This window comes from Pontibacillus yanchengensis (assembly GCF_009856295.1).
GTDB lineage: Bacteria > Bacillota > Bacilli > Bacillales > BH030062 > Pontibacillus > Pontibacillus yanchengensis_A.
Genome location: NZ_WMEU01000002.1, coordinates 403,700 through 461,370 on the forward strand (window position 1 = coordinate 403,700; position 57,671 = coordinate 461,370).

The window sequence follows — 57,671 nt, forward strand, 5'->3', positions numbered from 1 at the left end:
GCGAACGTTCTAAAAGAATCTCTAAATCCTGTTCTTGAAAAAATGAGTTCCGAATAACATGTTTCACTTCCTCACATACTAGAATCATCTAGGTAAACAGGAGGAAGGAAATAATGAGATTATTATGGTGGATTTTCGTTCTTGTCACAGGCTTTTATTTATTCAACCGTTATAAGTATCGTTTGTTAAATGTTATTTTAGCCGTAGACGTTATTAGGAAGATGGCTGTATCTTTGAGTATGCAACTTCCATATATTCGAGAAAAAATCTTACCTAAAATTTTAGGAAGAACCTCTTTCTAAGAATGGTCTTAATGGGATTGGCTTGAAAGCTCCTGACATTGAATATGTGTTAGGAGTTTTTTATTTATCATAAGCTGCCCCTTTAATATAATTGCTACGTTCATGGTAAAATACAAAAAAAGGAGGGAAAGCAATGTATATAGAAGAATCCTATTATTTTTGGCGATTAGCTGCAGACCTCATTGTGAATCATGATTACGAAATTCTGCAAATGCTTGAAGATAAGCATGAGGTATGGCTTGAGCAACGAATAAAAGGAAAAACCAATGTAGTAAGGCTTTCCCACAAGATGTTTGATTGGTCTAATCAGTTAAAGCAAGACCAAACTGTATTGGATGAAAATATAAAACGTGTTTTAAAGGTGGTAGGTGGTCGTCAGGTCCATGTACATAATGTTTATATTGCAAAGTATCCACCTGTTGATGACTGGAATGAATGGAAAGACACCCGAAGTTTACCAGGTAGGAAAAAGGGAACAGTTCAAACATTTTATATAGATGAACAGTCCAGAGAGTTAGAAATCAACCAATTATATCGCTCTTTACAATTAAAAGAGAAGAATTTTCCTGCTCCTTCAGAATTTGAAATGGAACAAATGGTGGAATACTTAAAACAATCCATTCGAAATAACCACACAAAAAAACAACAACAACGTGAACAAGTTTTCTTTTATGGAAAACCTTTGTTCACCTATGTTCTCATTGTTATTAACTTGCTCTTGTTTGGTTGGCTTGAATATCAAGGTGGCAGTACTAATACATACACACTGATTCAATATGGCGCCAAATATAATCCTGCTATTATTGATGGGGAATGGTGGCGCATAGTATTTTCTATGTTTTTACATATTGGCTTCTTTCATATCATGCTGAACATGTTAGCACTATATGTGTTAGGTACTGCGGTGGAGCGTATGTTTGGGAGTATTCGATTTATAGTCATCTATTTTATAGGAGGGATCATAGGTGGTTTGGCTAGTTTTGCATTCACACCAAATGTAGCCGCAGGAGCATCAGGTGCCATCTATGGATTATTTGGAGCTCTTTTGTTTTTTGGTACAGTATATAAAACGCTCTTCTTTAGAACCATTGGTACAAACGTGATTATCATTTTAATACTTAATATTGTGTTTAGTATAATGGTGCCTCAAGTAGATAACGGTGCACATCTTGGAGGTCTTGTTGGAGGCTTCCTAGCTTCAAGTCTTGTTCACTTTCCTAATAAAAGAGAAGTTGGGAAACAACTTGTAAGTTTTCTTTTAATCATAGCTCTTACTATCGGATTAGGTTGGTATGGATATAATCATGATTCGAACCACTACGATGCACGTTTGCAAGCTGATGTCGCTACAAACTATATTCAACAAAATAAATTTCAAAAGGCTATAGACCTTACAACAACAGCTTTAAATCATACAAACTCAGAACAATCCAGTCTATATTTTGTAAGAGGGAACGGGTATGTGCAGCTAAATAAATATGATTTGGCAAAAGAGGATTATCTACAAGCAATTAAACTGGATCCCAATTTTGTAGAAGCCCATCAAAATTTAAGTGTGCTTTACTATAATGTTGAACAAAATGAAACCAAAGCATTGGAACATGCTAAGCGTGTTCTAGAACTTGATTCAGATAATAAAGAAATGAAGGAATTCATTCAGTCCGTTGAAGAGAATGGATAACGTTGGATGAGTTTCTCCTTTTCTCCTTTACTGTTCTCGAATAATACTAATAAATGTGTCCCCTTTTTTTCTGCTAATACTAAAGGAACATAAGATCTGCTTGGTTCATCTTTGTTAGATGTGAACTCTAAAACATAATTTTTATATAATCCTTCCCAAAGCTGTCCTATTACTTGAAGGGTTTGATCAGCCGATAAAGACGGAAATGGTTTGGTTTCATAATCTGGTAATGACGTTAAGGGAATTGCTTCGTATTGACTCTTATTTATTTGAAAATGATTAATGTATTTATTCCATTCATAATGTAATTGTTGATTTGTAGCATGATCCAATGTCTTTTTCCAATCCTTTTGGGTGGTATTTTCAGGAGTTTCAAATGATTCCAATGGTGTTAGTGGCGAATCGATGACATATAATTCAGCTTTGGACATGTCTTGGATACTTTTTATATTATCATCTGGGTAATGTAACTCCCCGTGATGAAAAGTGATGGCTTGGTAATGACTGCTGTCTTCTCCATGGACATTCGTATCTTGAAATAGATTTTGTCCACTTTCTTTCCATTTGCTTAAGATGCCCTTTAACTGACCATCTGAATACAGAAGGGAAACGTCCTGGCGCAGATAGATTGGTTCATCCACCAAGGATTCTGTTTTCCATTGAATGTCATACTCGTCTTGATCACTCTCTGAAAGAAGGGTAAGGGAAGTGGAAGTATCTTCAAATCGTTTTTCTTGATCTAATGGAAAAAATTTCACGGTTGTCTGATCCTTAGGTTGTTCCCACTGAATATAAAGAATGAGCGCTCCAATAAAACATAAACATATATATATCATTGCTTTTTTCATATGTGTACCCCTTCTTTCTTTGGACATCCTGTGTGCTTCATATGTATGATAGAAATGAAGAACTTATGAAAAGGGGAGAGAATATGAGTAATCAATCTGCCAAACATATTACGGAAATGTTAAAACAATTAGTGTCTATACCAAGTCCTTCGGGTTATACGGAAGATTGTATTCGATTTTGTCAGAATTATTTCCAGTCAAAAGGAGTACATACATCCATTACCAATAAAGGCGCACTTATTGCGACAATAGAAGGGGAGAATCGCACTCAACATCGTCTATTGACAGCTCACGTTGATACACTAGGTGCAATGGTTAAAGAAGTGAAATCAGATGGATCTTTAAAGCTCTCTATGATTGGTGGTTTTCGTTGGAACAGTGTGGAAGGAGAGTATTGTGAAATACATACTGCTACAGGCGCTACTTACTCTGGTACCATTCTAATGCATCAAACCTCCGTTCATGTATATAAAAACGGTGGGGATGCGAAGCGAGATCAAGAAAATATGGAAGTCCGTATAGATGCAGAGGTTACAAATGCCCAAGACGTAAAAGACTTAGGCATACAAGTTGGAGACTTTGTTTCTTTTGACCCTCGATTTCAAAAGACGGATAATGGGTTCATTAAGTCTCGTCATCTTGATGATAAAGCTAGTGTTGCAATCCTGCTTGAGTTGGTAGCGAATGTGAAAGAACAAAAGCTATCTATTCCGTACACTACACACTTCTATATTTCTAACAATGAAGAGATTGGATATGGTGGAAACGCGAGTATTCCAGCAGAGACAGTAGAGTATGTAGCTGTAGATATGGGAGCTATCGGTGATGGCCAGACAACTACGGAGTACGTTGCATCCATATGCGCAAAGGATGCTACTGGACCTTATCATTATGGTTTACGACAACATTTAGTTCAATTAGCTGAAAAAGAAGAGATTGACTATGAAATTGATATCTACCCTTACTATGGTTCTGATGCATCTGCTGCTATCAAAGCTGGTGCTGATGTTAAACATGCTTTAATAGGACCAGGTATTGATGCATCACATGCTTTTGAGCGTACTCATCAAAAGTCGTTAGACCATACGTATCGCTTACTGCTGGCATATATTCAATCAGATTTAATATAGTTACAGTTTCCTCATGTATGCTTTGAAAGGTTTGAGCAAACACTAAGAATAGACCTTTTATAAAGTTAGGTGAGGAAATTGAGAGAAGAAACATCAAGACAACCAATGTTTGATAATTACGATGATAATGTCTCCTATATGAAGGACCGAATGGGAGTAGGAAAAAGTTTCGATGTCATACAATTAGACTTGGAATATGCTGGTCGTAGGATGGCATTATTTATGATTGATGGTTTCGTGAAAGATGACATACTGCATTATTTAATGAAGTTGTTATCGAGGTTGGAGCCAGAGCAGTTAGATCCTGACCCATTTGAACGGTTACTTCGGACGCATTTACCTTATGTGGAACTTGGCCATAAAGATGACCTAAATGAAGCGGCTGATTGGGTTCTAGCAGGTCCTACTGCTCTGTTTGTAGAGGGAATTAATGACAAGATTATCATGATTGATGCCCGTACATATCCGGTACGTAGTCCACAAGAACCTGATGTAGAACGTGTGGTAAGAGGTTCTCGTGATGGCTTTGTAGAAACAATAATCTTTAATACAGCTTTAACTCGCAGAAGAGTTCGTGATAGGTCCCTACGAATGGAATATATGCAGATAGGGCGTAGATCAAAAACGGATGTTTGTATTTGTTACATCGAAGATATTGTAGATTTGGACAAGGTGAAACATTTAAAAAATAACTTAGAAAAAATTGATACTGATGCTTTACCTATGGCAGAAAAAACAGTAGAAGAATTTTTAAGTGGACGTCATTGGAACCCCTATCCAACCATTCGTTACACAGAAAGACCAGATACAGCTGCCGCTCATTTATATGAGGGACATATCCTAATCATGATTGATGGTTCTCCGAGTGTAATGATAACACCATCCACATTTTGGCATCATTTACAACATGCTGAAGAATATCGACAGAAACCTTCTGTGGGAGCTTACTTACGTTTTGTTAGGTTTTTCGCTGTGTTTGCTTCCTTATTCATATTACCCGTATATTATTTGTTTTCAATGGACCCTACGTTACTTCCAAAACAACTTAGTTTTATAGGCCCTACGGAAATTGGAGTCCTTCCTTTAATTGCTCAATTTCTAATAGCGGAAGTGGGAATTGATACACTTAGAATGGCCGCTATACACACCCCTTCTGCATTAGCAACAGCCCTTGGTTTAGTGGCTGCTATATTAATTGGCCAAGTGGCGATTCAAGTAGGTTTATTTACAAATGAAGTTGTCCTATATTTAGCGGCTGCAGTTATTGGAACTTATTGTACTCCAAGCTATGAATTAAGCCTATCCAATCGACTTACAAGATTGTTTTTGTTAATAGTAACAGGTTTGTTTGGAGTTAAGGGACTAGTCATAGGCACTACAATGTGGATGCTATATTTAACGAGAATGCATTCATTCAAAACCGGTTACTTGTGGCCTTTTTTACCTTTTAATTACCGTGCATTTCGTGATGTTATTTTACGCACACCAATGCCATTAAAAAATAGAAGACCAACTTTTTTACACACTCAGGATCCTGATAAATAATCAGGGTCTTTTTTTACATTTTCAGAAAGCTTAAATCTTTAAAAGGATGCCAGTATAAGTGTGCAATTAGGCCTCTGTCTGCGCCAAAGGCTTGCCACTCGCAAGTTTTCTTTAAGTAAAGAAGTTCTGACGCTTACATGTCTTGCGACAGCTACTATTGCTAAACGGGTGACTTGCACTATTTTTATAAATACACTATCTCGTATTCTAATAACCATTATCTTTTTTCTTTCTTTCGATATCAACGCTTGCTATAATAATATTAGGTGATTGTATGCAGACAATTTATGATGTTCAACAATTATTAAAAAGGTTCGGAACGTTTATTTATATTGGTGATCGTTTAGCTGATTTAGAATTAATGGAACAAGAAATAAAAGAATTACATCAAGCTCAATGTATTACCAAGGATGAATTTCAGATGAGTATATTATTGCTTCGACATGAAGCTGCTAACCTTCGTGATCAACAGAAGAGGTGAATTCAGTGAGTACAAAACATTTAATTGGTATTGATATAGGTGGAACGACAGTTAAAATCGCATTTATTACATATGATGGAGTTATTATGGAAAAATGGGAAATACCTACAAACAAGAGTGATGAAGCACAAAATGTCGTTCCTGACATAGCTATTTCTATTCGAGATAAACAAAAGGAGAAAGGGTATCAGCATGATGACTTTGCTGCAATAGGTGTAGGTGCTCCAGGATTTATTGACGTAGATAGTGGGATGATCCATGAAGCGGTTAATGTTGGGTGGAAGAATTATCATCTAAGTGAAGAGCTTAAACAAGCTTCAGGATATAAAGTATGGGTAGAAAATGATGCAAACCTAGCAGCACTAGGTGAAAATTGGAAAGGTTCTGGCGATCGAGCCAATCATATGATTGCTGTAACACTAGGAACAGGCGTTGGCGGTGGCATCATTGCAAATGGCCAATTGTTACATGGAGCAAATGGTACTGTAGCAGAAATTGGCCACATGACAGTTGAAACAGAAAAACCCTTACCATGTAATTGTGGAAAGTCAGGTTGTCTTGAAACTGTTACTTCAGCAACGGCTATATCAAAGTTAGCTAAAATCGCAATTGAAGAAGGGAAGAAGACTTCCTTAGCTCATACGCTAAAAGAAACGGAAGACATTACAGCCAAAGATGTGTTTGAAGCATCGACAAATGGAGATCAAGTAGCGGAAGATATTTTAGCTTACGTGATTGAACATCTAGGAAGAGCAATAGCGAATTTAGCGATTGCATTAAATCCATCGAAAATTGTTATAGGCGGTGGCGTTTCTAAAGCTGGCGACCAACTTCTTATCCCACTAAGAGCGGTTTTTGATCGATACGCTCTAACCCGAACGAGTCATGCAGCTGAAATCGTTATGGCATCACTAGGAAATGATGCGGGAGTAATGGGTGCAGCATATTTTGCTAAAGAAGAATTATAATAATCAATCCCTTTCAATAAGAGTTTGGAAGGGATTTTTATCTGTTAAATATATAATGACAAATTCGTTCTAACCTCGACTTTCAACAAGCATGTAAAGAGTCGAGGTTACTTATGCTGTAGCTTTAGCACAGAACAATTCCAAATGTAAAAAATAGTTAAGAGTTTGTGAAACTTTTTTTACGTGATGACCGTCATATAGTAAGTAAGTCGTTTAGAATACTATGCTATGTGATATATAGGTTTATAGAATTTACAACGAATTTTAATAAAAACAAAATAGTTGTTCTTAAACATGTGGGAGGAAAGAAATCATGTTGCATAAATACACGAAAACACCTTTTTATGCCATCGCTGCTTTTTTATTTGCGATAAAAACATATATGGTGTACCGATTTATATTTGAATTGTCAATTGAGAATCCATTACAAGAAATAATACTACTAATCAACCCAATAGCTACCGCATTTATCTTTTTTACTGCAGTAGTTTGGTTTAAACCAGAAAAACAACTCAAATACACGAGAAGAATTGCACTTATAGGATCATTAATATTGTATTTTAATGTCATTTATTTCCGTTCATTTAGTGATTTTCTTACCATTCCTGTTCTATTTCAGTCGAGCAATGCTGGAGACTTAGGTTCTAGTATTTTACAGCTTGTACACACTGCAGACTTATTATTGTTCATAGATGTGGCTATTATCTACTACCTTAGTAAGAAAGTATCACTTGATGTTCAACCTTCTCTAAAGAAAATGAAGTTAAGAGCAACAGTCATTGCTGTTGCTCTATTAGTAGGGAATGTGGTGCTTGCGGAAATGGAGCGGCCGATGTTGTTTGTAAGAACTTTTGATCGTGAATATTTAGTAAAAAATATAGGTGTGTTCAACTATCATATATATGATGTGGCACTACATTCAAAATCAAAAGCTCAGCGTGTTCTAGCAGATGGCAGTGAAGTAAAAGAAGTAGAGGAATATACCAATAAAAATATTAAAAGTGATCAACACTCTAAGCTCCAGGGGATTGCAAAAGATAAAAACATTATTTATATTTCAGCAGAATCCTTGCAAAGCTTTGTTATTAACAACAAATTAAATGGTAAAGAAGTAACCCCCTTCTTGAATGATCTAATCGACGATAGTTATTATTTTGAGAATTTCTATCATCAAACAGAACAAGGTAAGACCTCCGATTCTGAGTTTGTAATCGAAAATTCACTATATCCATTATCGAGGGGAGCTGTGTTTTTCACTCACTCACAGAATGAACTCAATGCTGTTCCAGAGATTATCAGTGATCATGGGTACACATCTGCAGTCTTTCATGCCAACAACAAGAGCTTTTGGAACCGTAGTGTTATGTATGACACGCTCGGATACGATGAGTTTTATTCAGAAACCGCTTATAATGTGAACGATGAGAATACCATTGGATGGGGGTTAAGTGATAAAGCGTTCTTTGATCAGTCTATAAAATATCTGAAATCCATGGAAGAGCCTTACTATGCCAAATTTATAACACTGACTAACCACTTCCCGTTTGAGTTACCAGAGGATAAGCAAAACATTGATAAGTTCGATTCTAACTCGAAAACCTTAAATAACTATTTTACTACTGCTCGGTACACAGACGAGGCAATTAAACAATTTTTCCAGAAACTAAAGGAATCCGGCGAATATAAAGATTCAATCATCATCATATATGGGGATCATTATGGTATTAGTGAGTACCATAATAAAGCGATGAGCCAATACCTTGGTAAGGAAGAGATTACTCCTTTTGATCATATACAGCTCCAACGTGTACCTTTTATTGTACACATCCCAGGTCATGAGAATGATCGTACTATTTCAAAGGTGAGTGGTCAGATGGATATGAAGCCAACTGTTCTAAGTATGATGGGGATTGAAACTGAAAATGGAGTAGATTTTGGTACAGATTTGTTTACGGATGATGTAGACCCATTCGTTGTCTTGCGAGATGGAAGTTTTATTACACAAGATTATCTATACACAAGAGATACTTGTTACAATCGTAAATCAGGTAAAGAAGTTCCTATGGAAAAATGTAAGCCATTAGTGGCCAAAGCTCAGCAGGAGTTAGATTATTCAGATAGCATTATTTATGGAGATTTGTTGCGTTTTTATAATGCAGAATATAATGAAGTAGAGACAGAGGTAAAATCCAATTAGTAAACACTTATTTCAGCTTGCTACTTAAATGTAGCAAGCGTTTTTTGTTCTTCTACTCGAAAAGAAGTTATATAATGGTTCAAAATGATTTAATGGAAAAGGAGACTCATATAATGAGCGAGATACGTTTTCAAAGTAAATATGATTCTAATTCTTGCATGAATCATTTGGTTGAACTTCAACGTAAATACCCATTTATTAAATTGAATGTGATTGGTACGTCTTTGTTAGGTACCCCAATCTATGAATTAAGCGTAGGGGAGGGTGTGAAGAAAATTCATTGGAATGGATCATTTCATGCTAATGAATGGATTACAACACCACTCCTATTGAAGTCATTGGAGAGATTTTGTCATGCAATTGCTGAGGATATTCTTATCGATGAAGACTATGCACAAAGTATTTACCATCAAACTAAGTTATCTGTTGTTCCAATGGTTAATCCCGATGGAGTCGATTTATTCCATCACGGTTCTTCCGTTGCAGGGATGTATAAACCTGTTGTTGAAAAAATAAATAATCAATATAAACATGTAACCTTTACTTCTTGGAAAGCCAATATTAGAGGAGTGGACTTAAATAATCAATTTCCTGCTCATTGGGAGATAGAGCAAAAAAGAAAACCTTTACTTCCATCATTCCGAGACTTTCCAGGATATTATCCTTTATCTGAACCTGAGTCTAGAGCGATGTATCAATTATCTATTCAACATTCATTTGATCGTGTATTAGCGTTTCACAGTCAAGGAGAAGTCATTTATTATGGATATAATCAAGCTGAACCTTCTAGATCAAAGGAGGTAGTTGAGGATTTTCAAAGAATTAGTGGTTATCTTCCAATACGTACAATCGATAGTCATGCTGGCTATAAAGACTGGTATATCCAACATTTTAAAAAAGAAGCTTATACAGTTGAGGTCGGTAAGGGGATCAATCCTTTACCATGGTCAACCTTTAACTACCAAGAAAAGCAAGTAAGTAGGATATGTATGAGAAGTCTTTGTTTATGAGTCAAGAAATGTTGTGATCCTTCGATTCTAGCTTCAGAGCCATGTACCTAGTATAACTCTCCTAACTTCTCGATAATAAGTTAACATTGCATCGCCGGTGTTTTTGTGTGTTACGCACCAACATTAAACGCACCTGTGACCTTTAGGCCGCAGTACATATGTCGCTAAACAGGTGTTCCGAGTTTTCTTTATCATAATTGTTAGATAATTCTTTACTAGTAAGATACGAAAGTGGCATAATTTGTATGTAGAATAAACGAGGTGAAACTCAATGAAGAAAGCGATTTTGCTTCTTCTTTTTTTATTGATTATGACTGCATGTAATCAATTGGAACGAAGGGCATTAATGCATCATGACAATACCATGAGTTTAGAAGATAAGCAGAAAATGAAGTCCAGCATTAAAACAATTGTGGAGCCTGATTTAGTTCAAGTACAAACGTGGTTAGATGATCAAACTGTGGTTTACACTAGGTCTCTATACGAGGAAACGGAACTCGTGTCTTATAATATTGTAACGGGCAAAAAGGAAGTTATATATATTTCTCAAGAACCTATTTCTAAAGTAGTTACTAGTACCAATCAAACTTATCTTTTTTTAGAGGCAACAGGGAAGCAAAACCAAACGGTATTAACCATTATTAATCAAAAGGGGGAAGAGTTATACAGTACAGAAAAACATGTGCAAAAGGTAACAGTAGCTTGGAATCCCTTTGTGGAAGAAAAAGGTTTACTCTCTTTATATTTAGGAGCACAGCAAACAAAAGTCGTACCATTTGATGTGAACCAAAGCAAACTATTTGAAGCAATCCCTGTAAACCCGTATGTAAGGTGGTTATCCCCATCCCAAGTCGTTTATTTTGAATGGGGAGAAGGTATGAATTTACAGGCTGATATTTATCAATATACCATACAAAATGGTAAGAAACAGGTACACTCTCATCAAGTTAATGGATTTGAAGCTAGTGTTGATTCATACTTGTTGTTAAAAGTAAATGCTGAACAGGAACAAATGCAATTTCAATTCCATGATAAAGAGACAAAAAAACTTCAATCATCCTTCACAATTCCCATGTTGCAATCCAATTCAGGTTATTATTGGACGCCTTCTTATGAATGGCATGAGAAAACGAACACACTTTATACGTACGCTCCTAAATATGCTGCATCTTTATTCGAATACGAGGAATCCTATAAGTTAATCACCTATAATCCTAAAGAGGATATTAAGCGGGTAATCCAAAATAATGTTGAACATACCCCTATTAAATGTTCCCCGTCAGGGAAGTATTGTCTAATGGGGTACCAATCAACGAAACTTATTGATGTAGACGAACAACATGTGCGGCAAATCATATACAACGAGAGGTGAGTATATTGAGTACTCAAACGATGTATTCTTTTCAAAATGTCAGTAAAGGACCTCTACAAAATATTAACTTATCAATAGAAACTGGGGAGAAGGTAATAATATTTGGTCCTTCAGGTGCTGGTAAAAGCACCTTATTGCATTTGTTTAACCGATTGCAGGATCCGGATAGTGGAGAGATTCTCTTCAATGGTAAGTCTCTTTCTTCCTATCATATCCCTAACCTCAGAACTCAAGCTGGTTTGGTTATGCAAGCGCCTCATCTATTTCCGGGAACTGTACTTGAAAATATTAAGTATGGTCCATCTTTAAGAGGGAAGTGGAGAGAGAAGGAAGCAGAAGAACTTTTGTCTTATGTACAACTTCCAGCTGAATACAAAAATCGGGATGTAAATCATTTATCAGGGGGAGAGCAACAACGGGTGTCATTGGCTAGGACACTTGCTAATAAGCCAGATGTATTATTACTAGATGAGCCTACTAGTGCATTAGACCAGCATACTATCGAAGAGATAGAAGAGGTATTAGAATGCCTAATTCAAGAAAATCAACTAACGATGATTATGGTTACCCATAACCTAAGACAGGCTAAAAGGTTAGGAGATAAAGGTTTGTTCCTTTCAGAAGGGGAGATTTTAGAATCAGGACCTATCTCAACTATGCTCCAAAACCCCACTACAGAATCATTACAGTCATTTCTGGCTTAAATCGTTGAAGGAGTTGTGCCAATGTCCCCGGATATTTCCAATCAATCGTTACTCTTTTTATTTATATTCGTGCTCGTACCATTATGGTTATCCTACTATTATCAGTTGGGATTAAAAAAAGATATTGTCTGGTCTTCAATAAGAGGAGCAGTGCAGTTATTTCTTATAGGATATGCTCTAAATTTCTTATTTGATTTACCTGCTATTCAAGGTATTCCCCTCATGCTATCTGTTATGATCACAGTTGCTAGTTTTCATGCAAGGAAAAAGGGTGAAGGTATTCCAAGGATGTTAGCAACGATTTTTATAGGATTGATTCTTATTGAGATTAGTGTTCTTTCCTTATGGCTTTTAGCAGGCATGATTGAGTTTACTCCATCCCAGGTAATTCCGATGAGCGGTATGGTTATAGGCAATAGCATGGTGGCGATGGGATTAGCTTTAGAAAGAATGAAAAGTGAATTTAGAGAGAATGAGGGACGAATTCTGGCAGCTTTATCGCTTGGGGCTAAACCAAATCAATCTTCAAAGATTATTCTACAACAAACATTACAATCTTCTTTAATTCCTAATGTGGATAAATTGAAGACAATTGGGCTTGTTCAATTGCCCGGAATGATGACAGGTTTGATTCTCGGAGGCGTAAATCCTGTAACAGCGATAAAGTATCAATTAGTCATCTCGTTAAGTATTTTTTCGGCAGTATCCATAAGTGCTATTTATATTACATTAATGACATACCGTTATTTTTACAATGATCGTATGCAACTAAAGCAAATGGAAAGTGATTAGGGAATAAGGATGTGACTAATAAAAAATCCTCTCATAGCAATTGAGAGGATTGGACATTATTAGTGTATTAGTGGCCTCCGCCACCGCTACTTGTGAACTGAGAAATAATCGTCATAATGGAAAAGAACCCAAATACTAACGTGGAAATACCAGCAAAGGCTACTGCGAATAGATTTTTTGTTTTTAATTCACGGAAAACTGCCACTGCGCAAAGAATTGTAACGAATAACATCATGATTGCTAATGTCATATTCCCTAACCTCCTTTTTACACATCTACTATTGCAGATGGTAAACATCTTCATTTACTATAATTAATATGTATCTTTTCTATTCTTCTCATACATTTTAAACGACTTTTCTCTGTTTGTCGAGATATTATTAGTAGTTTTATACATTATTTCAGGGGGTATTTTAATGAAACTAGAACAGTTGCCACTAGGGCCTTTAGGAACGAATTGTTATGTTATCAAAGAAGATCAGAGAGCACTTATTGTAGATCCGGGTGGAGAGGCCGATAAGTTAATTCGAATGATTGAACGAAGAGAGTTACAACCAGTTGCTATTTTACTTACGCATGCACATTTTGACCATATTGGTGCTCTTGATGAAATTAGAGATCACTTCAATATTGAAGTGTATATGCATGAGGAAGAACAAAACTGGTTAATGGATCCTGAAAAAAACGGATCAGCCTTATTTGGGATGGTTACATCGAGCATCACCGCTCGAAAAGCTGAACACTTTATCGATAAAGGTACTATGGAAGTAGAAGGATTTTTATTTGAAATTCGTTATACACCTGGTCACTCACCTGGGAGTATTTCGTTTGTCTTCCATGAAGCAGGCTATGCAGTCGTAGGGGATACACTATTTGCTGGAGGTATTGGAAGAACAGATCTACCTGGAGGAAATATGGAAACACTATTATCAAGCATTAAAACGCAATTAATGGATTTACCTGACGATATGGAAATTTGTCCAGGTCATGGAAATATGACTACAGTGGAAGAAGAAAGGAAAAACAACCCTTTTCTAAACTAGGTCTAAGGAAAATCATCATATATAAGAAAAAGCAGGCATACCTATGAATAACAACTAGGACATGCTTGCTTTTTTATTTATCTTATAGGCTAAGGTAAACAAAAGTGTTGATTATTAGTGACAGGAAAAATAGGCAAGAAGAAAAGTTATTCAATGGGGTGTGGTGCTGTGCTTTAGCCGGACTAGAGCGGACGATGGTGGGAGGTTACGATCAACATTTCAAGTTTCGGAGCAGCTTTTCCGATTTTCTATGGGAGGAGGAAAAAATGGAAAAATTCATACAAAATCTAATGCAAGAACAAAATGAAACGTTTATGCCTTTTGATACCTTTATTTCGTATGCTCTTTATCATCCTGTTCATGGATATTATCAAAAGCAGCGAACGAAAATAGGGACAAAAGGTGATTTTTATACCTCTAGCCATGTAGGCGAAATCTTTGGAAAATTAGTTGCTTATTATTTTGATAGGGTGGCCAGATGTGCTCGCTTGCCTTTGCATATATGTGAAATTGGTGGAGGGGATGGTCGTTTTGCACGGACTGTATGTGAAACATTAGCTAACTTAAAAAGGGATTTTAAGTATGATTTAATAGATATAAGCACAGCGAACCAACGAATAGCAAGTGAATTAGTTAATGATTTTCAGGAGTGTAGAGTTTATGATTCACTAACAGCTTGGGGAGAAGAACGTGTCGGTTTTTCTGGGATATTTTTTTCAAATGAATGGTTAGATGCACAACCTGTTAAAGTAGTCAAAAAAGAGCAAGGGGTAATTTATGAAATAGGAATATCTGTTCGTGATAATAAATTAATTGAAGCGAAACGTCCTGCCGATGAAGTAATTACAAAGTTCTTGGATGACTATGAATATAAGTTTAAGGATGGACAAAAAATGGAAGTCCCTTTATATATGAGTGAGCAGGCATCATCTCTTTCCTCCTATTTAAAGAAGGGGATAATCGTGACGGTTGATTATGGTTATACGCATCATGAATGCTCTCAACCATCAAGAAGGAATGGTAGTCTAAGAGGGTACAAAAGTCATCAAGTTATTGATAACATTTTGGAGAAACCTGGAGCTTACGATATCACACATCATGTACATTGGGATACATGGGAAAAAATTTCTGAAGAAAAAGGATTACAATCAGTAAGTAGAACAAAACAGAATGAATGGCTCCTCCAATTGGGAATTCTTGACCATTTGAAAACAAATACCAATGGGGACCCATTTTCCTGTAATCAAAAACAAAATCGCGCAATACGATCTTTTGTATTAGGCGACCAAATGACAAACAGCTTTGACGTATGTATTCAATCAAAGAATGTAAGTCTTGTATGTTCCTAGAACAAAAAAAACCCTGCGTTTAATTGATAAAACGCAGGAGCTTTTTTTTAGTGCCCAAATGATGGGGTTAATAAGAATGCAGTATAATACGTAAATCCGATAAAGAAGACCGTTAAATAAGCGCCAAATATGTACATATACATACGCTCGGATAGTTTGAGATAACTTAATGTTATGAAAAATACTGTTTGAACTAAGAATAAAATCGTCGCGTCTGGCATTTCACCGACAAAAAACATAACAGTGAAAATTCCTGTCCAAAAGGCAAGTACGCGGAACATACGATCCATACCGAATCCCCCTCCTTTATCCCAAAGGTGACTTATCATGGTAATTATAAACGACTTAAGCAAGATTGTAAATGTATTCATGTAAACAGCATCGATAATTCAATTATAGCATGTAGACATATATTAGTTATTTACTTCTTTACATAAAATTATACTTAATCCTTTAACATAAATAATTCTATTTTAAATTATGTCATACCACTTCTTAATCATTTATAAACACTTCTTTTTCAAAAAAATTCAAAGAAATTTCAAGCAAATAAGTGTACAAATGTTGAACAAAAATTATACAATGTATATAACAGAATTCCTTGAGACATAAAAAAGGAGAGATTTATACATGAGTGAATTGAAATTTTATACGTATCCTAGTTGTACATCTTGTAGAAGAACAAAGGCATGGTTGAAAAATCAGGAGGTTACTTTTAAAGAACGTCACATCTTTCGTGAAACTCCAACGTATGACGAATTATTAGAAATATTACAATTAACAACAAACGGTATCGACGAAATATTGGCGACACGTGGAAAAACTTATAAATCATTAGACGTTGATGTAGATAATTTAAGCATTTCAGAATTTATAGAATTGGTGATGAATGAACCTAAATTGTTAAGAAGGCCAATTGTAACCGATGGCGAAAAGTTAGTAGTGGGATATAACGAAGATGGTTTGAAGAGTATTGCAAAAGTAAAACAGGATTTCCTTTTATCTAATATTTCATAAATTAATTACCTCTCCCTTGTAAATATAAACATTTATATGAAATGTTGATGAATATACAAAACACCCTGGCAAACGATGCCAGGGTGTTTTGTATAATAGTAGAACTGGGCTAGAAGGATTCGAACCTTCGCATGACGGAATCAAAATCCGCTGCCTTACCGCTTGGCTATAGCCCAATGGAAATACAATAATATCTTACCAACTTTCTCCCAATCTTATACGTAGAAAATTAATTTTTTTCAAGGTTGGTTTGTAAAGATGGGAATGATATATATTGTACAACTCCTTTCGTACTATTATTTTTAGTCTTAATGTGATATTCGACTCGAATGTTTTGATCATCTTGTAAACTTCCTCGTACTGTTGCATGACCATAAGGGTACTCATATACGTAATGTTGATCCAACTGAAATGATTGCTCCCTTGATTTTTGAAGCACGGTTGCATGTGCCATTTGAAACAAGGTTTCGAGTTGAATTTGTTCTCTTTCATTTTTAGTGAATAGCTGACTGTGTTGGAGTTCAAGTAATAACGCTGAGATAATAATCAAGGTGAATGTTGTTAATGCAAGAAGTAGAGGTAATACATATCCATTATCGTTCTGGAATAAGGCTGAAAACTTTTTCATAAGAATCCCCCTTAGTGGTAGTAACAGACATTACTAGGATATACTCATTTTCTGATACGGTATGGAAGTCTGTGACGTCGTGTATTAATATTTCATGGCCTTGACCATTTACTTGTCTACGTACACTAGATCCATATTGTTCAATCGTTATTCGCTTTCCGTCTGATTGAAGAAGATCAATTCCTCTAGGAGTATGAGTGAGGTGAATCGTTTTATGAATCTCATCTTGAATAAAGTGAAATAATTGATTCGCATCCATATCTTTCAATGTAGAGTATGGTTTATAAGTGGCTATTTGTTTTACGACAAAAGGTAAACTACTAAGAATAAGGAGGGAGAGGATCAATGCAAATAATGCTTCAATGAACGTAAAACCGTTTTTAATCATAGGTTTTTGCATAGAAACATTCCTGGGATTCTTTTTTCCGTTTGTTTTCCCATTTTACGCATCCTTTTATTAAGTTTGTTTCCTGTTTAAAGGTGAAAAAAATATGGTTTTGTTCGTGAATTTTTGAATAAGAAGTAGGGAAAATGGTTGTGGAATCCCATATGACATATTGCAACTCACTATGAAGCAGATGCATCATCATACGATTTTCTTCAAATTGTAGTTGCTCTTTGTGGATGGTTAAGAGGGAGGGGAGTAGGAATAACATTACAAAAATATATATGGAGAAAGCATATAATCCAGTAATCGCTAAGTAGCCTTTATCGTTCTGTAACATAAAACCTTCCTTTTCCAAATGGAAAAACCATTTTATAAGACTTCGTTGGCGTACGTATATAAAACGTTCCAGGTGATCTGATTCTTCCATTTACATCAAAATAAATTTTATTTGTGGAGGTAAACGTTTCGATCCACCACCCCTTGGGATATGGTACTTCTCGTATTAAACGGTGATTATATATTTCGTAATGATCCTTTTTTAGAAATACACTATAGGTTTCTCCTTCTGTCATTGTATCTTGTTGTATGGAGAGGATATCCGTTTTTAATTGCTTTAAAAACAGGTCCTCTTTGTATTCTCTATAGATGGATGTTGATAGTGGAATTGTAATAGACAATAGCACTGTCCAAATAGATAAAACCATCAGCATTTCTACTAATGTGAAACCATTACGGTGAAGAGGTGCATCATTCTTCACTTTTTCGCTTAACTAGCCCATTAGCTTCCATTATTAGTTCGTCTCCATTAGGGCAAGTTTCACTTTCTAAATATCCATCAGACATTAGAACATTAATACTCTCTGGAAACTCCCCTTTATCCATTTCATAAGTGTGGGCTTGTGTTTCTACGAGCTTAATAAATGCTTCACATCCCTTGTTCTGAACCACAGAATTGTTTGTAGAAATATGTGGAATGGTGATGAGTAATAAAGTAGAGATGATCATCAAAACAATTAACATCTCGATAAGTGTAAAGCCTTTTTCATTTTTCATAATGGAACTTCCTCTCTACATTTGATTCATCCATTGGAATAAGGGCATCATGATAGATGCGTAAATAACCATAATTAATATACCTAAAAACAGAAATAACGAGGGTTGAATCCAATTTAAAATACGATGAATGATGAATTGAATTTCCTCCATCATCCAGTGAGCATAAATGTCTAAATCCATTTCAAGGTTTCCATCATGTTGATTTCTCTGGATGATTGTTGCTAAATCTTTTTCTAAAAAATATTGGTTTGAAATTAATATATGAAATCCCTCACCTTCGCTTAATCCTGTGTATAGAGAACTGGAATAACAACTGAGGATAGGAAAATGCTGCTGGGTTTTCATAATAAGTAAACACTTTTGGATTGGAAGCCCTATTGAAAGCAATGAGCTCAAGTGATAAGCAAATAAGAATGTAGTTTGTTTTTGAAGAAAGGTTCTAAATACTGGGAGGTTTTGATAAATGGTGAGGCGATTTTGGAAAGAAATATAACGAGAGAGAATGCTCCACACGATACTGGTTACGATTAAGGTACTGATAAGAATGATAAAACCATAAAGGAATCGATCCATCCATTTCACTGTGTTTAACAAATCTGTTTCAGTTATATTCATTGACGAAAAAAGACTGATAAAGGAAGGAAGTAAATGAGCTTTGACAAATATAATCAAGCTAATCATGATAAACAATAAAATAGCTGGATATTGTATTGCCTTTTTTCCTTTAAGGATGAATTCTTGCTGCTTCATCACTAATTGAACGCTTTGATCTAAAGCATGTCGCAAATTCCCATAAGCTTTTGAAAAATAAAGATAGGATACGACATATTTTGAGAATCCTTGTGAGGATAAAACTTGATCAAGGGATTGGCCTGACAATAAACCGTCTTTAATGCTTGTAACTAGTGCCTTTTGTTGGGGATCAAATTGTAAAACTTCCAAAGCGGAAACAAGGGGGTATCCTCTCCCGATAAGAAGAGAGAGTCTCTTAAGAAATCGTTCTTGTTTACGTAAAGGTACAGAATGCTGAAACCAAGACTTAAATAATTTGCTTTGAAATGTAGCCAAGCGCATAGGCTTTCCTCCTTAAACGAGGAAAAGATGGGAAGGATTGATCTTGGTAAGGAGATATTCCATTAAAGGCATTTAATAAATGATTGTTATCTAACAGCTCCAGAATAGCTGCTCTAGTGTGTGGAGTACTTACCTCATCATGTTGAAGGAGTGGTAGTAGTTGTTGGGATGCTACGGCTACTAAGGTTTGCTGAAGATCCGTTTTTGTGACACCCATTTCCAACATTCTTGATAGTGTACCAAATGCGTCTTTAGCATGTAAGCTCGACAACACAAGGTGGCCAGTTTGCGCTGCTCTGATAGCAAATTTAGCTGTCGTAGCATCTCTTATTTCTCCTACCATGAGAATATCAGGATCATGACGTAAAGCAGCTTTTAAACCTGCGTTGTAATCAATACCTGCTTTTTCATTTACCTGTACTTGGAGAATATCTTTGAGTTGATTTTCAATGGGGTCCTCTAACGTAATCGTTTGAACTGACCGTTCCGCTAAAAGTGATTGAAGTAATGCGTATAATGTAGTTGTTTTGCCACTTCCTGTGGGGCCTGTGAATAAAACCAGCCCTGCCCTGTGATTCATCCAAGACTTAATGCGTTGTAACTGGTTAGGGTATAAAAATAGTTCATTTAGCTGTGGTACTTGTCTTTGAGGGAGAATTCGAATGGCTAGACTTTCAGTTGATTGGACGGGTAGCGTTGATAATCGCAAAGCGTAGGACTCTTTATCCTCCTTAAGAAAGGAAACTCCGTTTTGAGGAATTAGTATTTCTCCAATGTCCATACCAGATGTGAATTTCAAATAGGAGAGGAGTTGTTCATATTTGGAGAGGGAGAGGGTTTGTTTGTGAATTCGATTTCCATGGATACGATAATAGATAAATACATTATCTCCAAACGGACAAAAATGGATATCTGATGCTTGTGAGGAAATAGCATTGGAGAGAAGTTCATCGGTTTCTTGTGACACATTCATTTTTCATATAACACCTCCTGTTTTTAACTCCAGTTACTTACTTTCGACAAAAACTCTTATATTCCTTTTTTCTTTTAAAAATTTTTTCTTGGAAATGAACCTTGTATATTCGCTATAATGAATCATTAAGATGTACTTGAAATGAAAGGAGTAGACTATGATGAAAATTTATCTGATTGGTTTTATGGGAAGTGGAAAATCGAGTGTAGGAAAAAATCTAGCCACTTCCTTAGGCATTTCTTTCTTTGACACGGATTCGTATATAGAAGAATATACAGAAAAAGCTATCCCAGCTATATTTGCTGATGAAGGGGAGGAGGGCTTTAGACATTATGAATCAAATGCATTAGAGCAGCTGAGCGGTATAGAAGCGGTCGTTGCAACTGGTGGTGGCATAATTGAGAAAACAAGAAACAAGGATATCATGGATGAAGATGGAATCATAGTATATTTACATACAAATTTTGAAACAATAAGTCAACGGCTTCAAGAAGATAAAAATCGTCCACTTTGGAATCAAGATTTGAATAAACGAAAAGCTTTATATGAAAGACGTTTACCAATGTATAAACAATTTTCTCATTATATAGTTGAAACAGATGATAAAGAAGTGGAAGATATCATTTATGAGATTGAAGATGTTATGAAATTCTCCTAACAAGGACATAATAGTAATAAATGCACAATTCAGAGGTGAGTGTTATGTCTGGTAATGACTATGTGAAATTCATGACTCAAGAATTAGTGAAATACATGGACATGCCACATGAAGAAAAGCAGAAGCGGAAAGAAGACAAAAAGCTTCAGCGCCAACCTGCTTCAACTCAGATGTTTGGTGTATTGCCATTTGCGATTAAATTTTTGTTCAAACGTAATAAAGGAAAAAACAGAGGGTAGTTTTTATTACCCTCTGTTTTTTTTTGCTAGAAGATATCTAGTTCCAGCTTCTATGCCTTTTGGTGTGTTAGACGCATTGATTTTTCCTTTATGATTTTAATAACGAAAAAGATGTTTGTTGAACAAAGTAAAACATTCCGGAATTAATGATTTCTAGAGATACTTTAGGTTCAAAACGTTCTGCAAGTTTTGCTAATTCAGATTGATAGCGTTCTTTTGCAGCGTTCACCCCTTCTAGCTCTTCTTCAGACATCTCAGAATGTACTTCAATTTGCTTGCTGTAAAAATAATCTAATAACTCTTTTTCATCCTGTAGTTTTTTATGAGATGCGTCTATCCATGAATCTTCATGTGAACTTATTTGATTTTCAGTGTATTTCTCAATTCTTTTTAATGCACTACTGACACGAATGATAGGAGTGAGAGTGAAACAATAATCAGGAATAATAGGTGTTAACTGTACATTATTCACCTTTTCCAAGAATTCCGGTACTATAGCTCCTGTAATTAAATGAATTCCAACAGATAAGATTTCATTCCGCTTATGAGTTCCTTGATAATGAATACTTAAATTAATGTTTAACCAGGGTGTTAAAGCTGTTTGATGGGTTAGCCCATCTATCTTTTCATATTGTTTCGTTACCTTACCTTTGTCTTTTAGTGTGTTAAAAATTTGATGAAGTCTCGGTGAGCCAAAATGAATCCATTCCCCTTTTTCTTCTTTTTTATCTGGATTTGTGATAAAGGTAACTTTCATTGGAATTCCTTTGCCTCCAACACGCTTAACATAGTTCCAGTAAAAAGGGCGGTTCATGAGAGTTTCATCTAGCTCATCAGTAAGTTGGACAGTCATGACACCTTGTTGATTATCCAATATCTCACATTGATTTGCCAAAAAGTACCGCTGCAAAAAATTATGAAGCTCCGCTTGTTTCATCTTCTCCCTCCTTTTCTTGGGCATAGGAAATGACAGAAGAAAGGTTGTTTAGTTTCACTTTCATTTCACCTACGGACCCTGACTGAGTAAAAATATCTTGTATCTCTGTTTCAATATTATCAATGTCTAATTTCTGCAATATGGCATCTAGATTTCCGACTACTCGTTGGAACAAATGAATTTTTTCATATAATAAAGATAGAACATGCTCTTCAATGGTATCTTGAATAGCAAAATTGTATATGTTTACATCTTCTTTCTGACCAAAACGATGAATTCGTCCAATTCGTTGTTCTAATCGCATCGGATTCCAAGGAAGGTCATAATTGATCATATTATTGCAAAATTGAAGATTTATGCCTTCACCGCCAGCTTCGGTAGCAATAAGGACCTGGGCTTGATTTTGAAAAAGTTGCTTCATCCAATCCTTTTTACTTCGTTTAAAGCCCCCTCTAAATGGAACGGAGGTAATGCCATGTTGTTGCAAATACCATTGTAAGTAAAATTGCGACGCACGGTATTCAGTAAAAATAATAAACTTTTGGTCCGTTTTAGAAATGAGCTCAACAACTTTTTTAGCCTTCGCATGGTGAGGCATTTGCTGGATGTGAGAAATCATCTCTTGTAACTGTTCCGCACGAGTTGGATGGATCTCTTCATTTTTTAGCATGTTTTGAATGGAGAGGAAACAAGCTTCTCTACTAGAACATAACTCTCTTAAAAGAGTAATGTTCGTAAAGGCCATCCCTCCACTAGAGATTTCGGTTAAAAACTTATATGCTTCTTGTTCTTCTTTTGTGAATTCTATATTCACAGTCTCTACGTGTCTCTTCGTCCAATCTACACCTGTTTCATCTCGTCGGTTACGAACCATTACTTTATTGACCAGGGATTTTAAGTGATGGTCATTTGAGAGTTGATTCCTATTTTTACCGAACCTTTTAGTGAAGTCTTCATAATTACCCAAATGTCCTGGTTTTAAAATAGATACAAGATTGAATATATCTATTAAGTGATTCTGTACAGGTGTTGCGGTAAGTAGTAAGCAATATTTTTTCTTAAGCTTTTGCACAAATTCATAGTTTTTGGTTTTATGATTTTTTAATTTATGCGCTTCATCAATAATGACCATATCGTAATCTGTATCTAAGATGAGATCGCGGTGAGGTGCCCTTTTTGCCGTGTCCATAGAGGAAACAACAACATCATATCCCCATATATGGGTTTTTCGTTGTGCTGCTGCTGGAATATAAAATTTTTGATTCATCTCTAGTACCCATTGATTGACTAAGGAAGCGGGGGCCAAAATTAGAACTTTTTTGACGAGACCTCTAATCATATATTCCTTTAATATCAATCCAGCCTCAATCGTTTTACCTAAACCCACCTCATCAGCAAGAATGGCACGACCGTTCATTTGCTCGACAACTTGTTCTGCACATGCCAACTGGTGAGGTAGAAAATCTACCTGAGGTAAATATTGAGGGGATGTAAGGCCCTTAAACTCTGGTGTAGATAGTTGTTTTGATGTTTCATAGGCCATTTGAAATAAATCCCATGAACAAAAGGGACCTTCAGACATGAGTTCGTTTTCCAATGAAGCATCAATCGAAGTGTGAAGATCGATGTTTTGGTTCATTCTATTCTCACCTCAAATTATAGATTATTATAGAATATCCTGTCTTTAATAATGGTTTTCAGGTACACACCAAGGAATGCCTATGGTATAATGACACTAATTTATAATCTATTGTTCACATATCTTATGGTTTTTATGATATAGCTACATATTTTTTCTAATTTTCATAATAGCGAATGATTACAAGAGGAGAGACTACTTTTATGGTAGCGCCGAAGGAGCAAGCTGTTGTAGCGAATCTCTCAGGCAAAAAAGACTCTTGTAGGACGCACCTCTGGAGAGTGCCTTTTTATTTAGGGCCACCCAAGAAGCAAGCAGTTTTCATTTTTGATGAATACACTTTACCTAAACTGTGAAACTTTCTGGTGAATGGACAGGGAATAACACTAAGGATGTGGATTCTCTGTTTTTTTATGTCTTTTTTTCAGAAAATTATGACAAGAACTAGACTTGAATACGTTTTGAGTAAAGCTAGAATGGGGGAAAAATGATGTCCGATTTAAAACGAACGCCACTTTATCCTGAGTTTGAAAAAGCTGGGGCGAAAACCGTTGATTTTGGTGGATGGGAAATGCCTGTACAGTTTTCTTCTATTATAGAGGAACACAAAGCAACCAGGACAACAGCAGGGTTATTCGATGTGTCTCATATGGGAGAAATTTATGTAGAGGGCCCTGAAAGTGAAGCCTTCTTGCAAAGAATGTTAACAAATGATGTATCGAAGTTAACTCCAAACAGAGCGCAATATACCATCATGTGTTATGAAAATGGTGGTACAGTAGATGATCTACTGGTATATAAGTTGGATGAGCAAAAATATTTACTAGTGGTGAATGCAGCTAATACAGAGAAAGACTTTAATTGGCTGAAAGACAATCTTGTCGAGGAGGCAATTGTAGAAAATCAATCTGATCACTATGTGCAACTAGCCATACAAGGACCAAAAGCAGAAATGATTTTACAAAAGCTTACCAAAACAGATTTGGCGGAAATAAAATTCTTTCGGTTTAAGCAAGGTGTCTCGTTTGAAGGAGTAGACCACCTAGCCCTTGTGTCTAGAACAGGTTATACGGGAGAAGATGGGTTTGAAATCTATCTCCATCCAGATTCTGGACAAGCTTTATGGCAAGCTATAGTTAGAATAGGAGAGAAGGATGGTTTACAACCTGTTGGGTTAGGTGCTAGAGATACGCTTCGGTTTGAAGCAAATCTTGCATTATATGGACAGGAGCTTAGCTCTGAAATAACCCCCGTGGAAGCTGGACTTTCCTTTGCAGTAAAAACAAATAAAGAAGCAGACTTTATGGGGAAAGAAGTTTTAAAGAAACAAAAGGAAAAAGGACCAGCACGAAAGCTTGTTGGTATAGAAATGGTCGATAAAGGTATTCCTCGTCATGGGTATCCTGTGTATATAGATGAAGAACAGGTAGGTTTTATTACGTCAGGTACTCAATCACCTACGTTAGAGAAACGCATTGGTTTAGCATTATTACCAGTCGCATATATTTCGGAGGGACAAGAAGTTATTGTTCAAGTGCGTAAACGTAAGCTGCGTGCAAAAGTGGTACCAACACCGTTTTACAAAAGATCTTAGGAAGAAAAGGGGGAGGAACATCTATGACCTTTCGATATTTACCAATGACTACTAAAGATAAAGAGTCCATGCTTGATGCTATTGGGGTGAAGTCGACTAATGAATTGTTTCAAGACATTCCAGAAGCGATTCGGTACAATGGCGACCTTCAGATTAAGCCAGCCTTAAGTGAGCCGGTATTAATGCGTGAATTATCACGCTTAGCAAATAAAAACATCAACACCCAACAATATACTTCTTTTCTAGGGGCTGGTGTGTATGATCATTACATCCCTTCCATAGTAAATCATGTTATTTCACGTTCGGAATTTTATACGGCATATACACCCTATCAGCCTGAAATTTCCCAAGGGGAGCTGCAGGCAATTTTTGAATTTCAAACAATGATATCCGAATTAACTGGGATGGAAGTATCGAATTCCTCTATGTATGACGGAGGTACAGCTCTTGCAGAAGCAGTTACCTTAAGTGCCGGACAAACGAAGAAAAAGAAAGTTATTGTATCAAAAGCAATACACCCACAATCAAGAGAAGTCATTCAAACATATGCAAAAGGTCCAAATTTGGAAGTCATTGAAATCGATACAAAGGATGGAATAACTGATATCAAGGCTCTAGAACAAGAACTTGATGAAAATACCGCTAGTGTAGTTATCTCTTATCCAAACTTCTATGGTCAAGTTGAACCGTTAGCTGAGGTGCAGAGACTTTTAGAAGATCACAAAGCAATGTTCATTGTCTCAAGTAATCCACTTTCTTTAGGGTATCTCACCCCACCAGGAGAGTTTGGTGCAGATATTGTCGTCGGGGATACACAGGTATTTGGCATACCAGCACAATTTGGGGGGCCACATTGTGGCTATTTTGCAACTACAAGCAAATTAATGAGAAAGGTACCTGGTCGTCTCGTTGGACAAACAAAAGATGAGGAAGGCCGAAGAGGGTTTGTTCTTACTTTACAAGCTCGTGAACAACACATAAGACGTGATAAAGCTACCTCTAATATTTGTTCCAACCAAGCCCTGAATGCCTTAGCTACATCTGTTGCTTTAAGTGCCTTAGGAAAACAAGGACTAAAAGAGATGGCCTATCAAAATATGCAAAAAGCTCGTTATGCATTTGCTAAACTTCAGGAAGCTGGTATGAAGGTTAAATTCAAGGGTGCATTCTTTAATGAAGTTGTATTGGATTGCCAAAAATCAATTAACACAATCAATCAAAAGCTTCAGGAAAAAGGGTATATTGGCGGTTTCGATCTTGAATCGACAGATCCTAGTCTTAGCGGTTGTATGTTAATAGCTATTACAGAAATGCGTACAAAAGAAGAAATCGATGCCTTTGTCACAGAATTGAGGGATATACATGTTGAATGAAAACTTTCCACTGATTTTTGAACGTAGTCAAGAAGGTCGTATGGGATATAGTTTACCTGATTTAGATGTACCTGAAGTTGATATTGAACTGGATGAACAATATGTTCGAAAGAGTGATGCTGATCTACCTGAGGTAAGTGAGCTTCAAATAATGCGTCATTATACAGCACTATCGACACGAAACCATGGTGTTGATTCAGGTTTTTATCCATTAGGCTCTTGTACCATGAAGTATAATCCAAAAATCAATGAAGATGTAGCTCGTATTCCGGGTTTTAGTCACATACATCCATTACAAGACGCAAATAGTGTTCAAGGTGCTTTAGAGTTAATGTATGATCTCCAATCCTCTTTAGAGGCAATTACAGGTATGAACACTGTTACACTTCAGCCAGCTGCAGGAGCTCATGGTGAGTGGACTGGGTTGATGATGATTCGAGCTTTCCATGAAACAAATGGAGATTATAATCGTACCAAAGTTATCGTTCCAGATTCAGCGCATGGAACGAATCCTGCTTCAGCTACAGTTGCAGGTTTTGAAGCGGTAACAGTAAAATCCAATGAACAAGGATTAGTTGATTTAGATGATTTAAGAAGAGTCGTGGATGAGAACACCGCTGCGTTGATGTTAACAAATCCGAACACGCTAGGATTGTTTGAAGAACATATACTAGAAATGGCCGAAATAGTTCATGGTGCTGGTGGTAAATTATATTATGACGGGGCAAATTTGAATGCAATTCTAGGGTACGCCCGTCCTGGAGATATGGGATTTGATGTAGTTCACCTTAATTTGCATAAAACATTTACTGGTCCCCATGGTGGTGGTGGTCCTGGTTCTGGCCCAGTGGGGGTTACCTCAGAGTTAGAACCTTATTTACCTAAGCCGCTATTAAAGAAACAAAATAATCGATTTGTATTTGAAGATAATCGACCTCAATCAATAGGGAGGGTGAAACCGTACTTTGGTAACTTTGGAATCAATGTTCGAGCTTATACGTATATTCGTACAATGGGTCCTGATGGTTTGCGTCAGGTTAGTGAATACGCCGTACTTAATGCGAATTATATGATGAGAGAACTACAGTCAACTTTTGACTTACCATTTTCTCAACATTGTAAGCATGAATTCGTACTATCTGGTAAGCGCCAGAAGAAATTAGGTGTGCGTACGTTAGATATAGCCAAACGATTGCTAGACTTCGGCTATCATCCACCTACCATTTATTTCCCTATAAATGTAGAGGAAGCTATGATGGTAGAGCCAACAGAGACGGAGGCCAAAGAAACACTAGATGAATTTATATCGGTCATGAAGCAAATTTCTAAAGAAGTAGAAGAAAAACCCGAGGTTGTTCAAGAAGCGCCTCACACAACGATTGTAAGTCGATTAGACGAAACAACAGCCGCTAGGAAACCAGTACTTCGTTATACCAGAGATTAGATAAATAAAGATCCTCAACAATACGTTGAGGATCTTTACTATTAACTCTGTTTAATTTTACCGTCCCATTTTTTAAATCCACCTTGTAGAACATGGAGTTGATCGTACCCTTTTTTATGAAGGACGTTAGCTGCTCTTGAGGAACGGGTTTGGTTTTGGCAATACAAATAAACGGGTTTGTCTGGACGTATTTCCTGCAAACGTTGTTTCAATTGGGTTACTGGGATGTTTCGAGCTCCAAGAATATGTCCTGCTTTAAATTCGTTAGGTTCTCGAACATCAATAAGTTGGGCTTTACGGTATCCTTCACGAAATTGTTCTGATGTCAGTGTTTTTAAATAACGGCGTTGATTTACATATCTTATAACGGCAAAGCCGATAATGAGTGCTAATCCTACAATAAAAATCCACATCGTAACTCCCCCTATCTCTCTCATGATTCCTAATCTATTATAGTTCTGTTTGAATTAAGTTTCAAAGTTTTTTTATATAGAAAGTCAAACGTTTGTGGTTTGATTACATTTTCTACGAGGAATTATAACTTACTGTCCAAATTGGTTCAAACGCTTAAGATAACATAGGGAGGATGAATATATTTCCAATTTATTTGCAAATAGTAAATAAGGGATTTGTGGATGTATGTGTCGATTTAAAGGACATATACCTTATATTTTCTTTTATTTTCGTAGATTTTTAAGATTGACAAATCGATTATACTTTGTTCAAAACACAATATATAGTGTAAATTCGTTTCATAGAACACAATATATAGAAACTTTTATATTGAACCAAGGAGATTACTGTGGTAAGTTATATATAGCAAAGTTGAGCGGCTACAAGTGCTGATATTCATCAATAGATGTCGAACTCAACGCATTATTCGCGATAGAGGAGAGATGGTTCATGCAGGCGGTGAAAGATTCACTAAAACATATCAACATAGATCAACTTAATAAAGATATAGGGATGTTTCCTCAAGTTCATCCAGTTACAGATGATATGCATATAACACATTCAGGTGTATCAAGACTTGTAATGCTGGATCGTTACGCATTTAAGGATACGGAGAAAATAACACTAGCATCCGGAGATTTTGTTGTCCTTACCATTAAGGAAGATCCTAAATTCCCCGCTAGAGGATTGGGGTACATACAATCCATAGATTGGGAAACATCAAAAGCTCAAGTTAAAGTTGAATCAGAATTTGTTCATGTATTGGATAATCCAGAAGAAGCGGAAACAGGCATTATATCTCGTTCACTAGATGTAATAGACAAACCGCTTGAGATTTTTTATGAGCAAGTGGCACGAAGGAATGCCACAGGCTTGGCAGAAGTAGAAGTGGATGAAACCAAAAAGCAAGAATGGTATAAGCACTTTTATGAAGAACTTTCAAATCTAAACTTTATTCCTGCTGGGCGTGTATTATATGGAGCAGGTGCTGATACAGATGTTACGTACTTCAACTGTTATGTTATGCCATTCATTCAAGACTCTCGAGAGGGTATATCAGACCATCGTAAACAAGTGATGGAAATCATGTCACGTGGAGGAGGAGTTGGAACAAATGGTTCGACACTACGTCCAAGAAATGCATTGGCAAAAGGTGTAAACGGTAAATCATCTGGTTCTGTTTCCTGGCTTGATGATATCGCTAAGCTAACCCATCTTGTGGAACAAGGTGGATCAAGACGTGGAGCGCAAATGATCATGCAAGCAGATTGGCATCCTGATATTATTGAATTCATTATTTCAAAAATGCAGAATCCACGTATATTACGGTTCTTAATTGAGACCACTGAAGACGAGGGGATTAAGCGTCAAGCCCAATCAAAGTTAAAATTCACACCTCTCACAGAAACAGAGCGAGACATGTATCAAGGAATTGTTAATTATAAAGCGATTGAAGGTCAAGGTGGCTTTACAAATAAAGTGATAGCAGAAGCAGAAGAAAAGCTTCGATTAGGTGGTAACTATGACGTTCATAATTCTGAGTTTCTAACAGGAGCCAACATATCGATATGTTTAACAAATGATTTCATGGAAGCTGTTGAACAGGATGGTTACTATGATCTTCGCTTTCCTGATGTGGAAAGTTACAACCCTGAGGGAATGAAGGCTTACAATGAGAAATGGCAAGAAGTTGGAGACGTACGTGAATGGGAAGCAATGGGATATAAAGTGAAAACACACCGTCGCATGAAAGCGAAGGAGCTTTGGAACTTAATTAATATCTGTGCCACTTATTCAGCTGAACCAGGAATTTTCTTTATTGATAACGCAAATGAAAAAACCAATGCTACAAGTTATGGTCAAAAAGTAGTCGCAACGAATCCTTGTGGGGAACAACCATTAGCTCCATACTCTGTATGTAACTTGGCTGCTGTAAATCTTGCTTCCTTCGCCAATAAAGAAACGAAGGAAGTAGACTATGAAAAGTTGAAACAAACGGTTCAAACAGGCGTACGAATGCAAGATAACGTTATTGATGCAACACCATACTTTCTTGAGGAAAATAAAAAGCAGGCCCTTGGAGAGCGCCGAGTAGGCCTAGGGGTTATGGGACTTCATGACTTGTTAATTTATACAGAAACTGCGTATGGTTCAAAAGAAGGTAATGAAGTTGTCGATCAAATATTTGAAACGATTGCAACTACAGCGTATAGAACTTCTATAGAGTTGTCTAAAGAGAAGGGCAGTTTTCCATTCCTAGTTGGGAAGACAGAAGAGGAGACGAAACAAATTCGTGAGCAATTTATTAATACTGGTTACATGAAGGAAATGCCAGAGGATATACGTCAAGGTATTTTAGACCACGGCATTCGTAACTCACACTTATTAACTGTAGCTCCAACAGGATCTACTGGCACAATGGTAGGAGTCTCAACTGGCCTTGAGCCATATTTCTCTTTCTCTTACTACAGAAGTGGACGCTTGGGTAAATTTATCGAAGTAAAAGCAAATATTGTTCAAGAATACTTGGATGAGCACCCTGAACAGAATCCAAATCATTTACCTGAATGGTTCGTTACAGCGATGAGTCTTTCTCCAGAAGCTCATGCAGATACACAATGTGTTATTCAGCGCTGGGTGGACAGTTCAATATCCAAAACAGTTAATGCTCCTAAAGGCTATAGCGTTGAACAAGTGGAGCAAGTATATCAACGTTTATATCGAGGTGGAGCAAAAGGCGGAACCGTCTATGTCGATGGTAGTCGTGATGCTCAAGTACTCACGCTTAAGGCAGAAGACAATCAAGTAGAAGAACAACAGGAGCTATTTGAAAACGAGCAACCTAAAGTCGTTCTTATGGATACCGTGCATGAATTGGATAAAACGGACGTAACCATCGGATCAGAAGTGGGGAATACATGTCCAGTATGTCGAGAAGGGAAAATTCAAGATGTAGGTGGATGCAATACATGTATGAATTGTGGAGCCCAACTAAAATGTGGGTTATAAGATAGATAACAAGCTTGGAGAAGTACATCTTCTTCAAGCTTGTTTGTTTAGCGTACTATAAAAATGTTGCTTGTGTATAACAGAATAAGTATAGAGGCCGACGTCCGGCTCCAGCGCCCAGCGACTAGCAAACTTCCTGCACCTCCTTACGTTAAGGAAAAATAGAATCGCTACCGCTATTCGTGTTTCCTTTATCTCATACGGAATCATGGGAAGTTCGATCAAAATCGGTGCGTCACGCAGCAACATCGAACTGACATACGACACAGTCTATATGTCGCCGGGCGATTGCGTCTTTATTTATAGAATACATTCATTACCAGCAGTGTTCATTAGTTGTTGGTTCATACTAAATCCTAAAAGGAGTGATTTAGTAATGAAGCCATTCACACCTAATTTGGTGTATATTGAACCAAGAGCTATGGAATACCCTCTTGCACAGGAGCTTTATCAAAAGTTTAAAGATCAAGGGATTGAAATTAGAGAAACGACTTCACATAATCAGGTACGAGGAATACCGGGGGATAACGAACTCCGACAATACGCTAATGCAAAAAACACCTTTGTAATTGGTGTACGGAAAACGTTAAAGTTTGATACATCAAAACCATCAGCAGAGTATGCAATCCCACTAGCAACAGGATGCATGGGGCACTGTCATTATTGTTACCTTCAAACAACATTAGGAAAAAAACCTTATATTCGAACATATGTGAATTTAGATGATATTTTTAATCAGGCACTAGAGTATATTGAAGAACGCGATGAACCCACTCGTTTTGAAGCAGCATGTACTTCAGATATTGTAGGAATTGATCATCTCACACATTCATTAAAGAAGACAATTGAATTCATGGGTGAGCAAGAGAAAGGTCGATTACGGTTTGTGACAAAGTATCATCATGTGGATCACCTTTTAGATGCAAAGCACAATGGACATACTCGCTTTCGATTTAGCATTAATGCAGATTATGTAATTAAAAATTTTGAACCAGGGACTTCTTCATTAGATAAACGGTTAGAAGCAGCTAGAAAGGTTGCTGATGCCGGGTATCCGTTAGGGTTTATTGTAGCTCCCATTTATTTATACGGCGATGACTGGAAACAAGGATATCATCAGTTGTTTGAAAATCTCTACAACCAGTTAAAAGGAAGTTCGGTAAATGAAGAAGATCTTACCTTTGAATTAATACAACATAGATTTACTAAGCCAGCTAAACGAGTCATTCAACAACGCTATCCAAAGTCCAAACTAGAGATGGATGAGGATGAACGGAAATACAAGTGGGGGCGATATGGTATTGGGAAATATGTGTATCCGAACGAACAACAAGAGGATATTCAAAATACGATGAAAGCTTTTATGAACGAATTTTTCCCTAAGAGTAAGCTTTCATACTTTACGTAAGAAATCTTGTCAGCATCCCTAATCTAGTGTATCATTTTAACAAGTTAGAATTTAATGGACGGCAGAATTGGAGGATTATCATGCCAACACCAAGTATGGAAGATTATATCGAACAAATATACATGCTAATTGAAGATAAAGGATATGCTCGTGTTTCAGACATCGCCGAGAACCTTCAAGTACATCCTTCATCTGTTACGAAAATGGTACAAAAACTAGATCGAGATCAATACTTAAATTATGAAAAATATAGAGGGCTAATATTAACAGCCAAAGGGAAAAAAATCGGTAAACGTCTAGTTTATCGTCATGAGTTGTTAGAGCAATTCCTCCAGATTATAGGTGTGAATAGTGAAAATATATACGAAGATGTCGAGGGAATCGAGCATCATCTAAGTTGGAATTCCATAGATCGAATTGGTGATTTGGTCCAATTCTTTGAAGGAAACCCAGAATGTATAGAACTGTTACGCAAAGTACAACAACAAAATGAAGAACAAACCGAGGAAGAATAAAAGCAGCTGGTTTACCAGCTGCTTTTTCTCGTCTAGGAAATTATAAACAGGTCGAGGCTGTGGATAACTTTACTATAGTGATGTGGCCACGTCCATATTCAGCGCCCAGCGACTAGCAAACTTCCTGCACCTCCTTACGATAAGAATCGAATCGCTATCGCTCTTCTTGTTTCCTTTATCTCATACGGAGCAGTCCAGTTTGTACCTCGCTAATCCGGGCGCTTGCGCTTATGTTCTTTGGTTACGTACATTTATTCGAGTGTTTTATTTTAACTTATAAAACAAAACAATCACTCTACAATAGACCTGCTGTCTTATTCCATATAAGAGGCAATAATCTGGAAGATTTGAATTCGAGATAAATTTGGTGATCGCACAGAAAGAGCGTGTACCCGTAGATTTAGTTAGAATAAAGGTGGCCGTGGAACGACTCGCGTCCTGCCGGCCCTACACGACGTAGGGTCGTTCGACGTTGTCACACGATGTGATGATCTTAGTCGAACCTTCCCTAATCATTCTACCTTCTGGGAAAAACACCCTCAGGGGATCTTGCCTATCTCTTTCTCCGGCGCGAGTCTCCTTGTTCCACGGCCACCTTTGCTAGTATTGGGAGGCACGGAAACATTGCGAAGTTAGAGAGGTTGAGGTATTTGACATTTAGTTCGCTGTTTAAAAAATAAAGTTTTATTTGTCCGTAAGATCTACCCAAAGAGGGTTTTTACTAAAAATAAGAGCTTATATGTCCTTTCGGGAGACATACAACATTTGGCCACGGGTCCATAGCCATTACTCGGCTTGGGGTGAAGGGGAACTGCGAGACTCCCGCGGGAGAAAGAGGTTGTGGTGAGACCCCGGAGGGAGCAAAGCGAGTGAGAAGGCTCACCAGCTCACCCGCAGGAAAGCGGGTTGCTTCACCGTAACCCCCTTCCACGTTTCAAGTATCGGACCACTCACCTTTTGAATATATCTCGAACTAAAGTCTTCAAGATAATGGGGCTATTGGGAATACTGAATAATTCATCTCAAAAATAAGAAAGTTCTAATTATCCGCACAAATGACTATAGATAATGATAAATATGTAATAGTTGCGGGGAGAGTGGCTTGTAATGAGGATTGATGGCGTATTCTCTGGTGGTGGTGTGAAAGCTATTGCATTTATTGGAGCTATAAAAGTCGTGGAAGAGAAGGGATATACATTTGAACGAGTTGCTGGAACATCAGCTGGTGCTATTATTTCAGCTTTTATTGCTGCTGGTTATACAAGTGAAGAAATTGGAGCATTATTTGAAGAATTGCAACTAGAGAGTTTTTTGGATCCTCCGATGATGGGAGATTGGTTTCCGTTTTCAAAATGGTTGTCCCTTTACTTTCGGCTGGGAATTTACAAAGGAAAAAAATTAGAAGAGTGGATATACGAGCAACTAGCCAAAAAAGGAATTTATACATTTGGTGATCTAGAAGAAGATGCACTAAAGGTAATCGCATCAGATTTAAGTTTAGGTAGAATGGTAGTTATTCCTGATGATTTAGAGCGGTTATATGGCATTTCTCCTGAGCATTTTTCAGTTGCTAAAGCTGTACGAATGAGTGCAGGGCTGCCTTACTTTTTCATACCAGATCGAATACAAGGAAAAAGTCCAATCAAAAGTGTGATAGTAGATGGTGGGTTATTAAGCAATTTCCCAATTTGGGTTTTGGCATTACCAGATGAGAGAAGAATTCGACCTATTTTAGGGATGAAGCTAAGTACATCAGTAGAATATGTGCCCCCGAAGAAATTAAACAATGCCATAGAGATGTTTCAAGCATTGTTCAGCACAATGAAGAAAGCACATGATGCGAGATATATATCGAAAGCAGAAGCCGTTGACATTATTTTTATTCCGGTTGAGGATGTAGATACAACAGACTTTAATTTATCAGAAGAACAAAAAAGGAATCTAATATCATTAGGGGAAAAACAAGCGGATGCATTTCTCCGAAAATGGACTAAATAAAAAGTGGGACCGTGTAGCGACGTACAAACTGTATGGCGCCTAGAAAACAGCAATCCAATATTGATTTATCGGGAGGGGAAGGACAGGAAGCTTGCTAGTCGCTAGGTCCAACTTTAATAACTTATAACGGCATACACAAACATTTTTCCTACAATGCAAAAAAGATCGAGCACTCTTTATAGAGATGCTCGATCTTTCTTTTTATTCTTGCTACCTTCAATAACTCGAAGCTGTGGTCCGTCTTTTCTTGATTTTGAGGGCTTAGATTTAGGTGCTACTTTATTTTTTATGGTAGAAGGTTTCATTTTACTTGCAATGCTAGAGCTAGAAGAGTTCGTGTTACCATATTTTTGTTTAGATTGACGAACGGCTTTGCGGTAACGTTTCATTTCATTCGATTGTCCACCATTACGTCTGGAAAAGATGAAATATACTATACCTATCACTAGCGCTGCAACACCTGCAGTCATAATTATTTGAGTTAGAAAGCTTTGGGTATCTGTGATCAACTTAAAGCCCATACCGATTATAGCCAGCGTAATAATGGCATAAGTAAGAGGTTTCGCAATATTTCGAAACAATAGGTTTTCCTCCCTTCAGCAATCCATTCAGATTATGAAATGACCTTACTACCTTGTATACCACTTTTTGAAGCGTTTTTATCATTTTCTAAAACTTTTTTAAAAGAGTGAATCGCAACTTCCACTTGCTCATCTTTAGGTTCTTTGGTAGTAAGTAATTGAAGCCAAAGCCCAGGATAACCAAGCACGCGTAAAAATGGAATGTTGCGAACTTTATTGGTAAGTTGGAGCACTTCAAACGATATGCCAATAACAAAAGGTAATAGTAAAATACGATTTACCATTCTCCACCAAAGTGGTTCTGTTTCAATAAATGGCAATAAATAAACAAGAATACCAACAAAAACGGTGAATAATATAAAACTCGAACCACAACGATAATGTAATCTTGAATTCTTTTGTATGTCTTCTACCGTAAGCTTATCGCCATTTTCATACGCATTAATCACTTTGTGTTCAGCACCATGGTATTGAAACACTCGTTTAATTAATGGCGTTAGCGAGATAAGGTAGATATATACAAGAAGGAAAATAAACTTAATGAAACCTTCTAAAAGAACCTGGCCAGTTTCTCCTGGAACAATTCCTCGAAAGAATTCTGCAATCAATGCTGGGGTTAAGGTGAATATTAACTTCCCAAATATAAAAGATAATACGCCTACTGCACCTACACCAATAATCATTGCTAGTTTTGATGTTTCTTCTTCTTTTTGAATTGATTCATCGTCTTCGGGGTCTACATCATATCGTTCTGTCGAAAAGTTTAAGTGCTTTGTACCATTAGCACTTGCTTGAACTAGAGCGACTAACCCTCGTATAAATGGTATTTTCTTTAATCGTTTAGATAGTTTAGAGTCTTTCCGTTCTGTTTCAAAATATTCAATGGAGTTATCATTTCGTCGAATTGCTGTGACATAACCAGATTTACCTGCAAACATGACACCTTCAACAACAGCCTGACCTCCGTATGCTGGTTGGTTTTGTTCACTCATATATCCACCATCCCTAGATGTTTCGTCGTTTCTTCTATTTTACTAGAAAATGGAGCTCACCTCTAGTCCTCTCCGCAAAAAGCATGGATTTTATATTTTTGGGTCATCCTAGGTTATGGAGGTGTATGAAGTGGAACAAGAGCAAAAACAAGTTCAAAATGAGGAATTAGAACAAAATAAAACCGAAAAACCTGTATCATCTTTGTCGAAAGCATTAATTACTGGATTTGTTGGAGGGCTTCTATGGAGTTTTGTTGGAGTCGTAACGTATTTCTTTAATTTCAGTTCGGTATCTGCTGCTTCTTTTATTATACGTTCATGGATTCAAACAGATTGGACTGGTAGTTGGATTGGTGAATTTCTAGGTATGGTTGCAATTGGACTACTATCATTAGGAGTAGCGGTGATCTATTATGGACTTTTACGTAAAACACATGGGTTATTTCCCCCTATCCTTTTTGGTGTAGCACTTTGGTTCATCGTCATGTACTTATTTAATCCTATATTTGCAACTGTACCTACAGTATATGAAATGGATAGCAACACCATTGTAACTACCCTATGTATTTATATTTTATATGGAACTTTTATCGGGTATTCCATTTCTTATGATTATGAGCAGTTTGAACATGGTGCTAGCTAAATCATTATCACATTAATGCTGATTGTGTTATCCTTAAAAAGTGTCGGAAAAATTTCCCCAAAATCCATACAGGGAGAGGAATTATGAAAGAATTGTTATTGTTAAATGGCCCCAACTTGAACCTTTTAGGTGAAAGGGAGCCTGGAGTTTATGGTTCAGTAACCCTTCAAGATATTGAACGTCAGGTTCAAGATGTTTGTAAACACGAGGGATGGCAAGTAAAATCCTTTCAATCAAATCATGAGGGAGAATTAGTAGATGCCATTCACGAAGCGAGACATTCTTCAAAAGGTATTATTTTTAATCCAGGTGCATACACCCACACGAGTGTTGCCTTAAGAGATGCTATTTCGGGTGTGAATGTGCCTATGATTGAAGTTCATATCTCTAATGTACATAAAAGAGAATCGTTTCGTCATACATCCCTTTTATCGCCAGTAGCATGGGGACAGATTGTAGGCTTGGGTCCACTAGGATATCAATTAGCCGCCAAGGCATTTATTGACCATTTTAAGGAGGACGCAGATGATGGAGAAGTTAAGTAAAGTAAGGAAGAGATTAGGCGAAGAGAATGTAGATGGTATTCTTATTACAAATGATAAAAATCGTCGTTATATGACTGGATTTACAGGTACAGCTGGGGTCTTATTAATTACACTAGAGAGCGCCCTTTTTATTACTGATTTTCGCTATGTAGAGCAAGCTCAAAAAGAAGCGATAGGGTTTGAAGTGATTAAGCATACCACCCCAATCCAAGAAGAGATATCAGCGCAGGTTGAAAGGTTAGGAATTAAGAGACTTGGGTTTGAAAAACAACATATGACTTATGGTATATATGAAGACTATCACAAGGTCATAAATGCAGAATTGGTACCTACATCTGGTATTGTTGAAAAATTACGCTTGATTAAGAATGAAGATGAGATTAAGATATTAAAGGAAGCAGCTGAAATAGCTGATGCAGCCTATGAACATATTCTTACGTACATAAAACCTGGTGTGAAGGAAATAGATGTATCAAATGAACTAGAATTCTTTATGAGGAAGAAGGGTGCAACCTCTTCATCATTTGATATTATAGTTGCTTCGGGCTATCGATCAGCCTTGCCACATGGCGTAGCATCTGATAAAGTCATTCAATCAGGGGAGCTTGTCACGCTCGATTTTGGTGCTCTTTATAAAGGCTACTGTTCTGATATTACCCGTACAGTTGCTGTGGGTGAGATTAGTAATGAATTAAAAGAAATATACGACACTGTTTTACAGGCTCAATTACGTGGAATGGATGGATTGAAAGCTGGTATTACTGCAAAAGATGCAGATGATCTTACGCGAGATTATATTAAAGAAAAAGGGTATGGTGACTATTTTGGTCACTCCACAGGTCATGGCATCGGGTTAGATGTTCATGAAGGACCTGGTCTCTCATTTAGATCAAAAGAAACATTACTACCGGGAATGGTTGTTACAGTTGAGCCTGGTATCTATGTTCCAAATGTTGGAGGTTGTCGAATAGAAGATGACACAGTTGTTACAGAAAACGGTAATGAACGCCTATCCACTTCTACCAAAGAGCTTATTTATCTATAAAATTTTCTCAAAAAGAATAGTGATATCGTAATGATTACCGAAAAAACTTCATCCATCCGTTAAAGATGGAAAGAACTGAACTTGCTTAAGGAGGATATCGAATGATTTCAGTAAACGATTTTAAAACAGGATTAACTGTTGAAGTTGATAATGGGATTTGGCAGGTTATTGATTTTCAGCACGTAAAACCTGGTAAAGGTGCAGCATTTGTCCGTTCAAAACTACGTAATTTACGTACTGGTGCAATTCAAGAGAAAACCTTCCGTGCCGGTGAAAAAGTAAACAAAGCACATATCGAAAACAGTAAGGTTCAATACCTATATTCAGCTGATGATGTTCATACATTTATGGATAATGACACATTTGAACAAGTAGAATTACGGTCAAGTCAAATCGAAAATGAACTAAACTACTTGAAAGAGAATATGGAATTAAACATCCAATTCTATCAAGGAGAAAACATTGGAGTAGAATTACCAAATAATGTGGAATTAGTTGTTTCTGAAACAGAACCAGGTATTAAAGGTGATACTGCTAGTGGTGGTACAAAGCCAGCAACACTTGAAACAGGTCTAATTGTACAAGTACCTTTCTTCATAAATGAAGGAGACAAATTGGTTATTAGCACTGCAGATGGAAAATATGTATCTCGCTCAAATAAATAAGATTTATCTCACAAGAGTCAGGCAAATATGCCTGGCTCTTTTTTTGTGTTAACAGAAATAGTTCACCTTATTAAAAGAGGATTATGGATTGAAATAGACTTACGAGACTTCGCTTATTTTAGGTCATAAATTGGTCAAGCTGGCATAAATTACAGTAAAAGCATGTAATAGAAATGTGAGGGTTAAGAATGGATGAAATCCTAAGAATTATACCTCCTCAAATTCAAGAAAAACTTCGGCATCTCACTATACAAGAATGGTCTGAGCTTCAAGAAATTCGTTTGCGTATCGGAAGGCCGATAGAGCTTATATTTTCAGGGCGTCAACAGATAGTTAGTGGTGTCATTCCTAGTGAGCATGACAGTCAATATGTAATTAATCAACTTGGGGATTATTCTATTTATCGCTTAGAGGATGAACTACGTGAAGGTTATATAACCATAGCTGGTGGTCATAGGGTAGGGCTAGCTGGAAAGGTGAACACAGAGAAAGGTTTAGTAAAAGCTATACGACATATTTCATCCTTTAATATTCGAATCGCTAGGGAAAAAATAGGTGTGGCCAATGAAGTAGTAGATAGCCTTTATGAAGGGGGTTATCGGAACACGCTCCTGATTGGCCCACCGCAAACTGGTAAAACCACATTATTAAGAGACATGGCTCGAATAATCAGTGAGGGGTCTCTAGCCTTACCTTCTAAAAAGGTTGGAATTATTGATGAACGATCCGAGATAGCAGGTAGTTTACATGGAGTGCCGCAACATCAACTAGGTTGGCGAACGGATGTCATGGATGCTTGTCCAAAAGCTGAGGGTATGATGATGATGATTCGGTCGATGTCACCAGAGGTCCTTATTGTGGATGAGATTGGAAGTGAAGAAGATGTTAAAGCATTAATGGAGGCTATTTATGCGGGAGTAACCATCATTTCTACAGTGCACGGTGATAGCTATGATTCTGTTAAACACCGTCCATCTTTGCGCCCTTTATTCCAGAATAATGTATTTGAACGCTATATTGTACTAAATGATTGGAGCCAAAGTGGTTTCACGCGCACGCTCTTAAATCATCAAGGGCAACGAATTCCAACGAAAAAGAGGTGCAATGCAAATGAAATGGATCGGAGCACTTCTCCTACTGTGCGCTACAACGTGGGGAGGGTTTGAGTTTGCAAGACGTTTAAATGAGCGTCCTAAGCAGATTCGACAATTAAAAAATGCATTACAAGTACTTGAGGCAGAAATACTCTATGGGCAGTCACCTGTTATTGAAGCTTGTGAAAAAGTAGCAAGGCAGGTTCCAACTCCTCTAGCGTGGTTCTTCGAAGAATTTAGTGCATCTCTTAAACAAAGTAGTTCCTCTTTGTATGACGTTTGGGAAGATCGCCTGGATCGTTATTGGTCTATTAGTGCATTAGGAGAGGGCGAAAAAGAAATTATGAAGCAATTCGGTCAAACATTAGGCCAGCATGATTTTGCGGGACAACAAAAGCACATTCGACTTGCACTTTCACATTTAGAAAGAGAGTTACAAGAAGCACAAGAACAACAACAACGATATAGCAAAATGGTAAAAAGCCTAGGGTTTTTATCTGGATTGCTGATTATATTGCTTTTTATTTAATGGGTAGAGAAAGGGGATCGAAGCATGCTTGGGGATGCGTACATTTTATTTCAGATAGCAGGTATTGGCATCGTTATTGCCATGATTCATACCGTCTTAAAGCAAATGGGGAAGGAAGATATAGCCCAATGGGCGACACTAGTAGGATTTATTATCGTTTTGTTTATTGTGATGGATAATCTTTCGGATTTATTTCAGCAAATTAAATCAGTCTTTTTATTTCAGTAGCAGGATGGTGAGTATATGGGAATATTTCAAATCGTTGCATTTGCCATTGTAGCTAGCCTGTTAACCATTATTCTTAAAGAGCAAAAAGGCTCTGTTGCATTTTTTATCATCCTATTCACTGGTATTGTTATTTTTCTAATTCTCATCCAACAAATCGCGCAGGTTTTTTCGTTACTTGAATATATAGCTCAAAAAGCAAATGTGAATGGAATGTATGTTGAAACCATACTCAAGATTATTGGTATTGCTTATATAGCAGAATTCGGAGCTCAGATTACTCGAGATGCTGGTTTAGGAAGCGTAGCATCTAAAATTGAGCTAGCTGGAAAAGTGTTTATTTTAGTGTTAGCTGTTCCAATATTAACAGCAGTTATTGAAACAATTCTAGGCTTTATACCTGCCTAGGAATTGTAGGGAGGGAGTTTTCCAGAAAGGCATGAGACAAACATTCAAAGTATTGATTGTGCTCCTTTTTGTATTTCCATTCATAATCGTTCCTGATTTACTTACTCATGCTCAGACATCTGGATCAGAATGGACAAGTAGTGATCTTAGTCGTATCACCTTTACAGAGATCCAAGGTTACTGGACGAAAGTTGTTGATGAATATGGCGGCTATTTGCCTGAGATTCGTAAAGGTACGTTTATGGAATTCATGCAACATCGAGAGTCCATCTCTATAAAGGATTGGACATTTGGATTACTGAAGTACCTCTTCTACGAATTCATTATGAATGGTAAATTGCTTGGAACGCTTTTGTTTCTCACGCTCTTTTGTATGCTTCTTCAATCTTTGCAAAATGCTTTTGAAAACCAAGCAGTTAGTAAAGTAGCTTATGCCATTGTTTATTTAGTGTTAATTGCATTGGCTTTAAATAGCTTTCATCTTGCAGTGTCCTATGCTAAAGAAGCAATTGAATTGATGAGTAGCTTCATGATTGCCTTATTACCACTAATGTTAGGGTTAATGGCTACATTTGGTAATTTAATAGCTGTATCCTTCTTTCATCCAGTTATCATATTTTTAATCCATGCAAGCGGCTTATTAATTTCTAACATTGTCCTGCCATTATTTTTCCTGTCAGCATTATTAACCATTGTTAGCACGATAAATGATCAATATAAAGTAACGCAACTAGCTCAATTATTACGAAATGCTGGGTTAGGTATTATGGGGGTATTTCTAACTGTTTTCTTGGGTGTGATCTCTGTTCAAGGTGCTGCATCTGCAATACAAGATGGTGTAGCGATGAAAACAGCAAAATTCGTAACAGGTAATTTTGTACCGGTAGTTGGTCGAATGTTTACAGATGCGACAGATACAGTACTAAGTGCTTCATTATTACTCAAAAATACTGTCGGAATCGTTGGGGTCATCATTATTTTAGGACTGGCTTTATTTCCAGCTATTAAAGTCTTGGCAGTAGCTTTGATATACAAACTAGCAGCTGCGGTTCTTCAACCAATTGGCGGTGGTCCAGTTATTACCTCAATGGAGATTATTAGTAAACATATATTATATGTCTTTGCTGCCTTACTCGTAGTCACATTTATGTTTTTCCTGGCAATCGTCATCTTAGTAGCATCCAGTAATCTGACCATGATGATTCGATGAGGAGGGATTAAATGGAGTTTATTACAGAGTGGGTTACCCAGATTATACTTTTTTTGTTACTTGCCTTTATAACAGATTTGATTCTTCCAACCTCATCATTAAGAAAATACATCAAATTAGTAGTAGGTCTATTATTGATTCTTGTTTTTTTACAACCTGTATTTCAATTGTTTGAGGTAGATGTAAACCGCTTATTTTCACAAGAAATGAAGAATTGGGAGAACCAATCAGAGGTTGAAAATATGGAAAATTTAATTGATATAAAGAAAAAAGAAATACAAGCCTCACAACGTGCATATATTTTAGAACAGATGGCTGTCCAATTAGAAAATTCGGCGAAGGAGGAGCTGATGGATGAACATGAAGTAGAAATTCTAAACTTTTCCTTCCAATTCTCTGAAGATGAACAAGATCTTAACTTAGAATCTTTGGAACAACTCACTGTGGTGGTGTCAGATAAAAAGAGCGAGAAGCACCAAGATGAAGTTGGAGATGTTGAGGATATAGAGATTAATTTTGCTAATCAAACTAAAAAAGAGTCAAACTCCAACCAATCAGATACTGTGAAGAAATTTCTCTCTACTGTCTGGCAAATACCTATAGATAAAATCAATATACAGTGGGAAGGAGGGGTTCAATGAAAAAAGGTCCATTTAAATCTATAACTTCTTTGCTTAAATTAAAATCTGAAGACGGCAAGAAGCCAACTAAAATGGCTTATGTCATATTGATTGCGTTATTTGGACTTCTGATTTTGATTGTTAGTGACATGTTTTCAAGTGGCGAAACCCAAAATCAGCAACCTACCAATCTACCAGAATCAACTTCTTCACCTACAGAACAAGAACAAGAAACATTTCTTCAAAAAGATAAAGAACCTACTGAATCAATCATGTCTGAAGCTGAAGCCTACTATGAAAAAGAGTTAGAAAAGTTATTGAATAGCGTAAAGGGAGTTTCTGAAGTTGATGTAATGGTGAATCTTGAATCAACAGAAGCAAAAATCTATGAAAAAAATAAAACCGTTACTCAACAAACCACCGAAGAAACAGATAAGAATGGTGGTGAACGAACGATAGATGATTCTTCTGAAGACAGTCAAGTCGTTCTCACAAGAAGAGGGGATCAGGAGGTTCCATTACTTGTCCGTACTCAAAAGCCGAAGGTAAGAGGAGTTTTGGTTGTAGCAAAAGGAGCAGATCACATGCAAGTACAACAATGGATTGTAGAGGCAGTATCTAGAAGTTTGGATGTACCAACGCATCGTATTTCGGTAATGCCGAAAAAATAAGGGAGGAATAAAGAAATGATGTTAAAAAAACAAACGGTTTGGCTATTAACGATGTTAAGTTTAATGATTGTGCTTAGTGTGTATTACATGACGTCCCCATCGGAAGATCAAGTAGCATTACTGTATGATGAGGAAGAGAAGAATGAGGAGGAAGCAGCCTCTGAAGGGACCAATTCAGAAGGCACTATGTCTGAAGATGGAGTTGTAGAAACAAAAGGTGAAGAAAAAGGAAATGTCACATCAAGTGTGGCAAGTGATGAAATCTTTACAGCAATGCGTATGCAAATCGAAGATAGTAGATCTAAAACAAAAGAAGAGCTAAAAGACATTATGGCATCAGGTCAAATGTCAGCTTCTGAAGTTGAATCTGTCGTAAGTGAAATTCGTCAACTAGAGGAGCTAAGCACGAAAGAAAAAATACTTGAGCAATCCATCCAAGCAAAAGCTGAATATCCAGATGTCCTAGTGCGAGCTGAAGAAAGTAAAGTTTATGTTACTGTAAAAGCGAATGAACTTTCAAATAGCGAAACCGTTCAAATTATGGATATGGTCCAAGAGGAATTTGGTAAACGTAATGTAGATGTTGAATTTCAACCATATGAACAGTAGAATGGAAATGATTTGATAATAAGTAGTTTAGAAGCCTGGCACAATAAATGTGCCAGGCTTCTTTGTTATAATAAATTTAAAGAATAAACACTGTGACAGAATGGAGGATCATTGACGTTTCGAAAATGCTCTGTTTAGTATATGATAAAGGAGAAAACAAAAAAATGACGAATACTAAAGGTAACCGCTTTCTTAGAGGTTGAAGTTTATAATGCCTTTATCGTAAAATGTTAAGAGGTGTTATTAGTACCAGTTATTAATCGTACTTATATATAAAGGGGTGCACTAGCATGTTAAAAGTCCAAGAAATCCGTGAACTCATTAAATTAATTGATGAATCAAGCATTGATGAATTTACATATGAAAGTAACGGCACGACCGTATCAATGAAAAAGGAAAAAGGTGAGGTAGTAGAGCGACCAGTAATAGAAAAACAGACTGAACCAGCAGCACCGGCACAGCCTGTTGAAAAAACGGAAGCACTAGCTACTACACCTGAGCCAGAAGTAAAAGAAGAGAAACAAGAAGCTGAATCTAAGAATTTTGATTATGAAATTGTATCTCCTATGGTTGGGACATTTTATGAAGCTGCTTCACCTGATGATGATCCTTATGTACAAGTGGGCGACAAAGTGAAGTCTGATTCGATTGTATGTATTGTCGAAGCAATGAAGCTCTTTAATGAAATTGAAGCAGAAACATCAGGCGAAGTTGTTGAAATTTTAGTCGAGAATGGCCAACTCGTAGAGTATGGTCAACCATTATTCCGAGTTAAATCCGAGTAAGGGGTTGGAAACGTGATTAAGAAACTCTTAGTGGCAAATAGAGGAGAAATTGCTGTCCGCGTTATTCGTGCATGTAAAGAAATGGATATCGAGACTGTTGCTGTATATTCTGAAGCGGACAAAGAATCTCTTCATGTACAGCTTGCTGATGAGGCGTATTGTATTGGACCCACAGCAAGTAGTGAAAGTTATTTAAACTTTACAAATATTATGAGTGTAGCAAAATTAACAGAATCTGATGCAATACATCCGGGTTATGGTTTTCTTTCAGAGAACCCTGACTTTGCAGAATTATGTGATGAGTGCAACATTACTTTTGTTGGACCTAGTGCACAAGCCATTCGTAAAATGGGGACTAAGGATGTAGCACGTGAAACGATGAGAGAAGCGGGTGTGCCCGTCGTTCCTGGTTCTGAAGGACTCATCAAAGATGAAGATGATGCGAAGCAAATCGCTGAATCTATTGGCTATCCTGTTATCATTAAAGCAACAGCAGGTGGCGGTGGAAAAGGGATTCGTGTAGCTAGGACAGAAGAGGATTTAATCAAAGGCATTCGCGTAACGAAGCAAGAAGCAGAAACTGCTTTTGGAAATCCAGGTTTATATATTGAGAAATTTATAGAAGATTTTCGACATATTGAAATTCAAATTATGGCCGATAAGCACGGGAATGTTATTCACTTAGGAGAACGAGATTGTACTATTCAACGTAGGCTGCAAAAACTAATTGAAGAGACCCCTTCACCTGCTCTTGGACCAGATTTGCGAAAAGAAATGGGAGACGCTGCAGTTAAAGCAGCAAAAGCTGTAAACTATTCTGGTGCAGGTACAGTGGAATTCATTTTTGATAAAAAGAATGAACGTTTCTATTTTATGGAAATGAATACACGTATTCAGGTGGAACATCCGGTAACAGAAATGGTAACTGGCGTAGATTTAATTAAAGAAATGATTCATGTAGCAAATAACTATGAATTGACATATACCCAAGATGAAATTACGTTTGAAGGTTGGTCTATGGAATGTAGGGTCAACGCCGAGAACCCATTCAAACAATTTATGCCATCGCCAGGTAGAATTGAGATGTATTTACCTCCAGGTGGTTTTGGTGTTCGTGTTGATTCGGCTGCTTACCCAGGTTGGATGATACCACCGTATTATGATTCCATGATTGCTAAGCTGATTACGTATGGTAATACAAGAGAAGAGGCAATGGATCGAATGAAACGTGCATTAGATGAATTTGTTATTGAAGGTGTACACACCACCATTCCATTTCACTATCGTATGATGTCTCATGAAGTCTTTAGAGACGGTGATTTTAATACAAAATTCCTTGAAAATTATTCTATAATGGAAGAGGAGTAACCAAAAGGAGTGACCAAAGTGAGTGAACATTTATTAAACGTTGGGGAAGGCTCCACACTAGGTGAAGTTGAAATTGCACCAGAGGTGATTGAGGTCATTGCAGGAATTGCTGCTTCTGAAGTAGCAGGTGTAGCATCAATGCGTGGTAACTTTGCATCTGGTGTTGCAGAACGCCTTGGAAAGATTGATCATGGTAAAGGAATTAAAGTCGAACTTAGTGAAGAAGGTATTATTATTGATATTTATGTTGTTATGGACTTTGGTATCTCAATCCCTAAAACAGCACAAAAAATCCAAGATAATACTCGCCAAGCACTTCGTAACATGACTGCTTTAGAGATTAAAGAAATTAATGTTCATATTGTAGGTATTCAGATGGAAGGTAAAGACGAACCTACAGAAGAAGAGTTACAGGAAGAAAAGGAAGAATAATGTTATTTGAAACCATGGAGGAACATATTCCTTCATGGTTTTTTAGTGGTTTTCTTAGATATTGACTTTTTAATATTAATTCCTAATGTTAATCCTCAACCACTCTAACTTCGCAATGTTTCCGTTTCTCCCAACATCGTAGGAGGTGGCCGTGGAACAAGGAGAATACCGCCAGCTCGCCGCAGGACGCGAGTTGTTCCACGGCCACCTTTATTCTAACTAAATCTACGGAAACATCCCTGTTTATTTTAAATAAGCCTTTGTAATAATTGTTGTTGAAGGTAATTGCTAAAACTTAAAATTGCACTTATTATTGCATTTACGGAACAAAGCTCTTGTACTTTTCTTTATAGCTTTTCTTTTGGTAAAATGTTATCATCTTTACGGAAACACACGTTAAAGGAGAATGGATATGAATCGTCATACAGCAAGAGAGAAAGCTTTTCAGGCAATTTTTCAGATGGATATTAATGAGATGTCTGCTGATGAGGCCATACAGAATGTCATGGAGGATGAGGATCAGCCTGTACATGATGCGTTTGTGAATCAATTGGTATATGGAGTTTATGAGAACAAAGAAGTAATAGATCAGAAAATATCGGATAACTTAGAGAAATGGTCCTTCAACCGAATTGCGTCTGTAGAGAAGACTTTACTACGTATGGCGGTATATGAAATAGATTATGTAGAAGATATTCCAATGAAGGTAACATTAAATGAAGCCATTGAATTAGCAAAAGTATTTGGAGATGACAAATCTGGTAGCTTTATTAATGGTGTTCTTAAAAAAATGATTGACTAAATTTAGGGGGATTTAAAAATGTCTGCTGAAGTTATTTACGGAAGAGAGCTGGCAAATGATTTACGTGAGAGAATGAGACAAGAAGTATCACAGCTAAGTGAACAAGGTGTACATCCTAATTTAACTGTCATTATCGTAGGGGAAGACCCTGCTTCGTTATCTTATGTTCGTGGTAAAGAACGTGCTTCTCAGAAGATAGGAATGCAATCAAACCTTATGGAGCTCCCGGAGAGTACTTCGCATCAAGAACTATTGAATCTTGTGGACTCATTAAATCATGACCAAGAAGTGCACGGTATTTTAGTACAATTACCTCTTCCTAGCCATATTAATGAAGATGAAGTAATAGAGGCCATTTCCCCCGGAAAAGATGTTGATGGCTTTCATCCAATCAACATTGGCCGAATGATGGCAGGTAAAGAAACCTTCCTTCCTTGTACACCTCTAGGTATATTAACAATGTTAGATGAAAAAGGAATAGAAATAGAAGGTAAACACGCTGTTGTATTAGGTAGAAGTCGCATTGTAGGAAAGCCTATTGGTCAAATGCTTTTGAATCGAAATGCCACGGTTACATACTGTCATTCGAAAACGAAACAAGTAGCTGATATCTTGAGACAAGCTGATATCTTAATTGTAGCTGTTGGAAAACCTTCCTTTATTCAAGCTGATCAAATTAAAGAAGGTGCCGTCGTAATTGATGTAGGTGTGAACCGACTGGAGGATGGAACGCTCACGGGTGACGTTGATTTTGAATCTGCCCTAGAAAAGGCATCGTATCTAACTCCTGTCCCTAGAGGAGTAGGACCTATGACTATAACGATGCTTTTGCATAATACCATCAAAGCCGCGAAACAAATTCATAATGTAGAGTAAAGGAGTTCTGATTGTGCAGGACCGTTATTTGACAGTATCGGCTTTAACGAAATACATTAAGCGGAAATTTGAATCAGATCCACATTTAACACAGGTTTGGTTGAAGGGTGAGATATCAAATTTTAAACATCATAGTCGTGGACATATGTATTTAACAATTAAAGATAACAAATCTCGAGTTAATGCAGTTATGTTTGCAGGAAATAACCGTTCGTTACAATTCACCCCTGAAAACGGTATGAATGTGTTAATACGTGGGGAAATTGGGGTTTATGAACCAGTAGGTCAGTACCAGCTTTATATAAAGCAAATGGAGCCTGATGGTTTAGGTGCTCTGTACTTAGCTTATGAGGAATTGAAGAAAAAGTTATCTGGTGAAGGGCTATTTAATGAAGAGCGAAAAAAATCTTTACCATTGTACCCCAAATCGATCGCCGTTATTACATCTCCAACAGGTGCGGCGGTTCGTGACATCCTAACGACTCTCCAAAGGCGATATCCAATCGCTAATGTTTCTGTCTTTCCTGTTTTAGTACAAGGACAGAACGCAGCCGAATCTATAGTAAAAGCGTTAGAAAAAGTGAACAGTCTTGATAGACATGATGTTATAATAGCAGGTCGTGGTGGTGGATCGATTGAAGAGCTTTGGGCATTCAATGAAGAAATCGTTGCACGAGCTATTAGTACTTCCTCAATACCTGTTATTTCAGCAGTAGGACATGAAACTGATTTCACTATTAGTGACTTTGTAGCTGATTATCGTGCGCCTACGCCAACTGGCGCAGCTGAAGTTGCAGTACCATCCCAATCAGAAATATCTAATAATATACATACGCTGCATAGAAGAATGCAAAGGGCAATTGATATGCATGTATCCCAACGTAAGGATCAACTCACACGAGTGAATAAATCTTATGCATTTCGTTACCCTGAACAAATGCTTCGTCAAAAAGAGCAGGAATTAGATCGGCTAATGGAGCAATTTCAAAAATCCAAGCAGAGTGCCATAGATGCTAAGAAAGATCACTTTAGTAGTGTGTTCAATCGTTTGAAACAACAACATCCTGAAATGGCTAGCAAGAGAGGAAAACAGGAATTAGAGGTAGCCACAAAGCGCTTGCAAAGAGGAATGCAACAACAAACGCAATCTAAAGCAAACGTATATAATCAATTATTAAATAAATTAACTCTTTTAAATCCACTTGAAATCATGAAGCGAGGCTTTGCTTTGCCTTTTAATGAACAAGGTGATGTAGTTAAATCGATTAAGGATGTACAACCTGGAGACGCATTGCAAGTGAAAGTGAATGATGGTGTTTTAGATTGTCAAGTATGGGGTATGGAAGAGGAGGATAAGTATGAGTGAAAATAATGAGCAAGTAGAAGAAGTGAGTTTTGAAGACGCTATGAAAAAGCTCGAAAATATAGTGGAGAAGCTGGAAGAAGGCGATGTACCATTAGAAAAAGCTATTACGTATTACCAGGAAGGCATGAAGCTTTCAAAATTATGTAATGATAAGCTTGTAAATGTAGAAAAGCAGATGCAGGAAATTATGAATGAACAAGGCGAATTCGAATCATTTTCTGTCCAGGAGGAAGAATAACGTGACGCAAGCTTTACAAACGTATATGAAGGACAAGGTTGAACTAATTAATCAACAATTAGAGCAATTCATATATGCTATGCAAATTCCTGAACGCCTTCAAGACTCTATATTGTATTCCTTACGAGCAGGTGGAAAGCGAATCCGTCCAATACTAATGCTTGCTGCGAGTGAGGCTTATGGAGGTCAGGATAATCGAGCAATTTCTGTTGCTTGCGCCGTAGAGATGATTCACACGTACTCTTTAATTCATGATGATTTGCCTGCGATGGATGATGATGATACTCGCCGTGGACAGCCAACGAACCATAGACAATATGATGAAGCAACAGCCATTTTAGCTGGAGACGGTTTGTTAACAACAGCATTTTATAGCATTACTAATAATGAGAGGTTGACTGATTCAGAAAAAGCTTATTTAGTTAAAGAGCTGGCTAAAGCGAGTGGCCCTGAAGGTATGGTAGCAGGACAGATGTTAGATATGGAAGGAGAGAATCGCACATTAACTTTAGAGGAACTAGAGGCAATTCATCGTAGGAAAACAGGTGAATTATTACGATTCTCTGCTGTAGCAGGCGCTTTTATTGGAGGAGCGAATGCACAACAATTAGAAGAAATCGAAACGTATGCCAATTATCTTGGACTGTTGTTTCAAATTCAAGATGATATCCTCGATGTTATTGGTGATGAACAACATATCGGTAAACCTGTTGGAAGTGATCAAACAAACCAAAAAAGTACATATCCTCAACTTCTAGGTCTTCAAGGGGCTTTAGAGCAAAAGGAACACTATGCTCTGAAAGCAAAGCAGTCTCTACAAAAAGCAGGTGTAGATAGTAGCTATCTGGAGGATATCATTGACTATATTAGTAATAGATACAAATAAATAAGTGCATATGCTGATTGAGTAAATCTAGATAATATGATATATTTATATTACAAATCAGGATGGTGCAGTATTCTAGTCGGCCCTCTGATTCTGAAGGCGGGCCTAAAAATCCGCCAAAGGGCACATCGATGAAGTTCCTTGTGTTGGCTTGAGGCGCCCAGCCTTGGGTCGATGCTGGGAGTTAAGGTTGCGGGGCGATCCACAATGGCATGTGGGCGTTGACCCTGCTTCCGCGGAGGCCCAATATCGTAGGAGGCTGTTCTCATACGTCTGCTATGAATTGGGGTATGAACCTGTGAGGTTGTTTTTGGGAAGATAATCCACAGCGTAGCCTGCCTTGAGTGGCACTGAGGGGATTATGGTTCATAAACATTCATCTATATGGCCAATAGATGGATGTTTACACCGCCATATGAAATCAGCGCTGCAAAAGAGGCTAGGGATCGGTCAAAGGCTGTCGAGGAAATCTCCTAGACTGTTCTGATGGACACCTAAGAGGGATTATAGTGCGGACTAAGTGGCAATCCAGTCTAGTTTCTGGTGACGGAGCTAAGGCAGATTTAAAGGGGAACCGCCGTTGTGGCAACACTCGGTATCTGCTTGGGAAAACCTACTGGACCTAAGCCGCAGTTTTAATCTTTTAGGTGACCATCCTGAAATACATAACGAAAAAATTCTTATTTGAAATGAATATAGAGGTTTATCTAATGAAAACACAGTTCAAGAAATCGATAAAATTTAGTTTAGGTATTGCCGTTATCACGTTCGTGTTAGCGGCTATTTTTTCAATTTTTTCAACTTACCTTTTAGACGATGTTTATTATCTAATTGGAATTGTAATTGTTTTTACAATTGTATTTATCGGAGTGATATCTGATATGCTAGGAATTGCTGCTACAGCAGCAGATGAAGTTCCATTCCACGCAATGGCAGCTGAAAAAGTAAACGGTTCCAAACAAGCTATTAATATTGTGAGAAATGCTGATCGGTTCGCTAGTTTTTGTAACGATGTTATTGGAGATATTGCAGGAGTTATTAGTGGAACGGCTTCAGCCATAGTTGTACTACGTATTACTTTTATGCTTGGACAATCCGATGGCTCTACATTACAATTCGTGATTTCCGTCATATTTACAAGTATTGTTGCAGCTATGACGGTAGGTGGCAAAGCGTTAGGGAAATACTTTGCAATTCACAACTCTACAAGTATTATATTCTTTGCAGCTCGTGTCATATCTCTGATTGAGCGGAAATTAAAGGTAACCATTCTTCCTGTGGAGAAAAAGACCTCCAGAAATTCTCGATGAAGGCGAGTGAATCAAATGGATTTAGAACGAATTGAAGATCCAACATTTCTGAAAAACTATTCAAACGAAGAGTTAGAAAACTTAGCAGCATCTATAAGAACATTTTTAATTGAAAAATTGTCCGTTACGGGTGGTCATCTTGGTGCGAATCTTGGGGTTGTAGAGCTAACATTGGCTCTACATAAAGTGTTTGATAGCCCTACAGATAAGCTGCTTTTTGATGTGGGACATCAGTCTTATATTCATAAAATACTTACTGGACGGACAAGCCAATTTGACACGTTAAGACAGTATAAAGGTCTGTGTGGTTTCCCAAAGCGCAACGAGAGTGAGCATGATGTTTGGGAAACTGGTCATAGTTCAACTTCCTTATCTGCAGCGATGGGTATGGCAATTGCTCGTGATATGAAAGGGGAAGACCACTCCATCTTGCCTATCATTGGTGATGGTGCATTAACAGGTGGTATGGCGCTAGAAGCTCTTAATCATATTGGTGACGAAAAGAAAAACATCATTGTGATCCTAAATGATAATGAAATGTCGATTGCTCATAATGTTGGTGCACTTCACAATGTCCTCGGTCGGATGCGTAGTGCAAGTAAATACCATTGGGTAAAAGATGAAATGGAATGGCTTCTGAAACGCATTCCAGCTGTAGGTGGAAAATTAGCAACAGCAGCAGAACGGGTAAAGGATACAATGAAGTACTTTATGGTACCAGGTATGTTCTTTGAAGAATTAGGCTTTACTTATTATGGACCAGTGGATGGCCATAATTTCGAGGATCTACTAGAAAACCTTCAGTATGCCAAGAAAACAGAAGGACCAGTATTAATTCATATGATGACCCAAAAAGGAAAAGGTTATCATGCAGCTGAAAATGATCAAAAAGATAAATGGCATGGAGTAGGACCTTATAAAATCGAGTCAGGGGAGAAAATCAAACCGACAGATGCCCCGCCTGCTTGGAGTGAAGTCATTAGTGAGACTGTCCGCAAGAAAGCGAGAACCGATAATCGAATTGCTGTTATTACTCCAGCGATGATTCTTGGTTCTAAGCTTGAAAAATTCGGAGAGGAATTCCCTGATCGTTTATTTGATGTGGGGATTGCAGAACAACATGCTACTACCTTATCTGCTGGTTTAGCAACGCAAGGTATGAAACCTTTCTTAGCGATTTACTCAACCTTTTTACAGCGTGCCTATGACCAATTGATTCACGATGTTTGCCGACAAAATTTAAATGTTACATTTGGGGTTGATCGTGCAGGGTTAGTTGGTGCTGATGGGGAGACGCATCAAGGTGTATTTGACGTATCTTTCCTTCGAGCACTGCCTAATATGGTTTTAATGATGGCGAAGGATGAAAATGAAGGTCAGCATTTAGTTCATACAGCACTAGAATACAATGATGGGCCTGTTGCCATTCGTTACGCACGAGGAAATGGACTTGGTGTTCCTATGGATGAAGAACTTAAGACAATTCCTATTGGTTCTTGGGAAGTATTAAAAGAAGGATCACAAGTCGCTATCCTCACGTTTGGTACAACCATTTCCATGGCATTAGAAGCGAGTAAGCAATTAGAAAAGCAAGGAATATCTGCTAAAGTTATCAATGCAAGATTTATTAAACCAATGGACGAATCAATGTTACACGACTTAATGCGTCAAGGTATGCCAATATTAACGATTGAGGAAGCCATATTAAAAGGTGGATTTGGTAGTGGTGTTCTTGAATTTGCTGAGGAACAAGAATATTATGATCAAGCCATTGACCGAATGGGAATACCTGATAAGTATATTGAGCATGGAAGTGTGCCAGAGTTATATGAAGAGATTGGACTTACTAAACAAGAAATTCAAAACAAAGTGAAAAATTTACTACCTGAAAAAAAGCAAAGGGCTTGAGGACGAATGCCAAAGAAAGTTAGATTAGATACTCTTCTCGTAGAACGAGGACTCGTGGAAACAAGAGAGAAAGCTAAGCGAACCATAATGGCTGGCTTAGTTTTTTCTGAAAATATGAAGATGGACAAACCTGGAGTAAAAGTTGATGAAGAACTCCCTTTACATGTTAAGGGAAAAGCAATACCTTATGTGAGTCGGGGCGGACTAAAGTTAGAGAAAGCCATTCACACTTTTCAACTTAATGTAAAGGATAAAATATTAATTGATATAGGATCATCAACGGGTGGTTTTACAGATTGTGCTCTTCAAAATGGTGCAAAAAAGAGTTACGCTATCGATGTAGGCTACAATCAGCTAGACTGGAAGCTCCGTAATGATGAGAGGGTTATTGTCATGGAAAGAACCAATTTCCGTTACGTAACCGCAGAAGACCTAAAAGAAGGAGCTCCTAACCTTGCATCCATAGATGTTTCCTTTATATCTTTAAAATTAATTCTCCCTGTTTTAGCTACTTTACTGGAAAAGGACGGCGATGTTGTTACATTGATAAAGCCTCAGTTCGAAGCCGGAAGGGAACAAGTAGGTAAGAAGGGGATTATTAGAGATGCCAAAGTGCATAAGCAAGTGTTGCAGGATATTTTACAATTTGCAGTCTCCAAAGGTTATGTAGTTGAAAATATTACATATTCCCCCATCACAGGAGGAGATGGAAATATAGAATTCTTAGCGCATTTACGTATGAGTACAACTGGAGAAGGGATGTTCCAGCCAAACGTAGAAGTAGAACGTGTGGTACAGGAAGCTCATAATGCTCATTAAGGATATAGGAGTTGAACAAATTGGAGCTACATTTGTGGCTCCTTTTTTCAAGAATAAAGAAATGTAAGTCTTTTGCCTATCTTTAAAAACCGTCACTTTTTTATCAGGGGAAACAGGGCTGAAATGAGGGAGATAAATATGAATAAGGGACAACGACATATAAAAATTAGAGAACTTATTGCTGAGAATGATATTGATACTCAAGATGAGCTTGTTGATCGCCTGAAAAACTTAGGTTATAACGTAACTCAGGCTACAGTATCACGTGATATCAAAGAGCTACACTTAGTAAAAGTTCCTACTGTTGAGGGGCGCTATAAATATAGTTTGCCCGCTGACCAGCGATTTAATCCTTTTGAAAAATTGAAGCGACTTATGATTGATGCGTTTGTACGCATTGATACAGCAGGCCATTTTATTGTAATGAAAACTCTTCCTGGTAACGCCAACGCTATTGGTGCATTAGTTGACAACCTGGATTGGGATGAAATTCTCGGAACAATTTGTGGCGATGATACGTGTCTTATTATTTGTCGTTCTGAGCAGGATAGTCTGGATATTCGTGATCGCTTTCTAGATATGCTGTAAACACTACGAAAAGTTGAGGTGCTAGCTTGTGTTAGCTGAATTATCCATTAAGGATTTTGCTATAATAGATGAAGTGTCCATAACGTTTCGTGAGGGATTAACTGTATTAACAGGTGAAACTGGAGCAGGTAAATCAATCATCATTGATGCAATTCAATTGCTGACTGGAGGAAGAGGTTCTGCTGAGTTTGTTCGTTATGGCACAAAGAAAGCTGAAATTGAAGGACTGTTTTTCTTAGAGGACCATCAACATAGTGCTTATGAAAAAGCAGAGACGTTTGGTGTAGAAATATCAGAAGATGGAATGCTCGTTTTAAATCGTACCATTAGTGCTAATGGGAAGAGTATCTGTCGAGTTAACGGTAAGTTAGTGACATTAGCTATACTTCGGGAGTTTGGGCAAACGCTTATTGATATACATACTCAGCATGAAACTCAATCCTTAATGGATGTAGATCGCCATATTGAGTTATTGGATTTATACGATCGACAAACCATCTTGCAAGCCAAGGAAGATTATCGAAAGCTATATAAACAATTTGAATCATTAAAAAAGCGACATAAAGAATTAAGTGAAAATGAGCAAGAAATGGCCCAGCGACTTGATTTGCTTGAATTTCAATATAATGAA

At 37.3% G+C, this 57,671-nt stretch carries 64 protein-coding genes, 1 tRNA gene and 2 riboswitches (2 of these 67 running past the window's edge); of the genes, 49 read left to right on the plus strand and 16 right to left on the minus strand.

What is annotated here, in order from left to right; translation table 11 throughout:
• The 3 genes from GLW08_RS09175 to GLW08_RS09185 form a co-directional block, all read left to right on the plus strand.
• Window positions 1–57 carry the 3' portion of an L-lactate dehydrogenase gene (locus GLW08_RS09175; protein WP_160848328.1) on the plus strand. 906 nt of this gene lie to the left of the window's left edge, so 57 of the gene's 963 nt are visible here — the last part of the coding sequence; the start codon falls outside the window, past its left edge; it ends in the stop codon at window positions 55–57.
• A 56-nt stretch (window positions 58–113) separates the two neighbouring features.
• Window positions 114–302: a hypothetical protein gene (locus GLW08_RS09180; RefSeq protein ID WP_160848329.1), complete on the plus strand. Its 189-nt coding sequence runs from the start codon at window positions 114–116 to the stop codon at window positions 300–302.
• 133 nt (window positions 303–435) lie between these two features.
• Window positions 436–1,983, plus strand: coding sequence for a rhomboid family protein (locus GLW08_RS09185; RefSeq protein WP_160848330.1), 1,548 nt, complete (start codon window positions 436–438; stop codon window positions 1,981–1,983).
• Here GLW08_RS09185 and GLW08_RS09190 read toward each other — a convergent pair.
• Window positions 1,959–2,831 (minus strand): hypothetical protein, encoded by an 873-nt coding sequence (locus GLW08_RS09190; RefSeq protein ID WP_160848331.1) that lies wholly within the window; start codon window positions 2,829–2,831, stop codon window positions 1,959–1,961. The genes GLW08_RS09185 and GLW08_RS09190 overlap by 25 nt on opposite strands.
• A gap of 83 nt (window positions 2,832–2,914) precedes the next feature.
• Between GLW08_RS09190 and GLW08_RS09195 the strand changes: the two genes are divergently transcribed.
• The 9 genes from GLW08_RS09195 to GLW08_RS09235 all read left to right on the plus strand — a co-directional run bounded on the left by GLW08_RS09195 (window position 2,915) and on the right by GLW08_RS09235 (window position 13,030).
• A complete protein-coding gene (locus tag GLW08_RS09195; RefSeq protein WP_160848332.1) occupies window positions 2,915–3,961 on the plus strand; it encodes a M42 family metallopeptidase in 1,047 nt (348 codons plus the stop codon).
• Between the two features lie 105 nt (window positions 3,962–4,066).
• The gene (locus GLW08_RS09200; RefSeq protein WP_160848512.1) at window positions 4,067–5,506 is read left to right on the plus strand and encodes a spore germination protein; all 1,440 of its coding nucleotides are present in this window, start codon (window positions 4,067–4,069) and stop codon (window positions 5,504–5,506) included.
• A 274-nt stretch (window positions 5,507–5,780) separates the two neighbouring features.
• The gene (locus tag GLW08_RS09205; protein ID WP_160848333.1) at window positions 5,781–5,987 is read left to right on the plus strand and encodes a YqgQ family protein; all 207 of its coding nucleotides are present in this window, start codon (window positions 5,781–5,783) and stop codon (window positions 5,985–5,987) included.
• Between the two features lie 5 nt (window positions 5,988–5,992).
• Window positions 5,993–6,955 carry an ROK family glucokinase gene (locus GLW08_RS09210; protein ID WP_160848334.1) on the plus strand — a complete coding sequence of 321 codons (963 nt, stop codon included), beginning with the start codon at window positions 5,993–5,995 and terminating at the stop codon, window positions 6,953–6,955.
• 313 nt (window positions 6,956–7,268) lie between these two features.
• Window positions 7,269–9,152: an LTA synthase family protein gene (locus GLW08_RS09215; RefSeq protein WP_160848335.1), complete on the plus strand. Its 1,884-nt coding sequence runs from the start codon at window positions 7,269–7,271 to the stop codon at window positions 9,150–9,152.
• Window positions 9,153–9,265: 113 nt separating this feature from the next.
• Window positions 9,266–10,162 (plus strand): M14 family metallopeptidase, encoded by an 897-nt coding sequence (locus GLW08_RS09220; RefSeq protein WP_160848336.1) that lies wholly within the window; start codon window positions 9,266–9,268, stop codon window positions 10,160–10,162.
• Window positions 10,163–10,433: 271 nt separating this feature from the next.
• Window positions 10,434–11,534 carry a hypothetical protein gene (locus tag GLW08_RS09225; protein ID WP_160848337.1) on the plus strand — a complete coding sequence of 367 codons (1,101 nt, stop codon included), beginning with the start codon at window positions 10,434–10,436 and terminating at the stop codon, window positions 11,532–11,534.
• A 5-nt stretch (window positions 11,535–11,539) separates the two neighbouring features.
• Complete coding sequence (locus GLW08_RS09230) at window positions 11,540–12,238, plus strand: phosphate ABC transporter ATP-binding protein (protein ID WP_237458378.1); 699 nt, start codon at window positions 11,540–11,542, stop codon at window positions 12,236–12,238.
• Window positions 12,239–12,259: 21 nt separating this feature from the next.
• Window positions 12,260–13,030 (plus strand): ABC transporter permease, encoded by a 771-nt coding sequence (locus GLW08_RS09235; protein ID WP_160848338.1) that lies wholly within the window; start codon window positions 12,260–12,262, stop codon window positions 13,028–13,030.
• A 67-nt stretch (window positions 13,031–13,097) separates the two neighbouring features.
• On the opposite strand, the gene GLW08_RS09240 is transcribed toward GLW08_RS09235, so the two are convergent.
• On the minus strand, window positions 13,098–13,280 hold the full coding sequence (locus GLW08_RS09240) for a DUF2759 domain-containing protein (RefSeq protein ID WP_036818737.1): 183 nt from the start codon (window positions 13,278–13,280) through the stop codon (window positions 13,098–13,100).
• A gap of 166 nt (window positions 13,281–13,446) precedes the next feature.
• Here GLW08_RS09240 and GLW08_RS09245 point away from each other — a divergent pair, with 166 nt between their 5' ends.
• Both GLW08_RS09245 and GLW08_RS09250 read left to right on the plus strand, forming a co-directional pair.
• Window positions 13,447–14,073, plus strand: coding sequence for an MBL fold metallo-hydrolase (locus GLW08_RS09245; protein ID WP_160848339.1), 627 nt, complete (start codon window positions 13,447–13,449; stop codon window positions 14,071–14,073).
• 266 nt (window positions 14,074–14,339) lie between these two features.
• The gene (locus GLW08_RS09250) at window positions 14,340–15,422 is read left to right on the plus strand and encodes an SAM-dependent methyltransferase (RefSeq protein ID WP_160848340.1); all 1,083 of its coding nucleotides are present in this window, start codon (window positions 14,340–14,342) and stop codon (window positions 15,420–15,422) included.
• A gap of 47 nt (window positions 15,423–15,469) precedes the next feature.
• On the opposite strand, the gene GLW08_RS09255 is transcribed toward GLW08_RS09250, so the two are convergent.
• Window positions 15,470–15,712, minus strand: coding sequence for a DUF2626 domain-containing protein (locus GLW08_RS09255; RefSeq protein ID WP_160848341.1), 243 nt, complete (start codon window positions 15,710–15,712; stop codon window positions 15,470–15,472).
• A 340-nt stretch (window positions 15,713–16,052) separates the two neighbouring features.
• Here GLW08_RS09255 and GLW08_RS09260 point away from each other — a divergent pair, with 340 nt between their 5' ends.
• Entirely contained in the window at window positions 16,053–16,439 is a 387-nt protein-coding gene (locus GLW08_RS09260; RefSeq protein WP_160848342.1) for a Spx/MgsR family RNA polymerase-binding regulatory protein, read from the plus strand.
• 104 nt (window positions 16,440–16,543) lie between these two features.
• Here GLW08_RS09260 and GLW08_RS09265 read toward each other — a convergent pair.
• The 8 genes from GLW08_RS09265 to comGA form a co-directional block, all read right to left on the minus strand.
• Window positions 16,544–16,615, minus strand: a tRNA-Gln gene (locus GLW08_RS09265).
• A 53-nt stretch (window positions 16,616–16,668) separates the two neighbouring features.
• Window positions 16,669–17,067, minus strand: coding sequence for a hypothetical protein (locus GLW08_RS09270; protein ID WP_160848343.1), 399 nt, complete (start codon window positions 17,065–17,067; stop codon window positions 16,669–16,671).
• The gene (comGF, locus tag GLW08_RS09275) at window positions 17,033–17,467 is read right to left on the minus strand and encodes a competence type IV pilus minor pilin ComGF (protein ID WP_160848344.1); all 435 of its coding nucleotides are present in this window, start codon (window positions 17,465–17,467) and stop codon (window positions 17,033–17,035) included. Before comGF ends, GLW08_RS09270 begins: the two co-directional genes overlap by 35 nt.
• Window positions 17,448–17,792 carry a hypothetical protein gene (locus GLW08_RS09280; RefSeq protein ID WP_160848345.1) on the minus strand — a complete coding sequence of 115 codons (345 nt, stop codon included), beginning with the start codon at window positions 17,790–17,792 and terminating at the stop codon, window positions 17,448–17,450. The genes comGF and GLW08_RS09280 overlap by 20 nt, the downstream gene beginning before the upstream one ends.
• Entirely contained in the window at window positions 17,776–18,213 is a 438-nt protein-coding gene (comGD, locus tag GLW08_RS09285) for a competence type IV pilus minor pilin ComGD (RefSeq protein WP_160848346.1), read from the minus strand. The genes GLW08_RS09280 and comGD overlap by 17 nt, the downstream gene beginning before the upstream one ends.
• Window positions 18,203–18,508 carry a competence type IV pilus major pilin ComGC gene (gene comGC / locus GLW08_RS09290; protein ID WP_160848347.1) on the minus strand — a complete coding sequence of 102 codons (306 nt, stop codon included), beginning with the start codon at window positions 18,506–18,508 and terminating at the stop codon, window positions 18,203–18,205. Before comGC ends, comGD begins: the two co-directional genes overlap by 11 nt.
• Window positions 18,509–18,523: 15 nt before the next feature.
• Window positions 18,524–19,585: a competence type IV pilus assembly protein ComGB gene (comGB, locus tag GLW08_RS09295; RefSeq protein WP_160848348.1), complete on the minus strand. Its 1,062-nt coding sequence runs from the start codon at window positions 19,583–19,585 to the stop codon at window positions 18,524–18,526.
• Window positions 19,551–20,558: a competence type IV pilus ATPase ComGA gene (gene comGA, locus GLW08_RS09300; RefSeq protein ID WP_160848349.1), complete on the minus strand. Its 1,008-nt coding sequence runs from the start codon at window positions 20,556–20,558 to the stop codon at window positions 19,551–19,553. Before comGA ends, comGB begins: the two co-directional genes overlap by 35 nt.
• 157 nt (window positions 20,559–20,715) lie before the next feature.
• On the opposite strand from comGA, the gene GLW08_RS09305 reads away from it, so the two are divergent.
• A complete protein-coding gene (locus GLW08_RS09305) occupies window positions 20,716–21,216 on the plus strand; it encodes a shikimate kinase (protein ID WP_160848350.1) in 501 nt (166 codons plus the stop codon).
• Between the two features lie 44 nt (window positions 21,217–21,260).
• Window positions 21,261–21,455 (plus strand): YqzE family protein, encoded by a 195-nt coding sequence (locus tag GLW08_RS09310; RefSeq protein ID WP_160848351.1) that lies wholly within the window; start codon window positions 21,261–21,263, stop codon window positions 21,453–21,455.
• Window positions 21,456–21,543: 88 nt separating this feature from the next.
• Here GLW08_RS09310 and GLW08_RS09315 read toward each other — a convergent pair whose 3' ends face one another.
• Both GLW08_RS09315 and GLW08_RS09320 read right to left on the minus strand, forming a co-directional pair.
• Entirely contained in the window at window positions 21,544–22,392 is an 849-nt protein-coding gene (locus tag GLW08_RS09315; RefSeq protein ID WP_160848352.1) for a YqhG family protein, read from the minus strand.
• Window positions 22,370–24,031, minus strand: a complete 1,662-nt coding sequence (locus GLW08_RS09320) for a DEAD/DEAH box helicase (RefSeq protein WP_160848353.1) — start codon at window positions 24,029–24,031, stop codon at window positions 22,370–22,372. Before GLW08_RS09320 ends, GLW08_RS09315 begins: the two co-directional genes overlap by 23 nt.
• 176 nt (window positions 24,032–24,207) lie before the next feature.
• Window positions 24,208–24,300: riboswitch (glycine riboswitch) on the plus strand.
• A gap of 3 nt (window positions 24,301–24,303) precedes the next feature.
• Window positions 24,304–24,410: riboswitch (glycine riboswitch) on the plus strand.
• A 111-nt stretch (window positions 24,411–24,521) separates the two neighbouring features.
• On the opposite strand from GLW08_RS09320, the gene gcvT reads away from it, so the two are divergent.
• From gcvT to gcvPB, 3 genes are read left to right on the plus strand one after another with little or no spacing between them, the layout of a single operon-like run.
• Entirely contained in the window at window positions 24,522–25,625 is a 1,104-nt protein-coding gene (gene gcvT, locus GLW08_RS09325) for a glycine cleavage system aminomethyltransferase GcvT (protein WP_160848354.1), read from the plus strand.
• 23 nt (window positions 25,626–25,648) lie between these two features.
• Complete coding sequence (gene gcvPA, locus GLW08_RS09330) at window positions 25,649–26,998, plus strand: aminomethyl-transferring glycine dehydrogenase subunit GcvPA (RefSeq protein ID WP_160848355.1); 1,350 nt, start codon at window positions 25,649–25,651, stop codon at window positions 26,996–26,998.
• Window positions 26,988–28,442, plus strand: a complete 1,455-nt coding sequence (gene gcvPB / locus GLW08_RS09335; protein WP_160848356.1) for an aminomethyl-transferring glycine dehydrogenase subunit GcvPB — start codon at window positions 26,988–26,990, stop codon at window positions 28,440–28,442. The genes gcvPA and gcvPB overlap by 11 nt, the downstream gene beginning before the upstream one ends.
• 41 nt (window positions 28,443–28,483) lie before the next feature.
• Here gcvPB and GLW08_RS09340 read toward each other — a convergent pair whose 3' ends face one another.
• Window positions 28,484–28,855 (minus strand): rhodanese-like domain-containing protein, encoded by a 372-nt coding sequence (locus GLW08_RS09340; RefSeq protein ID WP_160848357.1) that lies wholly within the window; start codon window positions 28,853–28,855, stop codon window positions 28,484–28,486.
• A gap of 490 nt (window positions 28,856–29,345) precedes the next feature.
• Between GLW08_RS09340 and GLW08_RS09345 the strand changes: the two genes are divergently transcribed.
• The 4 genes from GLW08_RS09345 to GLW08_RS09360 all read left to right on the plus strand — a co-directional run bounded on the left by GLW08_RS09345 (window position 29,346) and on the right by GLW08_RS09360 (window position 35,825).
• A complete protein-coding gene (locus tag GLW08_RS09345) occupies window positions 29,346–31,904 on the plus strand; it encodes a vitamin B12-dependent ribonucleotide reductase (RefSeq protein WP_160848358.1) in 2,559 nt (852 codons plus the stop codon).
• A gap of 376 nt (window positions 31,905–32,280) precedes the next feature.
• Window positions 32,281–33,312 (plus strand): spore photoproduct lyase, encoded by a 1,032-nt coding sequence (gene splB, locus GLW08_RS09350; protein WP_160848359.1) that lies wholly within the window; start codon window positions 32,281–32,283, stop codon window positions 33,310–33,312.
• Between the two features lie 80 nt (window positions 33,313–33,392).
• The gene (mntR, locus tag GLW08_RS09355) at window positions 33,393–33,827 is read left to right on the plus strand and encodes a transcriptional regulator MntR (protein ID WP_160848360.1); all 435 of its coding nucleotides are present in this window, start codon (window positions 33,393–33,395) and stop codon (window positions 33,825–33,827) included.
• Between the two features lie 1,107 nt (window positions 33,828–34,934).
• Window positions 34,935–35,825: a patatin-like phospholipase family protein gene (locus tag GLW08_RS09360; protein WP_160848361.1), complete on the plus strand. Its 891-nt coding sequence runs from the start codon at window positions 34,935–34,937 to the stop codon at window positions 35,823–35,825.
• Between the two features lie 176 nt (window positions 35,826–36,001).
• On the opposite strand, the gene GLW08_RS09365 is transcribed toward GLW08_RS09360, so the two are convergent.
• Entirely contained in the window at window positions 36,002–36,406 is a 405-nt protein-coding gene (locus GLW08_RS09365) for an SA1362 family protein (RefSeq protein WP_237458379.1), read from the minus strand.
• A gap of 32 nt (window positions 36,407–36,438) precedes the next feature.
• Window positions 36,439–37,398 (minus strand): DUF1385 domain-containing protein, encoded by a 960-nt coding sequence (locus GLW08_RS09370; RefSeq protein ID WP_160848362.1) that lies wholly within the window; start codon window positions 37,396–37,398, stop codon window positions 36,439–36,441.
• Window positions 37,399–37,528: 130 nt separating this feature from the next.
• On the opposite strand from GLW08_RS09370, the gene GLW08_RS09375 reads away from it, so the two are divergent.
• The 25 genes from GLW08_RS09375 to recN all read left to right on the plus strand — a co-directional run.
• Window positions 37,529–38,041, plus strand: a complete 513-nt coding sequence (locus GLW08_RS09375; protein WP_337193921.1) for a YqhR family membrane protein — start codon at window positions 37,529–37,531, stop codon at window positions 38,039–38,041.
• A gap of 83 nt (window positions 38,042–38,124) precedes the next feature.
• Window positions 38,125–38,586 (plus strand): type II 3-dehydroquinate dehydratase, encoded by a 462-nt coding sequence (gene aroQ, locus GLW08_RS09380; protein ID WP_160848364.1) that lies wholly within the window; start codon window positions 38,125–38,127, stop codon window positions 38,584–38,586.
• Complete coding sequence (locus GLW08_RS09385) at window positions 38,570–39,631, plus strand: M24 family metallopeptidase (protein WP_160848515.1); 1,062 nt, start codon at window positions 38,570–38,572, stop codon at window positions 39,629–39,631. Before aroQ ends, GLW08_RS09385 begins: the two co-directional genes overlap by 17 nt.
• A gap of 101 nt (window positions 39,632–39,732) precedes the next feature.
• Window positions 39,733–40,296, plus strand: a complete 564-nt coding sequence (efp, locus tag GLW08_RS09390; protein WP_160848365.1) for an elongation factor P — start codon at window positions 39,733–39,735, stop codon at window positions 40,294–40,296.
• Between the two features lie 188 nt (window positions 40,297–40,484).
• Window positions 40,485–41,462, plus strand: a complete 978-nt coding sequence (spoIIIAA, locus tag GLW08_RS09395) for a stage III sporulation protein AA (RefSeq protein WP_160848366.1) — start codon at window positions 40,485–40,487, stop codon at window positions 41,460–41,462.
• Window positions 41,407–41,919 (plus strand): stage III sporulation protein SpoIIIAB, encoded by a 513-nt coding sequence (spoIIIAB, locus tag GLW08_RS09400; protein WP_160848367.1) that lies wholly within the window; start codon window positions 41,407–41,409, stop codon window positions 41,917–41,919. The genes spoIIIAA and spoIIIAB overlap by 56 nt, the downstream gene beginning before the upstream one ends.
• A 24-nt stretch (window positions 41,920–41,943) precedes the next feature.
• Window positions 41,944–42,147, plus strand: a complete 204-nt coding sequence (spoIIIAC, locus tag GLW08_RS09405) for a stage III sporulation protein AC (protein WP_036818664.1) — start codon at window positions 41,944–41,946, stop codon at window positions 42,145–42,147.
• Window positions 42,148–42,162: 15 nt separating this feature from the next.
• Window positions 42,163–42,552, plus strand: coding sequence for a stage III sporulation protein AD (gene spoIIIAD / locus GLW08_RS09410; protein ID WP_160848368.1), 390 nt, complete (start codon window positions 42,163–42,165; stop codon window positions 42,550–42,552).
• 31 nt (window positions 42,553–42,583) lie between these two features.
• Entirely contained in the window at window positions 42,584–43,762 is a 1,179-nt protein-coding gene (gene spoIIIAE / locus GLW08_RS09415; RefSeq protein WP_160848369.1) for a stage III sporulation protein AE, read from the plus strand.
• A gap of 11 nt (window positions 43,763–43,773) precedes the next feature.
• Window positions 43,774–44,403: a stage III sporulation protein AF gene (gene spoIIIAF / locus GLW08_RS09420; RefSeq protein ID WP_160848370.1), complete on the plus strand. Its 630-nt coding sequence runs from the start codon at window positions 43,774–43,776 to the stop codon at window positions 44,401–44,403.
• A complete protein-coding gene (gene spoIIIAG / locus GLW08_RS09425) occupies window positions 44,400–45,053 on the plus strand; it encodes a stage III sporulation protein AG (protein WP_160848371.1) in 654 nt (217 codons plus the stop codon). The genes spoIIIAF and spoIIIAG overlap by 4 nt, the downstream gene beginning before the upstream one ends.
• 15 nt (window positions 45,054–45,068) lie before the next feature.
• Entirely contained in the window at window positions 45,069–45,662 is a 594-nt protein-coding gene (locus tag GLW08_RS09430; protein ID WP_237458380.1) for a SpoIIIAH-like family protein, read from the plus strand.
• Between the two features lie 290 nt (window positions 45,663–45,952).
• Entirely contained in the window at window positions 45,953–46,447 is a 495-nt protein-coding gene (gene accB / locus GLW08_RS09435) for an acetyl-CoA carboxylase biotin carboxyl carrier protein (RefSeq protein WP_160848372.1), read from the plus strand.
• A 12-nt stretch (window positions 46,448–46,459) separates the two neighbouring features.
• A complete protein-coding gene (accC, locus tag GLW08_RS09440; protein ID WP_160848373.1) occupies window positions 46,460–47,815 on the plus strand; it encodes an acetyl-CoA carboxylase biotin carboxylase subunit in 1,356 nt (451 codons plus the stop codon).
• A gap of 18 nt (window positions 47,816–47,833) precedes the next feature.
• Window positions 47,834–48,247 (plus strand): Asp23/Gls24 family envelope stress response protein, encoded by a 414-nt coding sequence (locus GLW08_RS09445; RefSeq protein ID WP_160848374.1) that lies wholly within the window; start codon window positions 47,834–47,836, stop codon window positions 48,245–48,247.
• Window positions 48,248–48,659: 412 nt separating this feature from the next.
• Window positions 48,660–49,049 carry a transcription antitermination factor NusB gene (nusB, locus tag GLW08_RS09450; RefSeq protein WP_160848375.1) on the plus strand — a complete coding sequence of 130 codons (390 nt, stop codon included), beginning with the start codon at window positions 48,660–48,662 and terminating at the stop codon, window positions 49,047–49,049.
• Between the two features lie 18 nt (window positions 49,050–49,067).
• Window positions 49,068–49,925, plus strand: coding sequence for a bifunctional methylenetetrahydrofolate dehydrogenase/methenyltetrahydrofolate cyclohydrolase FolD (folD, locus tag GLW08_RS09455; protein WP_160848376.1), 858 nt, complete (start codon window positions 49,068–49,070; stop codon window positions 49,923–49,925).
• A gap of 10 nt (window positions 49,926–49,935) precedes the next feature.
• A complete protein-coding gene (gene xseA / locus GLW08_RS09460; RefSeq protein ID WP_160848517.1) occupies window positions 49,936–51,291 on the plus strand; it encodes an exodeoxyribonuclease VII large subunit in 1,356 nt (451 codons plus the stop codon).
• Window positions 51,284–51,529, plus strand: a complete 246-nt coding sequence (locus GLW08_RS09465; protein WP_160848377.1) for an exodeoxyribonuclease VII small subunit — start codon at window positions 51,284–51,286, stop codon at window positions 51,527–51,529. The genes xseA and GLW08_RS09465 overlap by 8 nt, the downstream gene beginning before the upstream one ends.
• A 1-nt stretch (window position 51,530) precedes the next feature.
• The gene (locus GLW08_RS09470; RefSeq protein WP_337193922.1) at window positions 51,531–52,415 is read left to right on the plus strand and encodes a polyprenyl synthetase family protein; all 885 of its coding nucleotides are present in this window, start codon (window positions 51,531–51,533) and stop codon (window positions 52,413–52,415) included.
• A gap of 710 nt (window positions 52,416–53,125) precedes the next feature.
• Window positions 53,126–53,725 (plus strand): hypothetical protein, encoded by a 600-nt coding sequence (locus tag GLW08_RS09475; protein WP_160848379.1) that lies wholly within the window; start codon window positions 53,126–53,128, stop codon window positions 53,723–53,725.
• Between the two features lie 15 nt (window positions 53,726–53,740).
• Entirely contained in the window at window positions 53,741–55,633 is a 1,893-nt protein-coding gene (gene dxs / locus GLW08_RS09480) for a 1-deoxy-D-xylulose-5-phosphate synthase (protein WP_160848380.1), read from the plus strand.
• A gap of 6 nt (window positions 55,634–55,639) precedes the next feature.
• On the plus strand, window positions 55,640–56,452 hold the full coding sequence (locus tag GLW08_RS09485; RefSeq protein WP_160848381.1) for a TlyA family RNA methyltransferase: 813 nt from the start codon (window positions 55,640–55,642) through the stop codon (window positions 56,450–56,452).
• A gap of 138 nt (window positions 56,453–56,590) precedes the next feature.
• Window positions 56,591–57,040 carry a transcriptional regulator AhrC/ArgR gene (ahrC, locus tag GLW08_RS09490; RefSeq protein ID WP_036824238.1) on the plus strand — a complete coding sequence of 150 codons (450 nt, stop codon included), beginning with the start codon at window positions 56,591–56,593 and terminating at the stop codon, window positions 57,038–57,040.
• 28 nt (window positions 57,041–57,068) lie between these two features.
• A protein-coding gene (gene recN / locus GLW08_RS09495) for a DNA repair protein RecN (RefSeq protein WP_160848382.1) crosses the window boundary here: on the plus strand, window positions 57,069–57,671 show its beginning. Its footprint extends 1,131 nt past the window's final position; 603 of the gene's 1,734 nt are visible here — the first part of the coding sequence; it begins with the start codon at window positions 57,069–57,071; the stop codon falls past the right edge of the window.

Bases quoted from the DNA above. Each gene is read 5' to 3' on its own strand.
- GLW08_RS09180 (WP_160848329.1), top strand. From the start codon at position 114: ATGAGATTATTATGGTGGATTTTCGTTCTTGTCACAGGCTTTTATTTA.
- GLW08_RS09185 (WP_160848330.1), top strand. From the start codon at position 436: ATGTATATAGAAGAATCCTATTATTTTTGGCGATTAGCTGCAGACCTC.
- GLW08_RS09190 (WP_160848331.1), bottom strand. From the start codon at position 2,831: ATGAAAAAAGCAATGATATATATATGTTTATGTTTTATTGGAGCGCTC.
- GLW08_RS09195 (WP_160848332.1), top strand. From the start codon at position 2,915: ATGAGTAATCAATCTGCCAAACATATTACGGAAATGTTAAAACAATTA.
- GLW08_RS09200 (WP_160848512.1), top strand. From the start codon at position 4,067: ATGTTTGATAATTACGATGATAATGTCTCCTATATGAAGGACCGAATG.
- GLW08_RS09205 (WP_160848333.1), top strand. From the start codon at position 5,781: ATGCAGACAATTTATGATGTTCAACAATTATTAAAAAGGTTCGGAACG.
- GLW08_RS09215 (WP_160848335.1), top strand. From the start codon at position 7,269: ATGTTGCATAAATACACGAAAACACCTTTTTATGCCATCGCTGCTTTT.
- GLW08_RS09220 (WP_160848336.1), top strand. From the start codon at position 9,266: ATGAGCGAGATACGTTTTCAAAGTAAATATGATTCTAATTCTTGCATG.
- GLW08_RS09225 (WP_160848337.1), top strand. From the start codon at position 10,434: ATGAAGAAAGCGATTTTGCTTCTTCTTTTTTTATTGATTATGACTGCA.
- GLW08_RS09235 (WP_160848338.1), top strand. From the start codon at position 12,260: ATGTCCCCGGATATTTCCAATCAATCGTTACTCTTTTTATTTATATTC.
- GLW08_RS09240 (WP_036818737.1), bottom strand. From the start codon at position 13,280: ATGACATTAGCAATCATGATGTTATTCGTTACAATTCTTTGCGCAGTG.
- GLW08_RS09245 (WP_160848339.1), top strand. From the start codon at position 13,447: ATGAAACTAGAACAGTTGCCACTAGGGCCTTTAGGAACGAATTGTTAT.
- GLW08_RS09250 (WP_160848340.1), top strand. From the start codon at position 14,340: ATGGAAAAATTCATACAAAATCTAATGCAAGAACAAAATGAAACGTTT.
- GLW08_RS09255 (WP_160848341.1), bottom strand. From the start codon at position 15,712: ATGGATCGTATGTTCCGCGTACTTGCCTTTTGGACAGGAATTTTCACT.
- GLW08_RS09260 (WP_160848342.1), top strand. From the start codon at position 16,053: ATGAGTGAATTGAAATTTTATACGTATCCTAGTTGTACATCTTGTAGA.
- GLW08_RS09270 (WP_160848343.1), bottom strand. From the start codon at position 17,067: ATGAAAAAGTTTTCAGCCTTATTCCAGAACGATAATGGATATGTATTA.
- comGF (WP_160848344.1), bottom strand. From the start codon at position 17,467: ATGCAAAAACCTATGATTAAAAACGGTTTTACGTTCATTGAAGCATTA.
- GLW08_RS09280 (WP_160848345.1), bottom strand. From the start codon at position 17,792: ATGTTACAGAACGATAAAGGCTACTTAGCGATTACTGGATTATATGCT.
- comGC (WP_160848347.1), bottom strand. From the start codon at position 18,508: ATGAAAAATGAAAAAGGCTTTACACTTATCGAGATGTTAATTGTTTTG.
- comGB (WP_160848348.1), bottom strand. From the start codon at position 19,585: ATGCGCTTGGCTACATTTCAAAGCAAATTATTTAAGTCTTGGTTTCAG.
- comGA (WP_160848349.1), bottom strand. From the start codon at position 20,558: ATGAATGTGTCACAAGAAACCGATGAACTTCTCTCCAATGCTATTTCC.
- GLW08_RS09305 (WP_160848350.1), top strand. From the start codon at position 20,716: ATGATGAAAATTTATCTGATTGGTTTTATGGGAAGTGGAAAATCGAGT.
- GLW08_RS09310 (WP_160848351.1), top strand. From the start codon at position 21,261: ATGTCTGGTAATGACTATGTGAAATTCATGACTCAAGAATTAGTGAAA.
- GLW08_RS09315 (WP_160848352.1), bottom strand. From the start codon at position 22,392: ATGAAACAAGCGGAGCTTCATAATTTTTTGCAGCGGTACTTTTTGGCA.
- GLW08_RS09320 (WP_160848353.1), bottom strand. From the start codon at position 24,031: ATGAACCAAAACATCGATCTTCACACTTCGATTGATGCTTCATTGGAA.
- gcvT (WP_160848354.1), top strand. From the start codon at position 24,522: ATGTCCGATTTAAAACGAACGCCACTTTATCCTGAGTTTGAAAAAGCT.
- gcvPA (WP_160848355.1), top strand. From the start codon at position 25,649: ATGACCTTTCGATATTTACCAATGACTACTAAAGATAAAGAGTCCATG.
- gcvPB (WP_160848356.1), top strand. From the start codon at position 26,988: ATGTTGAATGAAAACTTTCCACTGATTTTTGAACGTAGTCAAGAAGGT.
- GLW08_RS09340 (WP_160848357.1), bottom strand. From the start codon at position 28,855: ATGTGGATTTTTATTGTAGGATTAGCACTCATTATCGGCTTTGCCGTT.
- GLW08_RS09345 (WP_160848358.1), top strand. From the start codon at position 29,346: ATGCAGGCGGTGAAAGATTCACTAAAACATATCAACATAGATCAACTT.
- splB (WP_160848359.1), top strand. From the start codon at position 32,281: ATGAAGCCATTCACACCTAATTTGGTGTATATTGAACCAAGAGCTATG.
- mntR (WP_160848360.1), top strand. From the start codon at position 33,393: ATGCCAACACCAAGTATGGAAGATTATATCGAACAAATATACATGCTA.
- GLW08_RS09360 (WP_160848361.1), top strand. From the start codon at position 34,935: ATGAGGATTGATGGCGTATTCTCTGGTGGTGGTGTGAAAGCTATTGCA.
- GLW08_RS09370 (WP_160848362.1), bottom strand. From the start codon at position 37,398: ATGAGTGAACAAAACCAACCAGCATACGGAGGTCAGGCTGTTGTTGAA.
- aroQ (WP_160848364.1), top strand. From the start codon at position 38,125: ATGAAAGAATTGTTATTGTTAAATGGCCCCAACTTGAACCTTTTAGGT.
- GLW08_RS09385 (WP_160848515.1), top strand. From the start codon at position 38,570: ATGGAGAAGTTAAGTAAAGTAAGGAAGAGATTAGGCGAAGAGAATGTA.
- efp (WP_160848365.1), top strand. From the start codon at position 39,733: ATGATTTCAGTAAACGATTTTAAAACAGGATTAACTGTTGAAGTTGAT.
- spoIIIAA (WP_160848366.1), top strand. From the start codon at position 40,485: ATGGATGAAATCCTAAGAATTATACCTCCTCAAATTCAAGAAAAACTT.
- spoIIIAB (WP_160848367.1), top strand. From the start codon at position 41,407: ATGAAATGGATCGGAGCACTTCTCCTACTGTGCGCTACAACGTGGGGA.
- spoIIIAC (WP_036818664.1), top strand. From the start codon at position 41,944: ATGCTTGGGGATGCGTACATTTTATTTCAGATAGCAGGTATTGGCATC.
- spoIIIAD (WP_160848368.1), top strand. From the start codon at position 42,163: ATGGGAATATTTCAAATCGTTGCATTTGCCATTGTAGCTAGCCTGTTA.
- spoIIIAE (WP_160848369.1), top strand. From the start codon at position 42,584: ATGAGACAAACATTCAAAGTATTGATTGTGCTCCTTTTTGTATTTCCA.
- spoIIIAF (WP_160848370.1), top strand. From the start codon at position 43,774: ATGGAGTTTATTACAGAGTGGGTTACCCAGATTATACTTTTTTTGTTA.
- spoIIIAG (WP_160848371.1), top strand. From the start codon at position 44,400: ATGAAAAAAGGTCCATTTAAATCTATAACTTCTTTGCTTAAATTAAAA.
- GLW08_RS09430 (WP_237458380.1), top strand. From the start codon at position 45,069: ATGATGTTAAAAAAACAAACGGTTTGGCTATTAACGATGTTAAGTTTA.
- accB (WP_160848372.1), top strand. From the start codon at position 45,953: ATGTTAAAAGTCCAAGAAATCCGTGAACTCATTAAATTAATTGATGAA.
- nusB (WP_160848375.1), top strand. From the start codon at position 48,660: ATGAATCGTCATACAGCAAGAGAGAAAGCTTTTCAGGCAATTTTTCAG.
- folD (WP_160848376.1), top strand. From the start codon at position 49,068: ATGTCTGCTGAAGTTATTTACGGAAGAGAGCTGGCAAATGATTTACGT.
- GLW08_RS09465 (WP_160848377.1), top strand. From the start codon at position 51,284: ATGAGTGAAAATAATGAGCAAGTAGAAGAAGTGAGTTTTGAAGACGCT.
- GLW08_RS09475 (WP_160848379.1), top strand. From the start codon at position 53,126: ATGAAAACACAGTTCAAGAAATCGATAAAATTTAGTTTAGGTATTGCC.
- dxs (WP_160848380.1), top strand. From the start codon at position 53,741: ATGGATTTAGAACGAATTGAAGATCCAACATTTCTGAAAAACTATTCA.
- GLW08_RS09485 (WP_160848381.1), top strand. From the start codon at position 55,640: ATGCCAAAGAAAGTTAGATTAGATACTCTTCTCGTAGAACGAGGACTC.
- ahrC (WP_036824238.1), top strand. From the start codon at position 56,591: ATGAATAAGGGACAACGACATATAAAAATTAGAGAACTTATTGCTGAG.